Here is a 57,671-nt window from a genome sequence, read left to right as displayed (position 1 = left end):
TCCGGCAACTGCGCCGTGCGCAGCAGCGGGGCCACCCGTGGAATCGCCCGGAATGCATCGGCGAACGTCAACTGCGGGTCCGCCAGTTGCTCCTCCAACACCCGCACGACCTGCACCGACACCTGGTTCAGGTCGTCGGACTCGGGCACGTCTTGAAAATCCTCGTCGTCGATATCCACCACCGCTCCGCCGCCCAGCGCGGCGATCCGCGTGCCGAGGGCCCACGGTCCCGTTGGCTGGAGCGCCGAGCCCACCGAGCCGACGATCGCGCCGAGGCACAACAGCCCCAGACCCAGGCACCAGAGGGCCTTTCGGCTCCGCGTGACCTCGTAGATCCGTCGGCGCAGCCCGGTCATGGGCCTACGCGTTCTGCAATTCGTAGCTCAGAACACTCAGCGCGTACACCGCCGCGGTTTCGCAGCGGAGGACCAGGGGGCCGAGCGTGATGGGTTCGAAACCAGCCGACTTCGCCTGGCTCATCTCGGCGGGCGTGAAATCTCCCTCGGGGCCGACGAGCCACACCACCCGCTTCGGCGCGCGGCCGTTGGCGGTCGCGTACGCCGCCAGCACCGACTTCAGAGACTTCGCACCCGGCTGCAGGCTCGCGATCAGCTTCAGGTCATAGCCGCGCGCCGCCTCGATGAACGCCGTGGCGTTCTGCACCGGCTGCACCTCGGGCAGGAACGCGTTGCCGCACTGCTTCGCCGCCTCGAGCGCGGCCGTCTGCCACTTCTCGATCTTCTTGTCGGAACGATCGTCGTCGAAATGCACCTGCGTCCGCTCGCTCTCCAGCGGCACGATCCGCGCCGTGCCGAGCTCCGTGGCCTTGCGCACGATCGCATCCATCCCCGGACCCTTCGGCAGCGCCTGCCCGAGCGTGATCTCGTACGGCAGCGGCTTGATCTTCTGTTTGAACCGTACCTTGAGCTCCGCGCCACTGCGCTTCGTGCTCGTGAGTTCGCAGATCCACTCGCTCCCGGTGCCGTCGAACACGACGACGGTGTCGCCCTCGCGGGCGCGGTTGACGGTCACCAAGTGATGGGACTCGTCGGCCGAGAGCGTGATGGTCGTGGGCTCGGCAGTTGCCGGCCGGCAGTAAGCGCGGAAGTCAGGCATGGCAAAGAGGCCGCCAGCGAAACGTTTTCGACCGCCAACCGCCAGCGGTTTCTCGGGCGCGGCGGCGGCGGCGCGATCGCCGCCGCGCCCGAAGTGAGAGTGAGAGTGAGGGTGAGAGTGGGGCCGGACCACGGAACGGGAGATGGGACCGCGAAAGGAACGCGAAAACGGGCGGTGGGCGGCGCCGGGGCCGCAGTCGAGACCCAGCTGTCGGCCACCTCGGATCTTCGCGTATATTCGCGTGTTTCGCGGTTTCATCTGCCTGGGTCCGTGGTCCGGTGGCCGGCAATTCGAAGACAGGCGTTAACCACGAATGGACACCAATGGACACGAAGGAGAATCAGCGCCGCGGCTGCCCAACATTCGTGTCCATTCGTGTGCATTCGTGGATATGCACCGATTGGGATGATCCGCACGGTCTTCAGACCGGGTAACCGCGAAAGGCGCGAAAGGAACGCGAAAACGGGCGGTGGGCGACGCCGGGGCCGCAGTCGAGACCCAGCGGGCGGCCACCTCGGATTTTCGCGTTTGTTCGCGTACTTCGCGGTTGGTTCGGCCGGTGATCCGTCAATTCCAAGGCAGCGGGTAACCACGAATGGACTCGAATGGACACGAAGGAGAAGCAGCGCCGAGGCGGCTCCTTATTGAACGTCTCTCCTCGCGGTCGCGCCCCGGGGTGCGGACCGATTTGGGAGGAAGAGAAAGAGGAAGAGGAAGAGAAAGACCGCGCCGACGGGGCGGCGCGGGGCTGCCCCCTCTTTACGCCGCCGCGACAGCGGCGGCGTTACCAGACCAGCAGGCCGCCGGCGAAGGTCAGGCCGGCGCCGACGGAGCAGAAGATGATCTTGTCGCCGTCGTTGAAGATGCCCTCTTCGGCCGCCCATCCGAGCGCCATCGAGACGCTCGCCGCGCTCGTGTTGCCGTATTTCGAGATCGTCATCACGAAGCGGTCGTACGGGATCCCGACGCGGCGGCTCACCGCCTTGAGGATGCGCTCGTTCGCCTGGTGCGGCACCACCCACGCGATGTCCGCCGGCTTCAGGTTCTCCCGCGCCAGCGTCTGCTCGATCTGCTGCGCAAACGCGATCACCGCATGCTTGAACACCGCAGCACCGTCCATCTGCAGGTAAAAGTGCTCGAGATCGCCACCCGTCCCATTTGGCCACGGCATACGGGCGCCGCCACCCGGACGCTGGATCGACTCGAACTGATTCGCGTCGCCCGAAAGCGCCATCCGGTGCAACCGGTGCCCGCCCGCGCCACCCGTCAGGATCGCCGCGCCCGCGCCGTCACCGAACAGGAAGGCCGTGTCGTGGTCCTCGGGATTCGTGATGCGCGACAGGAGCTCCGCAGTCACCACGATCAGGTTCTTCGCCGAACCGGAACGGATCAGCGAGCGCCCGACCTCCAACGCGTAAAGCCAGCCCGAGCAGGCCGCGTTCAGGTCAAAGGCCAACGCGTGCGGAATCCCCAGCCGCCGCGCCAGGCTGCTGGCGGCCGACGGCACCGGCTGATCCGGGATGATCGTGGCCATGATGATGCCGTCGATCTGATCGACCGGCATATTTGCCTGAGCCAGCGCATGATGCACGGCCTGAGCCGCCAAATCGGTGGCGGACTCATTCTCGGACGCGTAACGGCGTTCCTTGATTCCAGTCAGCCGCACGATCTCGTCCTCGGTGCGGTCAGGGAAGGCCTTCAGAATATCGCGGTTGGCGCGGATGTTCGCAGGAACAGCGTGGCCAACGCCGGCAATGCAGACGGTCTCGGACATAGGATTAGGCGAGCAGACAAGCCGCCCAGCCGACCGCCGTCCACTACGATTTCCGAGACGCGAGGTAGCGGGTGACGTCGTCACCTGAAACCCGCCCACCTGGTCCAGTTGCCTCAATGTCGGTGATTTGCGTGTGATCGAGGCCGGCTTCCTGAGCCAGTTTCACGGCGCGGGGGGTCCAGACGAGCGCGGCGGCCGGCATGGGGGCTGCGGCGGGCGCGGTAGCGCCGCCGGCCTTCGCCGTGGCCTTCGATTCGAGGTGCCGGAGGGAGGCGTCCGCCGTCTCGATCTGCAGGAAAGGTGCGCCGGAGGCGATCACGTCGCCGGCCTTCACGAGCACGCCGCGGATGGTGCCATCGCAGGGGGCCTCGAACTCGAACACCGACTTGTCGCTTTCGAGTTCGGCCAGCTTCTGACCCTTCTTCACGGCCTCGCCGGGCTGGGTCTTCACCGCGATCACGGTCAGCTCATTCACGGTGGCGCCCATGGAGGGCATCGGAACATCGATCAGGAAGGTATCCATCTGAGTGGCGGCGAAGTGTGGGGTTGGAACGCAGTCGGTCAAGAGGCGGCAAAACCGAGTGAACGAGGGAGCAAGGGGGATATTCCCGTGGATCGAAAACGTGCGGATCGTCCAAACCGGTGGTTAACCACGAAGGCACACGAATGGACACGAATGTTGGGCTGCCGCGGAGCTGGTTCTCCTTCGTGTCCATTCATGGTTAACACCTGTCTTCGAATTGTCGGGCACCGGACTACCGATCCCAGGCGGATGAAACCGCGAACGACGCGAACCCCACGCGAAAACCCGCGGTGCTCGGCCGCGCTGAGCCTCGATCACGGCCGCAGTGCCGCCCACCGCCAGATTTTCGCATCTTTTCGCGCCATTCGCGGTTACCCGGTTTGAAGACCGTAGCCTGTCCGACGGCCGGACCTGCAACGTTCCAACTTGCCCACCTGCAACCGCGGCACGCTCCAGTGCGCCGGCGCCGCCCGACGCCTCCGAAATCTTAAACCTTCGACCTTAATACCTTAAACAGCGCCGCGCTTCACCGCGGCGCTCACAGCGAGGCAGGAATCGACGAGGGCCGGCAGTTCCGCGAGCGGGATCATGTTGGGACCGTCGCTGATCGCGTTGGCCGGGTCAGGATGCGTTTCCAGGAAGAGGCCGTCGGCGCCGGCCGCCAGCGCGGCGCGCGCGAGCGGCGGCACGAATTCGCGCTGGCCAGAGCTCTTGCCCCCACCGGCGCCCGGCAGCTGCACGCTGTGCGTTGCATCGAAAACCGTCGGATAGCCGTTCTGCCGCATGATCGCGAACGAGCGCATGTCCACCACCAGGTTCTGGTAGCCGAACGTGGTCCCGCGCTCGGTCTGCCAGATTTCCTTCGCCCCGCCGTCGCGGAGCTTGCCGGTGACGTACGGCATCTCCTGCGGCGAGAGAAACTGGCCCTTCTTCACGTTGACGACACGACCGGTCGCGGCGGCGGCGAGCAGGAGGTCGGTCTGGCGACACAGGAAAGCGGGGATCTGCAGCACGTCGCAGACCTCGGCGACCGGGGCGGCCTGGGCGACATCGTGGATATCGGTCAGGACCGGAAAGCCGTACTCTTTCTTGATGAGCGCGAGCAGGGCGAGCCCTGCCTCCATCCCCGTGCCGCGCGGGCCGGCGAGCGAGGTGCGGTTGGCCTTGTCGAACGACCCCTTGAAGACGATGTGCAGCGCGGGCCGCGTCCGACGCAGCTCGGCCAGCGTCTCGGCCACCGTGCGGCAGACGCGTTCGTTCTCGAGCGAGCACGGGCCCGCGATCAGGAGCAGCTTCTCAGGTTGGAACAGCATATCCGAAGACCGCAGAGCGAATACGCCCGAGGCGTCGAGGGGAAGCCGCGAGTTGACGCAGACGGCGCGGACGCGCGCCCGCACGCGGGCCATGCGCGCGTGGGTAAGGAGTAAGGTTTAAGGTTAACCACCAATCGGGACGATCCGGACGGTGTTCAAACCGGGTGAACCGCGAAATATGCGAAAGAGCCGCGAAAATCCGCGGTGGGCGGCGCCAAGGCCCCAGTCGAGGCTAAGCGGTCGATCACCCCGAATTTTCGCGTGGGGTTCGCGTCGTTCGCGGTTTCTTTGCCGAGATCCGTTAATTCCAAGGCAGCGGGTAACCACGAATGGACACCAATGGACACGAAGGAGAATCAGCTCCGCGGCGGCTCCTCATTCGTGTTCGTTCGTGTGCATTCGTGGTTATGCACCGGTTTGAACGACGATGTTCAAACCAAGTGAACCGCGAAATGCGCGAAGGAGACGCGAAAATCCGCGGTGGGCGGCGCCAAGGCCTCAGTCGGGGCTAAGCGGTCTTCGCGGGGGTTCGCGTCGTTCGCGGTTTCTTCGGCCGCGACCGGCTCAGCGCCGCTTACGGGCGGGGCGCTTGGCCGCTTTGGCGGTCGCTTTGTCGGCGGTCGCGGCGGGCTTGGTCGCGCGCTGGCACTTCAGCGTGGCGGCGATGAAGGCGGCGAAGAGCGGATGCGCGCGGTTGGGCTTCGACTGGAACTCCGGATGCGCCTGCGTGCCGAGGAACCACGGATGGCCCTTGAGCTCCACGATCTCGACCAGGTTGCGGCGCGGATTCACGCCGCTGACGATCAGCCCGGCGCGCTGCAGTTGGCCCACGTAGGCGTTGTTCACCTCGTAGCGGTGGCGGTGGCGCTCGCGGATGTTCTCCACGCCGTAGGCCTTCGCGGCGAGGGTGCCGGGCGTGAGCGCGCACTCGTAGCTGCCGAGCCGCATCGTCGCGCCTTTATCCACGATCTTCTTCTGCTCCTCCATGATCGCGATCACGGGGTGCTCGGCCTTCGGATCGAACTCGGTGCTGTTGGCGCCGGCGAGCTTCAGGACGTTGCGGGCAAACTCGATCACCGCGATCTGCAGGCCCAGGCAGAGCCCGTAGTAAGGGACCTTGTTCTCGCGGGCGTATTTCGCAGCCGCGATCTTGCCCTCGGTGCCGCGGTCGCCGAACCCGCCCGGCACCAGGATGCCGTCGAGCCCCTTCAGGAGCGAGAGCCCGCCCTTGCGCTCGAGGTCCTCGGCATCGATGCGGCGGACGTTCACCTTGCAGTTGTTGGCGATGCCCGCGTGCGTGATCGACTCGTACACGGATTTGTAGGCGTCCTGCAGCTCGATGTACTTGCCGACGACGCCGATCGTCACCTCGTGGCGCGGCGTGAGCAGGCGGCGGACGATCTCGACCCAGATGTTCTTCGCCGGGGGCGGATTCTTGAGCCCGAAAAGATCGAGGACCAACTGGTCCAGCCCCTCGGCCTGGAGCGCCAGCGGCAGCTCGTAGATCGAGTGCTCGACGTCGCGGCACTCGACCACGGCCTTCACCGGCACGTTGCAGAAGAGCGAAAGCTTGTCGCGCAGGTCGGCGTCGAGCGGACGCTCCGTGCGGCAGACGAGAACGTGCGGCTGGATGCCGATCTCGCGCAGCTTCGCGACGGACTGCTGGGTGGGCTTCGTCTTCAACTCGCCGGCGGCGGCGACGTACGGGACGAGGGTGACGTGGATGAAGAGCACGTCCTTGGGGCCAACCTCGAGGGCGAACTGACGCATCGCTTCGAGGAACGGCAGGCCCTCGATGTCGCCCGTGGTGCCGCCGATCTCGGTGATGAGGATGTCGGCATCCTTCCCGCCGGCGTAGATGCGGTCCTTGATCTCGTTCGTCACGTGCGGGATCACCTGGACCGTCTTCCCGAGGTAGTCGCCGCGGCGCTCCTTCTGGATCACGGCCTCGTACACCTGGCCGGAAGAGAGGCTGTTCAGGCGCGACAGCTTGCCGCTGGTGAACCGCTCATAATGGCCGAGATCGAGGTCGGTCTCCGCGCCGTCCTCGAGCACATACACTTCGCCGTGCTGGTACGGGCTCATGGTGCCCGGGTCGACGTTCAGGTACGGATCGAATTTCTGAATTCGAACCGTAAGTCCGCGCAGCTCCAGCAAGGCGCCCAGCGCCGCCGCCGTGAGTCCTTTGCCCAATGAGGAAACGACGCCCCCCGTGACGAAAATGTATTTCACGGGGGGACAGGTTGACCGGCCGGGTTTTTGCCGTGCAAGCCTAACTTCGATTTTGCAGCCCAACCGCCGGAGATTTGCCGCTTGCCGCCACACCAGCCGCTGCCGTACGCGCGCGAGGGCGAGTTGGCGCCGCGAGCCCGCCCGCTCACCGACTCTCGAAGAACATCCTCACCGCAACGATGATCCCGCCGGCCAACACGAGGATGATCACGAGCCAGATCACCCACTTGAGCAGCTTGCCGAATAACCAGAGCGCCAGCGCGGCAAGAAACGCCCCCAACAGCACCACCAGCCATGGCGGGTAGCCGTGGAAAAGCCCCTCCGAGCCGGACGCCGCACCCGCCGCCTTACTGATCTCCGCGAGAAGCACGGCCCCACAAAACGACCGCCTTCGCCGCCTCCAAGGAAAATCTCCCGCCGGCCACTTCATCGGAAAATGAAATTGCACCCTCCCAAGCGCCTCGTCCTCCTGCTGCTGTGCAATCGAAACCTCAGCTCCTCGCCTGGCTCACCTGCGATGGCGTCCACATCGACCCAGGATCGGGGAAGCACACGATTCTCGGCATCTTTTCGAACATCCAGGCACGTCATTTCCCGGTGACGCACCCGTTCATGATCTGGTTCCTGACGATCACCGACTGCGCGCCGGGCCAGCATAAGTTGCGGATATCCATGGGTCTGGATAACGAGCAACCCCGCCCGCTGCTGGAACGGCCCTTCGAGTCCCAGAGCCCGCTGCACCGGATCAACCTCATCAACGAGATCCGCAATCTCACCTTTCCTCAGGCCGGCGAATACTCCCTCCTCATCGAGATCGACGAGGAACCCATCCTCGCCACGAACCTTACGGTGACCGGCTGACCCACGCGTCGACCCCGCGCGTCTTTCTCCGCTTTCGTTTCGGTCCGCTCCCGCTTTCCGCTTCGCCATGCCCAGCTTCGATCTGATCGGTGTCGGTTCTCCCATCATGGACCTGCTCGCGCGGGTCACGGACGATTTTCTGGCCCGCAACGTGGCCGGCGAGAAGGGCGGCATGGTCCTGGTCGATGCCACTGAGATGCAGCGCATCCTGGGCCTGCTCGAGGGCGAACCGGCCTACGCGACCGGCGGCTCTTCGGCCAACGCAACGTACAACGCAACCCGGCTGGGCCTGCGCACCACATTCCTCGGCAAGCTGGGCAACGACGAACTCGCCCGCGTTTACCGTCACCGTTTCCAGACGATCGGCGTCGACACCAGCCGCTTCAAGACCGGCTCCGTCCCCAACGCCCGCTGTCTGGCCCTGGTGACGCCCGACGCCCAGCGCACGCTCCGCACCGACTTGGGCGCGGCGATGACGCTCGCGCCGCAGGAGATCACCGCGGCCGACTTCCGCGACTGCCGCCACGCCCACATCGAGGGCTACCTGGTGTTCAACCGCGCGCTCGCCGAGGCCGTCCTCAGCGCCGCCCGCGCCGCCGGCTGCACCACCAGCATCGATCTTTCCTCCTTCGAGATTGTGCACGACGCGCGCGCCTGGATCTTCGCGCAGCTGCACAAGGGCATCGACGTGGTTTTCGCCAACGAAGACGAGATCCGCGCCCTGTTTGAGGACCAGACGTCCGACTTCCCCACCCTCGCCCGTCGGCTCGCGAGCTATGGTGTCCTCGCCGCGGTCAAGGTCGGCCGCGACGGCGCGTGGATCGCCCAAGGCAACGACCTCCACCGCATCGAGCCCGTCGCCGTCGCCAACGTGATCGACACGAACGGCGCGGGCGACTCCTGGGCGGCCGGCTTCCTCTTTGGCTACCTGCGCGGCTGGCCGCTGCCGGCCTGCGGCGCCGTCGCCTCGCTCCTCGGCGCCGAGACCGTGATGCACCTGGGCCCGATCATCCCGCAGACGCACTGGGAGCTGCTGCTGCCACGCGCGCTCGGGCTCGGACCGCGCGCCAACGCCGCCCGCTGACGCGGAGGAATGGATCCGGCCGGACCGCCCTCGGGCCACCGTCCCGGTACGCTGCCGTCCACGCGGTCTTCGACTGTCCCGCGCCGCCGCCGCGGCTCGGTTCGTGTCCGCGTCGACGTCTCGGGAACCGTACGTCGCCGAATTTCGGTAATCTCCGCCACGCGCCGGTTTTCGGCTGGAAGCGATCTGCATTATTCATAGATCAACCAACGACAACGGCGCGTCCGTGCGTCCCCTGAAACAGACTACCCCGCCTGTTTCCGCACCCCAGCCCCATCCGCCGACACGTTTCGCCCTGCTCGTAACCGGCCGATGCGACTGAGCGCCGCCGTTCGTTTCCGCTGCTGCTGCTTTCTTTCCGCTCACCTCCTTTCCCCGCTGGCCATCCCGGAGCCGCGGAGCGTTTGAGCGCCCTTCGCGGCTCCCCTCGGCTGCGCACCCCGCCGCTTCGATCGTGCGGTGTCTCCGCCGTATGGCGCTTCCGTTCTTCGTCCTGCCCCCAATGAAACCTAACCCACCCAGCTCAGTCGTACGCCGCGTTCTACTGGCGATCGCCGCGTGCTTCGTGTTCGCCACCGCCTCGTTCGCCCAGACCGCCCCCGCCGCCACCGGCACCGTCGCGGGACGCGTGCTCAACACCACCAACGGCATGTACCTCAACAACGCCCAAATCAGCATTGAGGGCACACTCCGCTCCACCGTCACCAACGAGTACGGCGACTTCCGATTGACCGACCTGCCCGCCGGCGACGTCCGCCTCAAGGTATTCTACACCGGCCTCGCCCCGCAGACCGTCACCGTCCGCGTCCTCCCCGGCCAGACGGTGCAGCAGGATGTGCTCCTCGCCGCCACCGGCGAGGCGTCCGACGTCGTGAAGCTCGACGAGTACACCGTCGCCGCCGCCCGCCCCGCCAACGCCGCCGACATCGCGGTGAACGAGCAGCGCTTCTCGGCCAACATCAAGAACGTCGTCGCCGCCGACGCGTTCGGTGACGTCACCGAGGGCAACATCGGCGAGTTCGTGAAGTACCTCCCCGGCGTGACGGTCGACTACGTCGCCGCCGATGTGCGCACGATTTCGGTGCGCGGCTTCGCCGACAACTTCACGTCCGTGAGTGTGGACGGCGCCCGCACCGCCAGCGCGGCCTCCGGCAGCTCCATCCGCACCTTCGAGCTGGAGCAGGTTTCCATCAACAACGTGTCCCGCGTCGAGGTGACGAAGGAGCCCACGCCCGACATGCCGGCCGATGGTCTTGGCGGCGCGGTGAATCTCGTCAGCCGCAACGCGTTTGAGCAGGGCAAGGCCACCTTCCGCTACCGCGCGTACCTGTCGTTCAACAACGAGGACACGAAGGCGTTCTCGTCCACCCCCGGGCCCGGCACGGAAAAGACCTACAAGGTGCTCCCGGGATTCGACTTCAACTACGTCCTCCCGCTCTCGAAGACGCTCGGCATCGTGGTGAACGGGCTCACCTCGAACCAATTCAACGAACAGCACCGCTCGCAGCCGACCTGGCGCATGAGCGGCGCCGGCTCGTCCCTCACCGCCCCGTACCTGCGGCAGTACCAGATGCAGGACGGCCCCAAGAACACCTACCGCGACTCCGGCAGCATCAAAGTCGACTGGCGCATCACCCCGACCCAGGTCCTCTCCGCCAGCGTGCAGGCGAATTATTACCACTCGTTCTTCGGCAACCGGAACCTCAACTGGGACGTCGGCAGCAACAACGTGCCCTCCCCCGCCACCGGCGTCGCGCTCACCTACGGACCCGATTTCACCGCCGGCGCCACGGGCCGCGGCTCCGTCAGCCAGGGTGCCGCCTTCCGCGACAAATACGGCCGGCTCACGGCGCTCGCGCTGACGTACCGCTACACCGACAACGGCTGGGAGGTGAACAGCAACGCCAACATCTCCGTCTCCAAGTCCTGGTACCGCGACCTTGAGCGCGGCCATTTTTCGGGCCTGAACACCACCCTGGTCGGCGTCTCGCGCGTCAACTACGACGGCATCAGCCCGGAGCGGCCCGCGAAGCTCACCGCCCTGAATGCCAGCGGTGTCGAACTCAGCCCGTATGATCTCGGCAACTACCGCGTGACCACGCTGCGCACCCAGCCGCTCGACGCCAAGGACCAGTTCAAGAACTTCCAGCTCGCCGCCAAGCGCGAGCTCGGGGCCCTGAAGTTCCCGGCCTCGATCAAGCTCGGCTACGACGTCCGCCGGCAGGACCGCGACATCCGCCGCTACCAGTCCGACATCACCTACGTCGGCCCCGATGGCGTCGCCAACTCCGCCGACGACGGCGCGGCGCAGTACCTCGACACGATCTACTTCAACGAAGACCCAAGCTGGGGCTTCCCGTCGATTCAGTGGGCCGACCCATACAAGCTCGCGGACCTCTATCGCACCAAGCCGGCCTACTTCTCGCTGACCACCGCGCAGGCGGCCACGACCGAGAAGTTCCGCATCGGCAATTCGCAGCGCTTCCGCGAGACCGTGCACGCGCCCTTCCTCCAGCTCGAGGCCACGCTGTTCGACAACCAGCTGCGCGTTGTCACCGGCGCCCGTTACGAGCGCACCGAGGACGTGGGGCTCGGCGCCCTCGTGGATCCGCGCAACGCGTTCAACAACGACGGCTCACGGCGCACCGAGGCCGGGGCCGTCGGCTCCGTCCAGGAGGTCTGGATCACGCGCCGCGAGCGCGGTTTCAAAGCCGAGAAAAGCTACGGCGCGCTGTATCCGAGCCTCCACCTCACCTACAACATCCGGGAGAACTTCCTGGCCCGCTTCGCCTACGCCCGCACCCTCGGCCGCCCCGATTTTGGCAACATCCTCCCAAGCGTGCGCGTAAACGACACCAGCGCCGCCGACAGCTCCGACGGCCTCGGCAGCATCCCCGCCATGACGGTCATCGCCACCAACCCGAACCTGAAGCCCTGGCAGGCCGACAGCTATGACGCCTCGCTCGAGTACTACTTCCCGAAAGGCGGCGTCGTCTCAGCCGGCGGGTTCTACAAGGAGATTTCCAACTTCTTTGGCACAACCAGCACGCTGCTCACGGCCGCCGACGCGGCGGAGTTTGACCTCGATCCCGCCTACGTCGGCGTCCTCACGCTGCAGCGTTCCGTGAACATCGGCTCGGCCAAGGTCTCCGGCGCCGAGTTCAACTACACGCAGTCGCTCGCGCTGCTCCCCTGGTCCTGGGGGCGGTATTTTACCCTGAGCGCCAACGGCACCTCCCTGCACCTGCAGGGCCCGAACAACGCGGACTTCAACCGCTTCGTGCCCCGCAGCGGCAACCTGGGCCTGACGTTCAGCAAGAAGCCCTTCGTCGTAATGGTGAAATGGAACTACCGCGGGCGGCAGCGGAACAGCCTCCAGTCATCCACCGGCACCAACGTGTACGAGTACTACGATTCCCGCACGAACCTCGACGTGAACTTCGAGTACACGTTCAGCAAACGCTTCGCCTTCTTCGCGAACGCCCGCAACATCCTGAACACGCCGCAGGTGCTTGAGCGTTACGCCACTGAGACCCCCGGCTACGCCCACCTGTACCGCGCCGAAGAATTCGGCATCCAGTTCGCCCTCGGCGTCCGCGGCACGTTCTGACCTCCGGGCGTCTGCCCACTCCGGGTCTTACTCTTGCTCCTACTCTTTCTCTTTCTCTCCCACTGCGGCGGGTCGGCGAGAGCGACTGGCAGCGGCTTTGAGAGTAAGAGAAAGAGGAAGAGTAAGAGAAAGCGGGGGCAGACGAGTAGGAGCAAGAGAAAGACCCGGCGGGACAGGCCCCAAATCTTCCGCTTCAGTCCTTCAGCGTTCAGCCCTTCAGCCTTCTCTTCCTTCAGCGTTCAGCTTTCAGCCCTTCAGCCTTTTTGGCCTCCGCCGTCGACTCGCCCACCACCAGTAGCGGCGCAATCGTCCGCACCACGGGCCGGGGGCGCAGCGGTTTGCCGAGCTGCGAGATCAGCACCTCGGCCGCCTCCTCGACGGTCGTATCGATGTTCTGATCCACCGTCGTGAGCGTCGGCCACGTCATGTGGCAGATATCCTGGTTGTTGAACCCGGTCAGCGAGACATCGCGCGGCACCTTCAGCCCCGCCTCCTGGAAGCCGCGGAGCGCGCCAATCGCGATCTCGTCGTTGTAGCCGAGGAACGCCGTCGGCCGGCCGGGGTGGCGCACAAAGCTCCCCGCCAGCGCCCGCCCGTAGTCGAAGTCGTTGCGTCGCTCGTGCAGGTGATCGAGCGATACGACGCACGCGTCGAAATCCAACCGGCGGTCGCGCAATGCGGTGTGAATTCCCGTCAGCCGGTCGATCCGGCTCGTCGGTCCCTTCGTCACGCCGAGCAGACCGAATCTCCGGTGGCCCAGGTCGTACAGGTGCGCGACCACGGCCTCCATGCCCGCCGCGCGATCGAGCGTCACCGTGTTCGCCCCTTTCAGCCCATAGTGGTCGATGACGACGTGCGGCGTGCCTGCCGCCGTGAGCTCGGCGATGCGCGCCTCCATCTCCTCGCGGTGAAAATGGCCGATGAACACCACCGCCTCGACCCGCAGCGACTGGAAGTGCCGCACCACGTCCCGCCCCGCGCCTGGCGTGAACACCTCGATCAGTGAGGAGAACCCGCGCATCCGCAGCACCCGCTGCAGCACCGCCAGCTTCCGCACCGCCGGCGGCGTCGCCAGGTCCTCCATGCAGATGCCGATCATCGAGGTGCGCTTGCCTTTCAGGTGCACCGCATGCGCGTTGGGGGTGAACCCGGTCTCTGCCAGCGCCCGCTGCACGCGTTCGATCGTCTTCGCCTTGAGCCCCGGCTGGCCGTTCAGGACACGGGAGACCGTCGTGCGCGCCAGGCCGACATGGCGCGCAAACTCAGCGGTGGAACGAATCACGGGACACGTTTTCAAGTTGGAGCTCCGGTGGAGACGGAAGCGGCGTAGTAAGGTTGCCCCCCAGAGGTGTCAACGGCGCCCGCCGCGCCGCGCACCGCCGCGAGCCGGAGTTCGGTCGGAACGAGGGACAATCCACTTGACGCGGACACGTGTCCGCCTTGGTTGTGGGCGCTTTCCCCGCCAATCCCCCGACCACCATGCTCAAGCCGACATTCTGGTGGGCCCTCGCGTTCGCCGCGGGCCTGTTTTCCTCCGCTGTTGCCCAGCCCAAGCCGACCGTCTTCAACCCCGCCGACTTCGGCGCGGTGGGTGACGGCCGCACCAACAACACCGCGGCCTTCGCCAAGGTCATGGCCGCGTGCGCCAGCGCCGGCGGAGGCACGGTGTGGGTGACGCCCGGCAAGTACGTGACGGGGTCGATCGAGCTGGTGGACAACGTCACCCTGCACCTCGATGCCGGCGCCGAGCTGCTCTACAGCGGCAACGCCTCTGATTCTCCGGTCGTTCCCTCCCGCTGGGAGTGCACCAACGTCTTTACGTACGCGCCGCTGATCTACGCCAACGGCCGGCATAACATCGCCATCACCGGCCGCGGCACGATCAACGGCCAGGGCTGGAACTGGTGGTGGCGCGGAGGCCGGCGCCAGCCGCCCGCGGGCATCACGCCCATCGTCGATCAGGCCGCCGCCCGCGAGGCATGGCGCACCGCCTACGCGCGCATCGAGGCCGGCGAGAAACTCACCGCGGATGACTTCAAGGTCGCCAAGGAGTTTCTCCGTCCGTCGCTCGTCGGCATCTACAACTGCAAGAACGTCCTCGTGGAGGGCGTCACGCTCTTCAAGTCGCCCATGTGGATGCTCCACCCGGTCTACTCCGACGACATCGTCGTCCGCGGCGTCCGCTTCGTCTCCGCCGATCCCGAGGGCCAGCCCACGCCGGAAGGTGAAGGCGGCAACGGCGACGGCGTTGACATCGACTCCTGCCGCAACGTCCGCATCAGCGACTGCTTCTTCACCACCAGCGACGACTGCATCGTCATCAAGTCCGGCCGCGATAACGACGGCCTGCGCACCAACCGCCCGACCGAGTACATCACCATCACCAATTGCGTGATGTACAAGGGCCACGGTGCGGTCGTCATCGGCAGCGAGACCTCCGGCGGCATCCGCAACATCACCGCCAGCAACATCGTGTCGGTGGGCACCGACGTCGGCGTCCGTATCAAGAGCATGCGCGGGCGCGGCGGCGTCATGGAGAACTTCCGCTTCGACAACTGGGTCATCGAGGATGCGCAAAAGACGGCCCTCGAGATCACCATGCGCTACGGCAAGTCGGCCGAGGCGCCCGTCAGCGAGAAGACCCCGCTCTTCCGCAATTTCAGCTACAGCAACATGACGATCGTGAACGCGAAGAAGGTCGCGACCATCGAGGGGCTCACCGAGCGCTCCGTCCAGGAACTCCGGTTCAGCGACATCAACGCCACCGGCACCGCCGGCTTCATCGGCGACCACGTCGACGGCATCAAGCTCCAGAACGTGGCCGTCACCGCCGCCAAGGGCAGCGCCATCGCGTTCGACTCCGCCCAGGGAGTCATGCTCGACGACGTCACCCCGCTCGCGAAGGACGGCAAGTCGCCCTCCGTCGCGTTGAGCAACACGAGCGACGTTTTCGTCCGCGGCAGCCGCGCCCCGCAGGGCACGGGCACTTTCCTTCAGGTTGCGGGTCAGTCGTCCGCCCAAATCATGCTCACGGCCAACGACCTCGGCGCCGCGACCACGGACGTGGCCCTCGTCGAGGGCGCGACCGCCGCCGCCGTCACCAAAAAGTAACTCTTTCCCACCGGCCGCCCCGGTCTGCCCGAGGCGGCCGCACTGTTCCTTCCCACCTACCCTGAGACGGCCCACGCGCCTCGCGCGCGGGGCCGCTGGCTGCTGCGCGGCGCCCGCTCCCCGGCGTGCGCAGGCGAACCGTTTGTATCGACAGCCTGCGTGTCGCTCCCACGCCGCGATCATCCCGATCCCGGCCGCGCCATGCGGGCCGCCGCTGCACTACCCCCATGCAAACCCACACCATGCTGCGCCGCGCGTGCTTCCTGCTCGCGGCCTTCGTCACGCTCTGCGGCGTGGCGTCAGGACAGACCTCCACGGGCTCCATCCAGGGCCGCGTGCTCGATGCCGCCACCAACCGGTACCTCAACAACGCCCGCGTCACCGTCAGCGGCACCAACGTCTCGGCGTTCACCAACGAATATGGCGAGTACCGGATCCACAACCTCCCGCCGGGCGAGGTGAGCCTCGATGTCTTCTACTCCGGCTTGCCGCCGCAAAACGTAAAGGTCCAGGTGCCGGCCGGCCAGGTCATCACCCAGGACGTCTCCCTCGGCCGCGCCGCCGACCAGCCCATCGTGCTGGAGGCCATGACCGTGAAATCCGGCCGCGAGACCAACCTCGCCGCCATCGCCGTCAACGAGCAGCGCTTCGCGCCGAACATCAAGACCGTGATCGAGAGCGACGCCTTCGGCGATGTGGCCGAGGGCAACGTCGGCGAGTTCCTGAAGTTCCTTCCCGGCGTCACGGTCGACTACGTCGCGGCCGACGTGCGCACCGTCTCCGTCCGCGGCTTCGGCGCCCAATTTTCCTCCGTGTACGTCGACGGCTTCCGCATGGCCAGCGCGGCGTCCGGCAGCGCCATCCGCGCGTTCGAGTTTGAGCAGGTCTCGATCAACAACGCCGCCCGCATCGAGGTGGCGAAGGTGCCCACCCCGGCGATGCCCGCCGACGCCTTGGGCGGCTCCGTGAACATGATCAGCAAAAACGCGTTCGAGCGCGAAGGCGCGCAGTTCAACTACCGCGCCTACGTGAACTTCAACAGCGAGGATCCCAAGCCGTTCGACAAGTCCCCCGGCCCCAGCAAGAAGCCGACCTACAAGGTTCTCCCCGGCGCCGACTTCGACCTGACGCTCCCGCTCTCCAAGAACGTCGGCCTCGTCGTCACCGGCCTCACCTCGAACCAGTTCAACGAGCAGCACCGTTCCCAGCCGCAGTGGAACTACGCGCAGGGCGGCGGCACGTACACGCCGACCGGCGGCGGCGCCGTCACGCTGCCCACCGCCACCGCGACGAACCCGTACCTGCAGCAGTACCAGATGCAGGACGGCCCCAAGAACTCGTTCCGCGATTCCTTCAGCGCCAAGGTCGACTGGCGCATCTCTCCCGAGTCCACTTTCTGGGCGGGCTACCAGTTCAACTGGTATCACTCCTTCTTCGGCAACCGTAACCTCACTTGGGAGGCCGGCACCAACGGCGCCCCGACCACCGCCGCCGGCACGCCCCTCGCCTGGGGCCCCGGCTTCACCGAGAGCGCCAGCGGCCGCGGCTCCGTCCGGCATGGCACCTCCTTCCGCGACAAGTACGGCCAGGCCAACGCGCTCCTCGCCAAGTATCGCTACAACGGCCGCACCTGGGAGTTTGACGCCGGCGCCGGCTACTCGACCTCGAAGAGCTGGTACCGTGACACCGGCGACGACCATTTCTCCGAAGTGCGCACCACGCTGCAGGGCGTGTCCCGGGTCCTCTTCTCCGACTACCGCGAGGACCGCCCCAACACGATCCGGGCCGTCACCGCCGCCGGCGCCGACATCGACCCGTACAACCTGGCGAACTACCGGCTGAATACCGTGCGCTCCAACCCGCTCGACGCCCGCGACGAGTTCACCAATGCCCACGCCAACGTCGCGCGCGAGCTGAACTTCCTCCCCTTCACCGCGAAACTCCGCGGCGGCATCGACGTGCGCCGCCAGGACCGCGATATCCAGCGGTACGACACGACGTGGAACTTCGTCGGGCCCGACGGCGTCGCCAACTCGGCCGATGACAATGCCGCCACGTTCCTCGATGAGAGCTACGGCCCGTATTCGGGCTGGGGCTTCGACAACGTGCAATGGCCCTCCCCCCACGCGCTGTACGACGCGTTCAAGAACACGTCGGCGTGGTTCGTCCAGACCGCCGACCAGGCGCGCAACGCCGAGCGCTTCCGCATCCAGAACTCGCAGCGGCTGCGCGAGACCATCTCGGCCGCCTACCTCCAAGCCGAGGCCAAGCTGCTGAACAACCGGCTGACGCTCGTCGGCGGCGTGCGCTTCGAGAAGACCGAGGACCGCGGCAACGGTCCGCTCACGCCCACGCCCGGTCTTACCCTCGCCGACGTCCGGGCCAACTGGCGCGAACGCGGCCTGCACGTCGACGAGTCGTACGACGGCTACTACCCGAGCCTCCACGCCACGTACGAGATCACGCCGGACCTTCTCGTCCGCGCCGCGTATGCCGCCACCCTCGGCCGCCCCGACTTCGGCAACATCCTGCCGCTCGTCCGCGCCAACCTCACCTCGACCCAGGCCAACGACGGCGTCGGCGACCTCGATCCCGGCCTCATCCGCTACAACAACACCGAGCTGAAGCCGTACGAGGCCGACAACTACGACGTCTCCCTCGAGTACTACTTCCGCAACGGCGGCCTCGCCAGCGTGGGCCTGTTCCGCAAGGACATCGATGGCTTCTTCGAAACCCGGCAGCGCGCGGCCACGCTGGCCGATTTCACCGCGCTCGGGCTCGACCCGTCGCTCATGGAGCCCGGCGTCAACTACGTCGTCGCGTCGACCTTCAACTCGGCCAGCATGGCGCGCATTACCGGCGTGGAATTGAACTTCCGCCTGCCGCTGACGTTCATCCCGCGGTTCGGCGAGTACCTGACCTTCTTCGCCAACGCGACGAAGCTCGACCTCGACGGCTCCGCCCAGGCCGACTTCCGCGGGTTCATCGAGGAGTCCGCCAACGCCGGCATCACCTACAGCCGGAATCCGCTCACGCTCCGGATCAACGCGAACTTCCGCGGCCGGCAGATCAACTCCCCGCAGGGCGGCGGCGTGTATGGGACCGGCGCCGGCTTCAACGAGTACTACGCCGCCCGGGTGAACTTCGACGTCAACGTCGAGTACCGGCTCAGCCGCAAGCTCGCCCTCTTCGGCAACGTGCGGAATATCTTCAACGAGCCGCAGGACCTCGAACGCTATAACAGCGTCTCACCCGGCTACGCCCGGCTCTACCGTCGCGAGAAGTTCGGCGCCCAGATCACCCTCGGCGTGAAAGGCACCTTCTAGACGAGCCAAGGCTGAAAGCTGAAGGCGGAAGGCTGAAGTCAGAGGGAAACCTTTGGCGGTGTCAGTCTTCCGTCTTCATTGCGTCGGCCCCCGGCCAGATCGGCCTCGGCCGGCCCCCAGATTCAGGTTTCAGCTTTCAGCTTTCTGCCTTCCGTGTTTGATCACAGCTCCCCATGAAACTTCGTCACCTCGCCCTCCTGCCTCTCCTGCCGCTCGCGGCACTGGCCGCGGACAAGTTCACCGTCACGGTGACCCACTCTCTCGATATTGCCCGTCCCTCGGAAATGATCGCCGTGCCGTGGACCGAGGTGAACAAGGCGATGCCTGGCGCGCTCCTCCAGAAGATCACGGTGCGCGACGCCTCCGGCCGCGCCCTGCCCTACCAGGTCACCAACGTGGCGCCGCTCGCCAAGGATCCCAAGGGCGAGGGCCTCGCCTACGGCGAACTCCTTTTCCAGCACGACTTCGCCGCGGGCGAAAAATCCGCCACCTTCACCGTCGAGCGCAGCAACGACGTGACCCAACCATTTCCGGTCAAGGCCTTCGCCCGGTATGTGCCGGAACGACTCGATGACTTTGCGTGGGAAAACGACCGCCTCGGCCACCGCACCTACGGTCCTGCGCTCGCCGCCCCCGACCCAACCAAGAAGAAGGAGGTCCTCGTCACCAGCGGCCTCGACATCTGGTGCAAGCGCGTCGAGTACCCGATCGTCGACCGTTGGTATAACAAGGGCCACGACCATTACCACAAGGACGAGGGCGAAGGCATGGACATGTACCAGGTCGGCACCACCCGCGGTTGCGGCGGCACCGGCGTCTGGGACGGCTCCAAGCTGTTTGTCGGCCAGAACTACACCTCCTGGAAAGTCATCGCCAACGGCCCGATCCGGGCGGTGTTCGAGCTGACCTACGCCCCCTGGGACGCCAACGGCGTCAAGGTTTCCGAGGTCAAGCGCTTCATCGTGGATGCCGGCCACAACCTCGATGTCATCGAGAGCACGTTCACGTTCGAGGGCGCTCCCGAGCTCACCGTCGCCGTCGGCCTCAACAAGAACAGCGGCGACAAGGGCCAGGCTGGCCAGTCCGAGATCACCACGAAGCAGCCCGAGGGCTGGCTCGCCCAGTGGGAACTGCAAAAGAGCAACGGCGAACTCGGCACGGCCATCATCATTCCCGGCGCCGAGATGCAGGGCTTCGCCGACGACAACGTGAACCGGCTCGTGCTCGCCAAGGCCAAGTCCGGCCAGCCCGTGCGCTACCTCGTGGGCGCCGGCTGGACGCGCGCCGGCCACTTCACCTCGCGCGCCGCCTGGGAAGCCTACGTCGCCGCCGAGGCCGCCCGCGCCCGCTCGCCAATCAAGGTGACCGTCGCGGCGCAGTAACGCCGATCACTCGTCCCCCAACGCTCGCGCGCCTTCGCCGGCCGCGAGCTTTTTGCTGCCCGTTTTCGTCGCCGGGCACTGCGCGTCGGACGGTCCGGCGTAGTCCGGACCTGCGTGCGTCCGCGGGCGACCGTTAGCTTCTCCCGGTCGCGCTTGCGGCACGGTCCTGACCGTTCGCTCCGGGTTCGTTCCGGAAGTTTAGCCGTGCGCCTCCATTCAATCCGTATTAGCCATCTGCCCTCCATGAAGCTCCATTACTTCCCTTCGCCCGAAGCGACGAACACCCTCTCCACCGACGAACTTCGCGAGCGGTTCATGATTAATGGGCTCATGCAGCCCGGCGCCGTCACCGCCCACTACACCGATCTCGATCGCATGATTGTCGGCGCCGCGGTTCCGACCACGTCCGCGCTGCCCCTGCCCAACGCCAAGGAAACCGGCACGAGCTACTTCCTGGAGCGCCGCGAAATCGGCATCCTCAACATCGGCGCCCCCGGCACCGTGCGCGTCGGCAACACCGCCTACGAACTCGCCAACCTCGACTGCCTGTACATCGGCCTCGGCGAGAAGAACGTCACCTTCGAGACGAAGGCTGGCGGCCAGGCGCAGTTTGCCTTCTTCAGCACCCCCGCCCACGCCAAGCACCCGACCGCCCTCTCGCGCCGCGCGGACATCCGCACCGACCCGATCGGCGACCCGGCCAAGGCCAACCGCCGTCGCATCAACCGCCTCATCCATCCGGACGGCATCAAGAGCTGCCAGCTCGTCATGGGCTTCACCGAGTTCGAGCCCGGCAGCGTCTGGAACACGATGCCCGCCCACACCCACAGCCGCCGCACCGAGATCTACCTGTATTTCGACATGGGCGACAACGTGGTCTTCCACTTCATGGGCGAGCCCACCAAGACCCGCCACCTCGTCATCCGCGACCGTGAGGTCATCCTCTCGCCCGCGTGGTCCATCCACTGCGGCGCCGGCACCGGCGCCTACCGCTTCATCTGGGCCATGGGCGGCGACAACCAGGTGTTCTCCGACATGGACGCCGTGCCCATGACTGAACTGAAGTAACCCCCGATTTTCCTCCCAACATGAGTTCAATCCTCGACAGCTTTAAACTGAACGGAAAGACCGCCCTCGTGACCGGCGCCGCCCGCGGCCTCGGCCAGGGGATGGCCCTCGCGCTGGCCGAAGCCGGCGCCGACATCGTCGCCGTCGACATCCTCCCGGCCGACGACACCCGCAAACAGGTCGAGGCCATGGGCCGCAAGTGCGCCACCCTCGCCGCCAACCTCAGCGACCGCAGCGCCATCGGCACCGTCGTCGAGGAGGCCAAGAAGTTCTCCAGTCACCTCGATATCCTCGTGAACTGCGCCGGCATCATCCGCCGCGAGGACTTCGACAAGTTCAGCGAGAAGGACTGGGACGACGTGATGGGGATCAACATCAACGCCGTGTTCTTCCTCAGCCAGAAGTTCGTGCAGGCCGCCCTCGCCCGCCAGGGCAAGGCGAAGATCATCAACATCGCCTCGATGCTCTCCTTCCAGGGTGGCATCCGCGTGCCGTCCTACACCGCCTCCAAGAGCGCGGTCCAGGGCCTCACGCGCCTGATCGCGAACGAGATGGCCAGCAAGGGCATCAACTGCAACGCGATCGCCCCCGGCTACATGGCGACCGACAACACCGCGCCCCTGCGCGCCGATGCCAATCGCTCCGCGTCGATCCTCGATCGTATCCCGGCCGGCCGCTGGGGCACCCCGGACGACCTCAAGGGCGCCGTGGTCTTCCTCGCGTCCCCCGCCTCGGACTACATCAACGGCTACACCATCGCCGTCGACGGTGGCTGGCTCGCGCGCTAAGCGCCCCGCCCCGCTTCGCAACTTCAGGCCGGTCCTCGCGACCGGCCTTTTTTGTGCCCGGCGCTGACGGGACGGAGATGGAGGCGACGACGGATTGGGAGAACGAGAAAGAGAACGAGTCTTCCGCGCCCATCCCCTTGCCCCGCTGGCGCCCAAAAACAAAACGGCGCCAGATTCGCATCCGGCGCCGTCAGTCATCCGATCGGCCGTCGTCAGTGCGGCCGCGAGCGGTCGCGGGTCACACGCGCCAGCTCTGCAGGATGCGGATGTAGTTCGCGCGTTCGAAGGCGGAGGGATCCGGGCAGCGGCGATGGTTCATTGCGCCGCAGAGCTGCTCGACACTCTCGTACCCGTGCTCGGTCAGCCAGTGCTCCATGCCGTTGAGCAGGGTCGTGATGAAACGCGGGCCGTGCTTCAGCAGCGCCGACACGATCTGCACCGTGTGCGCGCCGGCGAGCACCGCCTTCACCGCGTCTTCCGGCGAGTGCACGCCGCCGCTCGCGGAGAGCGAGCCCTTGACGTGCGGCGAAACGATCGCGAGCCAGCGCAGACGGAGCAGCAGCTCCGAGTTGTCCGACAGCTTGAGCTGCGGCAGCACCTCGAGGTCCTCAAGGTTGAAGTCCGGCTGGTAGAAGCGATTGAAGAGCACCACGCCGGACGCCCCCGCGCCTTCAAGCTCGAGCACGAAGTTGGCCAGCGAGGTGTGGAACGAGGAGATCTTCACGGCCACGGGGATCTTCACCGTCGAGGTGACGCTCCGCACCGTCTCGACCATCCCGGCCTCGATCTGCGCGGCCTTCTGCGTCGGATCCGTGACCAGCTGGTAGAGGTTCAACTCCAGGGCGTCGGCGCCGGCATCGGCGATCCGCTTCGCGTACTCGGTCCAGCCGCCGGGGCGGCTGCCGTTCAGCGAACCGATCACCGGGATGCTCAGCGTCTTCTTCAGGTGCTCGAGCTGCTTCAGGTAGTGATCAGGTGTCAGCTGATACTCGGAAAACGCGGGAAAATACGAACTCGCTTCCGCACTGCTGTCGGCGGAGGACTCCAGATGATGGACCAGCGCCCGCTGCTCGGCGATGATCTGCTCTTCGAACAGCGACCGCATCACAATGGCGGCCGCGCCCGCGTCCTGCAGCTGGCGGGCGACGTAGGCGGTGTCGCAATAAGGCGAGGCGCCGATGACCAGCGGGTTTTGGAGCGTCAGTCCGAGATATTTGGTGGTGAGGTTCATGGGGAGGTGGAGTGTGCCCGGGCCCCGAAGGGCCCGGTCCCAGGAGCTCGTCCGGGCGGCTGGATTACGCTCGGCCGAGGCAGGGAAAAAGGAAAGCGCGAACGCGAGTGGGAAGGCGGCCCGCAGGCCGCCGCGGCCGGGAGCCTAACGAATACACCCCGCGCGCTGGATCGCTTCCGAGGAAGCGATGGAACCCAGGCGGCGGGGTGTACGAGCTGGCTTCACCGGCCGGCTATGCTGGCTTAGTTGCTGGCGAGCCGGTTGGTCGGAGCGGGCTTGGGCGCGGCAGCCGGAATGGCCGCGGTGCCCGGGGCGATCGACGGCGGCAGCACCGGAGCGGGCTGGCCGTTGCCGGCGGGCTTGCCGGCCGAAGCCAGGTGCTGGTACAGCGCGAAGTGCTGCTTGACCTGGGCCTGGGCCTGGTTGGCAAGCTCCTCGGCGCGGGCCGGCGCGATGTTGCGCAGGATGCCGAACCGGGTCTCGTTCGCCATGAACTTGGCGAGCTCAACCTTCGGCGCCGCCGAGTCGAGCCGCAGCGGGTTCTCACCCTTCGCCGCCAGACGCGGGTCGTAGCGGAACAGCGGCCAGTAACCGGAATCAACCGCGAGCTTCTGCTGCTCGAGGCCGCGTTCCAGCTGGTAGCCGTGCGCGATACAGTGCGAGTACGCGATGATCAGGGCCGGACCGTCGTAGGACTCCGCCTCGCGGAAGGCATTCACCGTCTGCGCGTCCTTCGCGCCGAAGGCGATGCGGGCGACATAGACGTGGCCGTACTGCATGGCGATCAGCGCGAGATCCTTCTTCGCGATCGACTTGCCGCCGGCGGCGAACTTCGCGACCGCGCCCATCGGCGTCGACTTCGAAGACTGGCCACCGGTGTTGGAGTAAACCTCCGTGTCCATGACGAGGACCTTGACGTTGGCGCCGGAGGCGAGGACGTGGTCCAGGCCGCCGTAGCCGATGTCGTACGCCCAGCCGTCGCCACCGAGGATCCACACCGTCTTGCGCACCAGGTCGTCGGCCACCACCAGCAGCCGGGCCGCCTCATAGCCGGTCGCGCCGCGGAGCGCTTCCTTCACCGCCACCACGCGCGTGCGCTGGGCGGCGATGCCGGCCTCCGTCGACTGGTCGGCATGGAGGATCTGGTTGACCAGGTCCGGACCCACGCGGGCCGCCAGCTTCTGCAGCAGTTCGCGGGCGGTCTTGGCGCGCTGTTCGACGCCGAGGAGCAGACCGAGACCAAACTCGGCGTTGTCCTCGAAGAGCGAGTTGCACCAGGTCGGGCCGCGGCCGTTGCTGTCCTGGCAATAAGGCGTCGTCGGCAGGTTGCCGCCGTAGATGGACGAGCAGCCCGTCGCATTGCCGATGGTGATGCGGTCACCGAAGAGCTGCGTGAGCAGCTTGATGTAGGGCGTCTCACCGCAGCCGGCGCAGGCGCCGGAGAATTCGAACAGCGGCGTCAGGAACTGCGTGCCCTTGACCGTCGCGATATCGAGCTTCGTGCGGTCCGGATCGGGCAGCTTGGTAAAGAAGTCCCAGTTCGCGCGCTCGGTCTCGAGCAGCGGGGGCTGGGCCACCATGTCGATGGCCTTGTGCTTCGGGTTCGTCTTGTCCTTGGCCGGGCAGACCTGGACGCAGATCGAGCAGCCGGTGCAATCCTCGGGCGCGACCTGCAGCGTGTACTGCATGCCAGGCATGTCGGACGACTTGAACTTCGTCGCCGCGAAGGTCGCCGGCGCGCCGGCCGCCGCCTCGGGCGTGTAGATCTTGGCGCGAATGGCCGCGTGCGGGCAGACCATCACGCACTTGTTGCACTGGATGCAGATCGAGGAGTCCCACTTCGGGATCTCGAGCGCGATGTTGCGCTTCTCGAACCGGGCCGTGCCCGTGGGCCAGATACCGTCGAGCGGGATCGCGCTCACCGGCATGAGGTCGCCCTCGTTGGCCAGCAGGCGCGCGGTGATCTCCTGCACAAACTTCGGCGCGTTGGAGTAGGACGGCGGCACGCTTGCGACGGCATCGACGTCGACCGTGGCGGGGATCTTCACCTCGGCCAGGCCGGCGAGCGACGCATCGACCGCGGCGTAGTTCATCTTCACGATCTGCTCGCCCTTCTTGCCGTAGGTCTTGGCGATCGACTTCTTGATCTGCGTGATCGCCTCGTCCTTCGGGAGGACCCCGGACAGGGCGAAGAAGCAGGTCTGCAGCACGGTGTTGGTGCGGCGGCCCATGCCGGTGTCATGCGCGACCTTGGTCGCGTCGATGACGAACAGCCGGAGCTTCTTCGTGATGATCGTATTCTGCCAGTCGCGCGGGAGCTGCTTCCAGGTCTCTTCGGGCGAGTGCGGCGAATTCAGCAGCACGGTCGCGCCCTGCGCGGCGAACCCGAGCACGTCAGCGCGGCCGACGAAGCTGAACTGGCTGCACGCGACGAAGTCGCCGCGATGAATGAGGTACGGCGCCTTGATCGGCCGCGGGCCGAAGCGCAGGTGCGAGACCGTCATCGAGCCGGACTTCTTCGAGTCGTACACGAAGTAGCCCTGCGCAAAGTTGTCGGTCTGCTCGCCGATGATCTTGATCGAATTCTTGTTCGCGCCGACGGTGCCGTCCGCGCCCAGGCCGACGAACACGCAGCGGCGCACGTCGGAGGCCTCGAGATCGAAGTCCGCGTCAAACGGCAGCGAGGTGCCGGACACGTCATCGGTGATGCCGATGGTGAAGTGGTTGAGCGGTTCCCACTGGTTCAGGTGCTGGAAGACCGCGCGGACCATGCCCGGGGTGAATTCCTTCGAGCCCAGGCCGTAGCGGCCACCCACGACGCGCGGCGAAACCGCGAGCGGGTTGCGGCCTTCGGCCAGCGCGCCGACGACATTGAGGTACAGCGGCTCGCCCATGCAGCCGGGCTCCTTCGTGCGGTCGAGCACCGCGATCGCCTTCGTCGTCTTCGGCAGCGCCGCGAGGAAGGACTTCACGTGGAACGGGAGGAACAGGCGCACGCTAAGGACGCCCACCTTCTCACCCTTCGCGGTCAGCCAGTCGACCGTCTCGCTGATCGTGTCGATGCTGCTGCCCATCGCGATCACGACGCGCTCGGCTTCGGGGTGACCGTGATAGTCGAACAAGTGGTAGGACCGGCCGGTGGCCGCCTTGAACTTGTCCATGATGTCCTGCACGATCCCGGGCAGCTTCTCGTAGAACGGATTCACCGCCTCGCGACCCTGGAAATACACGTCGGGATTCTGCGCCGTGCCGCGGAGGGTCGGCTTGTCCGGCGTCATCGCCCGGGCCTGGAAGGCCGTGATGTCGTCCTGATCGATGACCGCACGCAGCTGGTCATCCGACAGGCGGGCGATCTTCTGCACTTCGTGCGAGGTGCGGAAACCGTCGAAGAAGTGGATGAACGGCACGCGCGAACGCAGGCTCGCCGCGTGGGCGACCAGCGCGAGGTCGTGCGCCTCCTGCGGCGAGTTGCTGCAGAGCAGCGCGCAACCCGTGGCGCGGCAGGCCATCACATCCTGGTGATCGCCGAAGATCGACAGACCCTGCGCGGCCAGCGCGCGGGCGCTGACGTGGCAGGTGAACGGCAGTAGCTCGCCCGCGATCTTGTACAGATTCGGGATCATGAGCAGCAGGCCCTGGGACGCCGTGAAGGTCGTCGTCAGCGCGCCGGTCTGCAGACCGCCATGCACCGCGCCGGCGACACCGGCCTCGGACTGCATTTCGACGATCCGGGGCACTTCGCCCCAAAGATTCTTCTTACCCTGGGCGGCCCACTCGTCGCAGGTCTCCGCCATCGGCGACGACGGCGTAATCGGGTAGATGGCGATCAGCTCGTTGAGCCGGAAGGCCACGGATGCCACGGCATCGTTGGCATCGCAGGTAAAATAGTCGTTGGACGACGGGCGATTAGGCATGTGCGTGAAAGAGCAGACGTTTTCCGCGATAAAGCGGAACCAGTGTGCCACCCGGGGGGGCATGGGACTACGCAGCCGTTGCCATTCGCGGTGCATGAATTGCGCGCTGACCGCCAGCCGTGTCTGGACAGTCAAGTTCAGAGGGAAAACCGCGTCACGCGCCGCTCTGTCACGCGAATCATTCGGGCCGTCCGCCGGCCAAAAACCGCACAGCCGCGCACACGTGTCCGCACGGCCCGCCGCACGCCTTCACACCCCGGAGCAAGCCGCTTGCTGCCGCATTCGCCCCCGCGAGGTCCGCCGACCAACGTTTCCGTCGGCTGCGTCCCCACCCGTCCCGCTCAGGTCCGCAGGTCCAGTTCCACAAACGGCTGCCGCGTGCCGCGTCGTTCCGGCCCGCCGTCATGCACGATCTGGCCGTAGTCCAACTTGATGATGCGGTCCGCCAGGTGGAAGTACTTGTCGTCGTGGGTGATGGCCAGGACGGTCTTCCTCCGCACCCGGAGTTCGGGCAGGAGCTGCGTGTAAAAGAGCTCCTTGAATAGCGGGTCCTGGTCCGAGGCCCATTCGTCGAACAGATAGAATGGCCGGTCTTCCAGGTAGGCGTTGAGCAACGCGAGCCGCTTGCGCTGCCCTTGCGAAAGCTGGGTCGTGGAAAGCACGCCGTCCACGACCTTCACCTTGTGGTCCAGGTGCAGCTGGCTCAGGTACTCGCGGGCCTGCGTATCGAGGTCCCGGCCGGCGTGGCCCAGCAGGTTGTCGAACAGGTAGAAGTCCGCGAACACCGCCGAGAAGTACTGCCGGTAGTCATCGCGGTTTTGCTCCGTCACCATCCGGCCATTGACCCGGATCGTCCCCTCCTCCGGCGGGTACAACCCGGTGATCACCTTTGCCAGCGTCGACTTGCCGCTGCCGTTGCCGCCCACGAGGTAAACGATCTCGCCCGGCCGGAACTCGAGGTTGATCGGCCCGAGGGAGAAATGGTCGTCCTCCCGTTCGCGGTGGTAGGAATGCGTCACATCCACCAGCTCCAGGCGCTCGAACTTCGGCGCGGCCGGCGGCAGCGAGATCGGGCAGTTGTCCCCCGTCCGCTGCGTCAGCACGACGCCCAGCTGCTCGATCTTCCGCAGCGAGGCGCTCGCACGGCCAAACAGCGAGAGGCTGCCGAGCACGCCCGAGAGCGGTCCCATCAGGTACAGCGTCGCCACGATGTAGCCGGTGAGCGCCTGCGGGCTCACGTCGCGCAGCTTCGGCAGCAGGAACAGGATCAGGCCGACCAGCGTGAAGAACAGGAGATGGCTCCAGTTGTGCGCGAAGATGAACCGCATCTCCGCCGCGACCGCATGCCGCTTGTAGGTCTCCGTGCAGCCGTGGATGCTCTTCGCCAGGAACACGCCCCGCCGCTCGCGGTGCAGCTTCAGCTCCTTGATGCCTTCGGTGAGCGCGCGGAAATGGCGGAACAGCCGGTCCTGCTCATCGCGCGCCTGATACAGGTGCCCGAAGCCGCTGCGAATCAGGAACCGGTACGCGATCGCCCCGAAGACAATGAACACCGCCATCGCCGCCAGAACGCTCAGGGACAGATACCCGAGGTAGATCGCCCCTCCGACCAGGATGGCCACGTTCACCGCGAAGGTCGGGATTGCCAGCATCGCCTCCGTCAGCGTCAGCACGTCCTCCGTCAGCGCCACCATCAACCGCGGCGCGCCAATGTCCTCCAGTTGCCGCAGCGGCACCGACAGGATCTTGCCCACCAGGTCCCGGCGCAGCTCGGCGCTGTTGCGCTGCGAGAAGTGCGCGAGGGTCACCTGCGCCACGAAGTTCGTCACCAGCCGGCCCACGGCCAGCGCGACAAAGCAGATGACCATGAGCCGCGTCGGCGCCCCGGCCTGGGTCAGCGCGGTGTTCACCACCGCGATGAGTCCCGCGTTGGCCGCGCCGCTGAGCAATGCCGCCCCGAAGGTGCTGAGCATCATGACGCGGGAGCCGCGAATGAAGAAGCGTATCAGATTCATAGAAGTCCTGGTCCGACGTGTGCCATTTCTGCCAAAGCCATCCGCCGGGCCCGGCCCGGTTCCTGCCGTTCGCCCCAGCGGCAAACGCGCAGCCACCGCGGGCCCGCCCCGACCGCGACCGCGGCCGCGTACGTCGGGTCCAGCGCCAGCGAGAACACCCGCCACGCCCCGGCCGCCGCCGGCGCGCCGCGCCCGGCCCCCGCGAGGCCGACTCCGCTCGCCTTCAGCACGGCCTCCTGCCGCGCCCAGGCCTGGAAAAACTCGAGCCGGCGCTCCGCCGCCGGCGCCGCCTGCACGCGCGCCGTCTCCTGTGGCCCGAAGCAGGTCGAGGCGATCGACTCCCAGTCGGGCAGCTCCCGGATCCGCTCCAGGTCCACCCCGACTTCGCTGTCACCAGAAAACGCGTACAGCGCCTGCCCTTCCGAGTGCGCCAGGTTGAAATGCAGGTGCGCCGCGGGCGCCGCCAGCGCCGGCTTGCCGTTCGTGCCATACCGGAACGCCACCGTCTCCGCGGCCGCGCCGAGATAGCGGCCCAGCAGCACGCGCAGCACCCCCCGCGCGACCACGAAGCGCCGCCGGTCCCGCGCAAAGAAGAAACGCTCGGCCCGCTCCCGTTCGTCCGCCGACAGCCGCTCCGCCAACGCCCGCGCCTGGTCGTCCGGCTCCGCGTCCAGCGCCACCCACCACAGGTCGACCACGCCGGGCTCGAGGCCCGGCCGCGGCGGCTTGCGGGTGACATCCACCGTCGACGCTTCCGCCGCCGGCATCATCGGGGTCCGCTTCACGAGGTCCCCCTTTTCCCGGCCCGCCGCTCGGCGCGGGTCCGCAGCACCGCCGCCACGTTCCGCACAAACGGCTCCGCCAGCACGTTGCCGTGGCCGCCGCGCACGATGTGCACGTCCACGCCGCCCCGCGCCAGCTCCGCCCAGCCATACTCGTGATCGAACGAGCACACCATCGGGTGCCCCCGCGTGCGGATCAGCGTCACGCGCCCCGCGTAGGGCCGCGGGTGATACTTCATCAGCGCGAGGACGTGCGTGCGCCAGAGCGCGCGGCGCTCCTCCGAATACGCGGCCAGGTCGACCAGTTGGTCCACGTCGCCCAGCGCCACCTCCGCGTGCGGCCGCGCCTCCGCGTCCGCCGGCCGCCGGCGCACGACCCGCAGTTTCCACCGGACGAACTCCTTCCGTTCCCGCCAGGTCCAGCGGAAGAGGAAACAGCTCAGCCAGTAGGCGAAGTTGCCGCTGAAGCGGGCCAGCCAGCGCGGCGACAGCCGGTTGAAATCCTTCTGGTAGCCGGTATTCGGCGGCGAGCCATTGATCAGCGCGAGCAACGCCACCGTCTCCCCCTGCTCCTGCAGCTGCCGCGCCATCTCGTAGGCCACGATGCCGCCAAAGCAGTAACCTCCGAGCTGATACGGACCGTGCGGCTGCGCCGCCCTCAGGTCCGCCACGTAACTCGCGGCCATCTCCTCGATCGTCGGCCACTCCGGCAGGCCGTCGAGCCCGCGTGACTTGAACGCCAGCAGCGGTTGGTCCGTCCCCAGGTGCCGCGCCAGGTTGGCGTAGCCCCAGAACATGCCGCCACCCACCCCGTGCACGAGGTGGAGCGGCGGCCGCGTGCCCTGCGCCTGGATCTCGACGATCGAGCTCGCCGGGCGATACGCCGTCGCCGGCGCGCGCAGCACCTGCGCCATCTCCTCCACCGTGGGATGCTGAAAGATCGCCGCCACCGGCAGCCGGTGCCCGAGCGTCTTCTCCACCTGCGCCACGACGCGCACCGCCAGCAGCGAGTGCCCGCCCAGCGCGAAGAACGAGTCGTGCAGCCCGATCGGCCGCACGTCCAGGACACTCTCCCAGATCGCCGCGAGCTCGCGCTCCAGGTCGTCCCGCGGCGCCACGTAACTGGGATGCAGCTCTGAACGCTCCGCCGCCACCGCCGCCAGCGCCGCCGCATCCAGCTTGCCGTTGGCGTTCAGCGGCAGCGCCTCCAGGGTGAAGAACGCCGCGGGCACCAGATAGTCCGGCAACCGCGCCGCCAGATGCGCACGCAGGGTCTCGGTCGCCACCGAGGTCCCCTTTGCCGGCACCACGTAGGCCACGAGGCGCTTCTCGCCTCCGGCCACTTCGCGCACCGTCACCGCACAGGCCTTCACCGCGGGATGCGCGGCCAGCACCGCCTCGACTTCCGCGGGCTCCACGCGGAAACCGCGGATCTTCACCTGGCGATCCACGCGGTCGAGAAACTCGATCGTGCCGTCCGGCAACCAGCGCGCGCGGTCCCCCGTGCGGTACAGGCGTTCGCCCGCCGCGAACGGGTTCGCCACGAACCGCTCCGCCGTCAGCTCCGGTCGGTTCAGGTACCCGCGGGCCAGGCCGTCGCCCCCCGCGTACAGCTCCCCGGGCACGCCCACGGGCACCGGCTGCAGGTGCGCATCCAAGATGTACACCTGCGTGTTGCTGATCGGACGCCCGATCGGCACCGAACGCGTCCCCGCCGCCGTCACCCGGTGACAGCAGGTGAATGTCGTGTTCTCCGTCGGACCGTAACCGTTGATCAGCGTCGTCTCCGGCAACGCCTCGAGCGCCCGCGCCACCGCCGTCGGCGAAAGCACGTCGCCCCCCGCGAGGAGCTGCCTCACGTGCCGCAGCCGCGGCGCCTGGTGCTCCACCATCTGTTGAAACAGGCCGGCCGTCAGCCAGAGCGAGGTGATGCGCTCGCGTTCAATAAACTCGCCCAGCTCCGCCAGCGAGGTCCGCCCCGGCGGGTAGACGATGAGGCGGCCGCCGTTCAGCAGCGGCGCCCAGATCTCGAGCGTCGAGGCGTCGAAGGCGATCGGCGCAAACTGCAGCCAGACTTCGTCCGGCCCCATGCGCGCAAAATCCGCCTGCTTCACCAGCCGCACCACGCCGCGTTGCGCCACGGCCACGCCTTTCGGCCGGCCGGTCGATCCCGAGGTGTAGCTGACGTAGGCCAGCGACTCCGCGGTCACCGCCAGCGGCAAGGGCGACGTGCCTTCGTTCGCGATCGCCGCCCGCTCCGCCGTCAGGTTTAGCACCACCGGTCCCGGTTGGCCCGTCTCGAGCGGCAGTCGTTCGCACACCGCTTCGTTGGCGACCACCAGCACCGGCGCCGCGGTGTCCCGCAGCATGTAGGCCAGCCGTTCCGCCGGGTAGCTGGGATCGAGCGAAACATACGCCCCTCCCGCCTTGAGGATCGCCACCAGCGTCACGATCAGCTCGGCCGAGCGTTCCATCATCACCGCCACGAGCGTCTCCCGGCCCACGCCCGCCCGCCACAACCGCCGCGCCAGCCGGTTGGCCTCCGCGTCGAGTTGCTGGTACGTGAGCGTGCGCGCGCCGCACGTCACCGCCGGCGCATGCGGTGTCTGCGCCACCTGCGCCGCGAACACCTCCGCCAGTGACCGGTCGCGCGGATAGCTCCGCCGCGTGTCGTTCCAGGTCGTCACCACCTGCTCCCGTTCCGCGGGCGTCAGTAGCGCCAGGCGCGAGAGGCGTTGGTCCGGGTCCGCGCCAATGCTCCCGAGCAGCGTCGCGAATGTCCCCAGCAGTTGCCGGATAGTCTCCGGCTCGAAGAGGTCGGCATTGTACTCCATTCCCGCCCGGAGCCGCTCGCCGTCCTCCACCATCGAGAGCGTGAGATCAAACTTCGAGGTCCCGGTCTCCACTTCGAGTGGCTCCACCGTCACATCGCCCAGGCTCCACGCCGGCATCGGCGCGTTCTGCAGGACGAACATCACCTGAAAGAGCGGGTTTCGGCTGGGCGCCCGGTCGGGCCGCAGGTCGTTCACCAGCGTCTCGAAGGGCAGGTCCTGGTGCGCCAGCACCGCCAACGCACGGTCGCGCGTCGCCTTCAGGAAAGACCGGAAGGTCGGATCGCCCGCGAGGTCGCCGCGAAACACCAGCGTGTTCACGAAGAACCCGATCAGCTTTTCCAGCTCCACCTTCCGCCGGCCCGCGACCACCGAGCCGATGACGATGTCGTCCTGGCTCGTCCAGCGGTGCAGGAGCGTCTGAAAAGCCGCGAGCAGCGTCATGAACAGCGTCGCCCCTTCCCGTTGCGCCAACGCCTTCAGCGCCTTTGCCACCGGGCCCGGGATGTCCAGCGTCAGCGCCGCGCCGCGCGCGGCCGCCGCGGTCGCGCGGGGGTGATCGAACGGCAGTTCCAGCACCGGGAGCGGACCGCGCAGTTGCTCGCGCCAGAAGCCGAGCAGCCGCTCGAGCATCGGTCCCTGCAGCGTTTCGCGTTCCCACGCCACGTAGTCCGCAAACTGGATCGGCAGCTCGGGCAGATTGCCGGTCGCGCCCGTGCAGGCCGCGGGGTACAGCGCGGCGAGTTCACGAAACAGGATGCCGAGCGACCAGCCGTCCGAGATAATATGGTGCAGCGTCAGGAGCAGGATCGACGCGCCCGTCGGCACCCGCACCAGCACCGCGCGGACCAGGAGATCCCGCGCGAGGTCGAACGGCCGGCGGGACTCCTCCCGCACACGGCGCAGCGCCTCCGCCTCATCCGCCGCCTCGGCCACCTCCACCGTGAGGATGCGCTGGGGTTGCACCACCTGGACCGGCGTGCCGTCCGCCGCGGTGAAATTCGTCCGCAGCACCTCGTGCCGGCGCACAATCTCGTTCAACGCCGCCGTCAGCGCCGGGACGTCGACGGGCCCGGCGATCCGCAGGGCCTGGCACACGTTGTACACCGGCGAGCCCGGCTCCAACTGGTCCAGGAACCAGAGGCGCCGCTGCGCGTACGACAGCGGGCTGTCCGCGCCCGCCCGGCGCCGCGCGATGCCGGACCGGGGTTCTCCCGCCCGACTCGTCGCCTGCTTTGCCCGCCGGAGACGTTCCTCCAGCATGGCCCGCTGCGCCGGCGTCAGTTCCGGACGCGTCGGCACGATGTCCTCTTTGACCGTCATGATAATTCCTCCACGCGGGCGAGCCGCCCGGGTTCCCCACCGGTGATTTCGCGGATCATCGCGCTCTCGATGACCGCCGCCAGGCCCGCGATCGTCGGCGCCGCGAAGAACTCGCGGAGCGACAACTCCACCTCGAAGGCGTCGCGCACCCGCGCCATCACCTGGGCGGCGAGCAGCGAATGCCCGCCCCGTTCGAAAAAGTTGTCGTGCACGCCCACCTGATCCAACGCGAGCACGCCGCGCCAGATCTCCGCGAGGAGTTCCTCCGTCGTCGTCCGCGGCGCCGCCAGCGTCGCGTCCGCGCGCACGAGTTCCGGCTCGGGTAGCGCGTTCCGGTCCAGCTTGCCGTTGGCCGTCAACGGCCAGCGCGCCAGCACCTGCACGGCCACGGGCACCATGTACTCCGGCAGCACCGTCATCAGGTGCTCCCGCAGGGCCCGCGGCTCCGCCACCTGGCCGGCATCCGCCACCGCATAGGCCAGTAGCCGCGGCTGGCCCGCCGCGTCCTGCCGCGCCACCACGACGCATTCAGCCACGGCCGGATGCTGCGCCAGCACGGCTTCGATCTCGCCGAGCTCCACGCGAAAGCCGCGCACCTTCAGCTGGTGGTCCGCCCGGCCGACCGATTCGATCGTGCCGTCAGTCCGCCACCGGGCCAGGTCGCCCGAGCGATACATCGTCGCCCCGGCTACGAAGGGATCAGCCACGAACCGCGCCGCGGTAAGCTCGGGCCGGTTCAGGTAGCCGAGCGCGACCTTGTCGCCCGCGACGTAAATCTCTCCGACCACGCCCACCGGCACCGGCTGCCCGCGGCCATCGAGAATGTAGATCTGCTCATTCGGGAACGGCCGGCCCAGCGACGGCTGTGTGCCGCGCGTCCGGAGCCCGCCGGTCGAATACACCGTCGTTTCGGTCGGCCCGTAGAGCTCAAATACCCGCTCGATATGCGGCAGCTCGTGCAACGCCTCCACCAGCCACTGGGGAAACGCCTCGCCGGCGAGCGCCACCGTCGTGACCGTCGGCGGCACCGCCTTCAGCCGCACGACCTCAGCCAGCGCCGAGGGTACGCCGCTGAGGAACCGCACGGGCTCCGCCGGCGCGCCCTCCGCCAGCCGCAGGAGATTCTCCACCATGACCAGCTTTCCGCCGAGGCAGAGCGGGCAGAAAATTTCGAAGATCGAGATGTCGAACGCAGCCGAGGTCGCGAACAGGACGCCGTCGAGTTCCTCCGGTTGGTACCAAGCCCGCGCCCACGCCACCAGCGCCACCACCGCCCGCTGCGGCACCACCACGCCTTTCGGCCGACCTGTCGAGCCTGAGGTGTAGATCACATACGCGGGGCTGCCCGGGGTGGGCCGGCCCAGCGGCGCCGGCACCGCGGCACCGACCGCGACATCCGTCGGCCCCGCCCCGTCCACCAGCACGTAATCGAAGCGTCCCGCCGGCAGCCGCTCCACGAGGCTCGACTGCGTCACCAGGACAGACATCCCCGCATCCGCCACCATGAACTCCAGCCGGTCCGCCGGGTAAGTCGGATCCAGCGGCACGTACGCACCGCCCGCCTTGAGGATGCCCAGGATTGCCACCAGCAGTTCGCTCCGGCGCTCGAGACAGAGTCCCACGAGTTTTCCAGGGCCGACCCCCAGGCGGCGGAGTCGCTCCGCCAGCATCGTGGCGCGCGCATCAAGTTCCCGATACGTGAGTCGCTCCTTGCCGGCCACGAGCGCCACTGCATCGGGCGTCCGGCGCACCTGCGCCGCGAAGAGGTCGGCGATCACCGCCTCGTGGTCGTAGGGCAGTTCCGGGCCCTTGCCCCACTGCAGCAGCTCGTCGCGCTCCGTCGGCGCGAGCAGGGGCAGCGCCTCGACCGGGCTCTCGGACGCCGCCACGACGCCGCGCAACAGCGTCTCATAGTGGCCGAGCCACCGCGCCACCGTCGCCTCGTCGAAGAGCTCGCAGCTGTAGTACGCGCCCAGCGTGATCACGCCCCCTTGAAGCGCAAAGTTCAGGTTCAGGTCGAAATGCGAGAAGCGCTTCGCGTTGCCACCCGCCTCCGCCTGCAGGGGCCCAAACGGCACCGTCTCGTGCAACCGCGTCGAGTTGAACACCACGTTGGCCAGCGGCACCCGGCCGGGGTCGCGCGGCAGGTTCAACCGCTGCAGCAGCCGGCCAAAGGGATACCGCCAGTGCTCGAGCGACTCGCCCAGCCGGTTCTTCACCTCCCCGAGCAACGCCGCAAAGCCCTGCCCCGCCGCCACGCGATTCCGCACCGGCAGCAGGTTCACGAAGTGGCCGACCGCGTCCTCCGCTCCATCGATGACCTGGGTCGCCGCGGGAATGCCCACGACCACGTCCGCCTGCCCGCTCAGCCGGTTCAGCAGCACGTTGAACGCCGCAAACAACACCGTGAACAGCGTCGTGTCCTGGCGCGCCGCGAGTTCCTGCAATGCCGTCGTCAGCTCCGCGGGCAGCGACCGCAGCAGGAACGCGCCCGCCTGCGTCCGCTCCGCGGGTCGGGCCCGGTCGCCCGGCAGATCCAGCGCGGGCACCGAATCTGCGTACTGGGACAGCCAGTACGCCTCCGCTTTCTGAAACACCGGCGTCTCCCCGGCCTGCACCTGCCGCGTCACCAGCTCGCGGTAACGCGTGGTCGGCCGCGGCGGCAAGGGCCGCCCCGCCGCCTCGGCGGCATAGAGCTCGCCCAGCTCCTTCTGCAGCGTGCCCAGCGACCAGCCGTCGCAGATGACGTGGTGCACGACCAGAAGGAACAGGTGCCGGCGCGGTTCGAGCCGGACGAGGTGCCCCCGGAACAGCGGTCCATGCTCCAGCGTAAACGGGCGTTCCAGCTCGTCGCCAATGAACGCGCGCAGGCGCGCTTCGCGCGCCGCTGGCTCGAGCGCCGAGAGGTCCGCGTCCGCCAGCGTCGCCGCGACCGCCGGCGCGATCCGCTGCGTCTCACCGCCCGGAAGCAGCTCCACGCGCAACGCCTCGTGCCGCGCCACCAGCGCGTCAAACGCCCGCTGCAGGGCGGCGCGGTCCAGTTCCCCGTCCAGCCAGAGGTTTGTGGACTCGTGATACGCCGCCGAGGCGCTCTGCCCCAGCTGGCTCACCAGCCACAGCTCCCGCTGCGCCTCGGTCGTAGGAATCACGTCCGACCCAGCGGCCGCAACTGGCGCAGCCTCGTTGGCCGATGGCGTCGGCGCCGTCGCCTGCCGCGTGGCCTCCTGCGCCTCCAGGTGCGCCGCCACGCCCGCGATGGTCCGCAGTCCTTCGCGCAACTGCCGGAACGCCACCTCCACGCCAAAGCGCTTCGCCAGCGCGACGCTGGCCTGGGTGAGGAACAGCGAGTCGAAACCAAGCTGGACGAACGGCACGGCGTCGTCCGCGGGCGTCAGCGCCACGCCGGACAACTCCGCGAACAGCGCGCGCACCGCGTCGGCCCGCGTGCCGGCGGGAACGCCAGCGGTCGCCGTCGCCCCGTCCCGCGCGGCACGCGCCGCGTCGTTCGTGCCGGATGCCACCGCCGGATCGCGCACACCGTCCTGCGGTGGCATCGCGCCGGCATGCGCCGCCGCGATTGTCCGCGGCGCACGTTCTGCCGGCCGGCCCGGTTCAATGTAGAACCGGCTCCGTTCAAAGGGGTACGTCGGCAGCGCCACGAAGCGGCGCAGTTCCCCATCGTAGATCTTCTTCCACTCCACGGCCGCGCCGACCGCCCACAACTGGCCGACCGCCCGCAGGAGCGCCGCATACTCCGCCACACCCTGCCGCGGACGTCCGAGTGAGCTCGTGACGATCACCTCTCCCGCGAGGCCGCACTGCCGCGCGAGTCCCGCCAGCGTTTCCCCGGGCCCCACTTCCAGCAACACATGGCGCGCGCCGGCCGTCGTGAGCGTCGCGATCCCTTCCGCAAAGCGCACCGTCTGCCGCAGGTGCGCGGCCCAGTACGCGGGGTCCTGCGCCTGCTCCGGCGTCAGCCACTGCCCGGTGACGTTTGAGAGGATCGGCAACTGCGGCGCCTGCCGCGGAAACCGGCGGATGAAGTCGGTCAGCGGTCCCGCCGCGCCGTCCATCATCGCCGAATGAAAGGCATGCGACGTCGCCAACCGCCTGCTCGCGACGTCGCCTTCGCCGAGCTTTTTCTCCAACGCCGTGATCGCATCGAATGGTCCGGAAACGACGCAGAGCCCACGGGCATTGGTGGCGGCCAGCGAAAGGGGTTCCTGCAGGTACGGCGCAATCTCTTCCACCGTCAGGCGCACCGCGAGCATCGCTCCAGGCGGTTGCGCCTGCATCAGGCGCGCGCGTTCGGCGACGATCGCCAGCGCGTCCTCGAGCTTGAACACGCCCGCGAGACACGCGGCCACGTATTCCCCGAGACTGTGTCCAATCACAGCGTGCGGCCGGATGCCGTAGAACATCCACAGGTCCGCGAGCGCATACTCGATCACGAACAGCGCCGGCTGCGTCAGCCGCGTCTGCCCGAGTTCATCAGCGGCGCCGGCGTCGCCCTGGCCGAACATCACCGTGCGGATGTCCCGCCCGAGGTGCGGCTGCAGGAGGCGCGCACAGCGATCCACCGTCGCCCGGAACCGCAGCTCGGTCTCGTAAAGTTCGCTCGCCATCCCGACGTACTGCGCGCCCTGGCCGGGAAACATGAAGGTCACCCGCGGGGCCGTCGTCGCCTCGCCCGCCGCCGTCAGCGGCCGCGGTCCGCCACTCCCGTCTCCGCCCGCCCCGCCTCCGTTCACGTCCGCCCGCAGCGCCGCAATCGCCTCCTCGCGCGAACCGGCCACCACCGCGCGGCGGTGGGCAAAGCCCTTGCGGCGCGTCTGCAGCGAAAATGCCACGTCCGCCAGCGCCTGCTCCGGATGCGTCTCCAGATGCGCCGCCAGCCGCTCCGCCGCCGCCGCGACTGCCGTCGGCGTCTTGGCCGACACCACGAGCAGGTGACGCGCGCGTCGCGAGGGTCCGATCGCGGCCGGCAGCGGCGCCTCCTCGAGTACGACGTGCGCGTTCGTGCCGCCGATGCCAAAGGAGCTCACGCCGGCGCGGCGCGGGGTCGTCGACCGCGGCCAGGGCCGCAGCGCCTGGTTGATGACGAACGGCGTCCGCTCCAGCTCGAGCTTCGGGTTTGGGGTCTCGAAGTGCAGGCTCGGCGGGATCTTGCCGTGCTGCAGCGCGAGCACCGTCTTGATCATGCCCGCCACGCCTGCCGCCACATCGAGGTGCCCGATGTTGCTCTTCACCGAGCCCACCGCGCAGGTCTTCGCGACCTGACCGCTAGCGTCTGGCCGCAGCCCGAAGGCTTTCGTCAGGCCGGCGATTTCGATCGGGTCGCCCAGGGGTGTGCCCGTGCCGTGCGCCTCAACGTACGAGATCGTTTCGGGCGCCACGCCCGCCTCGTCCTGCGCCATCGCGATGCACTCCGCCTGGCCATCGATGCTGGGGGCCGTGTAGCCGATCTTCACCGCGCCGTCGTTGTTGATGGCGTGGCCCTTGATCACGGCGTAGATGCGGTCGCCCTCCGCCACCGCCTCGCTCAGCCGCTTCAGCACCACGATGCCCGCGCCGTCGCCGAGCACCGTGCCCGACGCGCGCGCGTCGAACGCCCGGCAATGCCCGTCAGCGGACATGATGCCGCCTTCGAGGTGATGTTGCCCGCGGTGGGCCGGAAAGGTGATCGATACGCCGCCGGCCAGCGCCACGTCACAGCGGTACGAGAGAAGATTCTGCACCGCGAGACCCACCGCCACGAGCGAGGTGGAACACGCGGTCTGCACGTTCAGGCTCGGACCGCGGAGGTTCAGCTTGTACGAGACGCGCGTCGGCACGAAGTCGCCGTCGTTCAGGATCATCGATGCAAACAGCCCGTGGTCCTTCACCAGGTCCGGATTCGTGAGGAGATTGGTGAAAAGGTATGTGTTCATGCTCGCGCCCGCAAACACCCCGATCAGCCCGGGGTACGTGTCCGGATCGCAACCGGCGTCCTCCAGCGCCTCCCACGCGCACTCCAGGAACACCCGGTGCTGCGGGTCCATGATCGCCGCCTCCCGCGGGTTGATCCCGAAGAACGCGGCGTCGAACCACTCCGGCTTCTCCAGCACGCCGCGCGCCTTCACGAAGCGCGGATCGGCCAGGTCGGGCGCATGCTCAATCGGCAGCCACTCCACCTCGTCATTGCCAAAGCGGGAGATGACTTCGGTGCCGGTGCAGAGATTGCGCCAGAACTCGTCGAGATTGCGGGCGCGGGGAAAGCGTCCGGCGAGGCCGACAATCGCGACGGCCTCGGAGACAGTGGAAGCTGGAGTCGTCATGGGCGTTCAGCGAGCAACGCCGCCCGGCGCCGCGGCACGATCACGGCCTGCCGGCGGCGGTTTCGTTCCTCGACCTTCTGGCGCAGCGAGGGTTCGTCCTTCGCCGCTTCGCCGATGAACTTCGCGAGCGAACGGATCGTGGGGTACTGAAAGAGTTTCAGGACCGGCACGTCGACCTGCAGCGTTTCGCGCAGGCGGTTCTGCACCTGGACCACCTGCAGCGAATGCCCGCCGAAATCGAAGAAGTTGTCGTCCGCCCCGATGTCCTCGGCCTTCAGGATGTCCTTCCAGATGCCCGCGAGCGTCTGCTCCACGTCGCCGGTCGGCGCGACGAACTCCTGGGCGGACTGCGCGACCGAGGCCTGCGGCGCCGGTAGCGCCTTGCGATCCACCTTGCCGTTCGGCGTGAGCGGCAGCCGCGCCATCGGCACATAAACCGCGGGCACCATGTGGTCCGGCAGCTTCTGCTTCAGGAACTCCCGCAACCGGGCCGCCGGGGGCGCCTCCGTCCCCGCGGGCACGAGGTACGCGACGAGCCGCGGGTCGTCCGGCGTATCCGTCCGCAGCGCCACGACCGCCTGGCGGACGTCTGTGTGCTGCATCAACGCGGCCTCGATCTCGCCCAGTTCGATGCGGTGGCCGCGGATCTTCACCTGGAAGTCCACGCGGCCGAGGAAATCGACCACACCGTCCTCCCGCCAACGCGCGAGATCGCCGGTGCGATAGAGCCGTCCGCCGCCTCCGGGCGCCGCGGGGTCGATCGTCAGCGTCACGAACTTCTCCGCCGTCAGCGCCGCCCGCCGCAGGTAGCCGCGCGCCAAGCCGTCGCCGCCGATCCAGAGTTCGCCCGGGATCCCCACCGGCACCGGCTGGCGGTTCGCGTCGAGAATGTAGAGCTGCGTGTTCGCGATCGGCCGTCCGATCGCCACCGCACCGCTGGCGCTGGGCTCAACGACCACCCGATGCGTGCTCGACCAGATCGTGGTCTCGGTCGGACCGTACATGTTCACGATCTCGCCGCCGACCGCGCGGACCAGCTCCTGTGCCAGGCCCGTCGGCAGCGCCTCGCCGCCGACCATGAGCTTCCGCAGCGGCTTCAGCGCCTGCAACGACTCGGGGGTCTGGCTCAGCATGCGGGCAAACGACGGGGTGCACTGGAGGTGCGTCACGCCGTGCCGCGTCATCTGCGCGGCGAGCGAGAAATCGTCGGGGGCGGCCTCCGCCTCGCCCGCCGCTCCTGCCTGCTGCTGCCACGCGTCCCGGACCTCATTCAACCGCGTCAGGCTCTGCAGCGCCGCCGCCGTCGGGACCCCGAAGTCGATCAGGCAGGCCACTTCGTCCACGCCCAACGCCGCCAGCTTTTCCAGCGTCCGCTGACACGTCTCCGGCGTGCCGAGCAGGCCGCAGGCCGCGAAGTAGCGGTTGAACGAATATTCGACGACGGCCTGCATCTCCTCCTCGGAAAGCGCCTTCACCTCGGCGCCGGGATACAGCGCCTGCGACATCCCGCGCAGGAGCTCGACGGACTCGCGCAGATAACGGCAGAGCGGGTCGTGCACGATCGCGCGCACCTGTTCCAGGTCCGTACCGACGAAGGTGTGCAACGCCACCGACACGATGCCTTCCCCGGCGTGGCCCGCGGCCCGCCGCGCCTCCCGGTACACCCGGATCTTGCGCGCGAGGTCCTCCGGCTCCTGCCCCAGAAAATGCGTGAGCACATTCGCCCCCACCTCGCCCGCCACGCGGAAGGTTTCGGGATTGCCCGCGGTCGTCACCCAGATCGGCAGCTCCGGCTGCACCGGACGCGGGTACACGCGCACGGGCACGTCGTTGCCGCGACCGCCCTTGAACGCGACTTCCTCGCCGCGCCACAGGCGCCGCACCGTCTCGATTTCGCGGCGCATGATTTCCTTCCGGTCCACGTACTTCTCCGGTGCCAGCGTGAAATCGCGGTCGTGCCAGCCCGACGCCACCGACAGGCCCACGCGACCATGCGACAGGTTGTCGACGACCGACCACTCCTCCGCCAGCCGGAGCGGATGATGCAGGGGTAGCACGGCGCTGCCCGCGCGAATCTGCACGTGCTGCGTCACCGTCGCCAAGGCCGCGCCCAGCACCGCCGGATTTGGATACAACCCGCCGAAGGCATGGAAATGCCGCTCGGGCGTCCACACCGCATTGAAGCCGTGCTGGTCGGCGAACTTCGCCCCTTCCAGCGTCAGCCGATAGCGATCGGCCTCCGCCGCGTCCGGCTCGCTGCCAAAGTAGAAGAGACTGAAGTCGAGCCGGCGTTGCCGTGGTGACCGCGTCGCCGCCGCCGCGCCCGGCATCCGCGCGTGGTCCGAGAGCACCACCACCTTGAAGCCCCGGGTCAACGTCCAGCAGAGTTCCAGCACCGAGATGTCGAACGAGATGCTCGTCAGCGCCAGCCACACGCCCGGCTCCGCGCCGAGCGCCTGATCCATCCCGACGAAAAAGTTCACGACGTTCCGGTGCGTGATCACCACGCCTTTCGGGTTCCCGGTGGAGCCGGAGGTGTAGAGGACGTACGCCGCATTCTCCGCTTTCGGCCCGGCGCCCTGCCCCGCGTCGGCGCCCGCCGGCTCATCCGCGTCGTCCACGCACACGACCTGCGCCGTCTCGCTCGCCGGCAGGCGGTCCACCATGCGCCGCAGCGTCACCAGCACCGGCGCCTGCGAGTCCTGCAGCATGTAGGCAAGCCGCTCCTTCGGGTAGGTCGGATCCAGCGGCACATACGCGGCGCCCGATTTCAGGATGCCGAGCAGGCCAACCATCATCTCCAGCGAGCGCTCGATACAGATCGCGATCAATACCTCCGGACCGGCCCCGTGCGCCCGCAGGCGGCGGGCAAACCGCTCCGCCCGCGTATCCAGTTCCTTGTACGTGAGCGTCTGCTGCTCGAAGACCAGCGCGACCGCGTCCGGCGTTCGCTGCACCTGCTCCGCGAAGAGCCCGGCAATCGTCTGCTCCTGCGGATACGGCGTGAGCGTCGCGTTCCACGCGCCGAGCACCGTGGCCCGTTCCGCGGCGCTCAACAGCGGCAGCTGGGAGATCCGGTGCGCGGGGTGCGCAACCATGCCTTCCAGCAACGTCACATAGTGGCCCATCATGCGCTCGATCGTCGCCGCCTTGAACAGGTCGGTCGCGTACTCCGCCGTGACGTCCAGGTAGTCCGGCTGCTCGATCGCCCAGATGGTCAGGTCCGCCTTGGTCGTGCCGGTGTAAACCGGCTCCACGCTCAGCTGCACCCCCGACAGCGTCAGGGGCGCCGTCGGCACGTTCTGCAGCATGAAAAAGATCTGGCAGACGGGGTCGAAGCTCAGGTTGCGCTCGGGCTGCAGCTCTTCGACGAGCTTCTCGTACGGCAGCTCGCGATGCTCATACGCCGCGAGGGTCACGTCGCGGATGCGCCCGAGTAGTTCCTGCACGGTCGGATCTCCCGCGAGGTTGGTGCGCAGCGCGACGTTGTTGATGAAAAAGCCGATCAGGCCCTCGGTTTCCGCCGCGTCGCGGCCGGCCAGCGTCGAGCCCATCACCAGGTCGTTCTGCCCGGTGTAGCGGTGCACGAGCGCCTTGAAGCCCGCGAGCAGCGTCATGAACAGCGTCACCCGGTTCTGCTGGCTCAGCCGCTTCAGCTCCTCGATCAGCGCACCGGGAATTTTCACGCGCACCGTCGCGCCGCGATGCGATTGGATCGGCGGCCGTGGATGGTCGGCCGGCAGTTCCAGCACCGCCGGTGCGCCCGCCATCGTCTCGCGCCAGAAATTCACCAGCCGCGCGAGCGTCTCGCCGCGCAGGAATTCCTGCTGCCATTGCGCAAAATCGCCGTATTGCACCGGCAGTTCGGGCAGTTGCGGCGCCGCGCCCTTCGCCAGCGCCTCATACGCCTGGCCGAGTTCCCGGTAGAGTATCGCCATCGACCAGCCGTCCGCCGCGACGTGGTGCATCACGATGGTCAGGGCATGCTCGCTCTGCCCCAGCCGGAAAAGCCGCGCGCGCAGCATCAGGTCCTGCGCGAGGTTGAACGGCCGCCGCGCCTCCTCCGCCACCTGGCGGTCAAGCTCGGCCGCCCGGGCCGACTCCGGGACCGTCGTCAGGTCCGTGACCGGCAGGTCCAGCGCCCAGGCAGCCCGCACCACCTGGCGGGGCTCGGCGTCCACCGCGACGAACGTGCTCCGCAGCGACTCATGCCGGCCGACGATCATCTCGAGCGCGCCGCGCAGCGCCGCCACATCGACGGGCCCGCGCAGCCGCACGAGGTACGGAATACTGTAGAGCGGCGAACCGGGCTCCATCTGGTCGAGGAACCACAGCCGGCGCTGGCCGGACGATGCCGGCAGATACTCCGGCGCTGGGGTGAAGCGGGCATCGGCGACGGGGTCGCCGCCCACCGTGGCAGACGCAAAGACGGGGGAGTTTTCCATGGGAGGATCAGCGGGGCGGAGCCAGTTCGAGTTCGGCGGCGGCGGGGCGCCGGCGCGCGCGCAGCACCGGGGGCCGCGGCGGCAGCGCCTGGCCCTGGCGTTCGAGTTCCCGCGCGAACTCGGCCACCGTCGGAAAATCGAAGAGCAGCCGGACCGACGCCGAGGCGCGCAGCGCGACGTTCACATGGGTCACGGCCTGCGCAGCGAGTAGGGAATGCCCGCCGCAATTGAAGAAGTTGTCGTGGCGGCCGCACTCGGCCCGGCCGAGCACTGTCGCCCAGATCCGCGCGATCACCTGCTCGCGCTCCGTCAACGGCGCATCCGCATCCCCGCGATGCGCGGGTGCGGGCAGTGCGCGACGGTCCACCTTGCCGTTCGGCGTCAGTGGCCAGGCGGGCAGAACGACCATCGCGCTCGGCACCATGTAGGCCGGCAGCACCTCCCGCAGGGCATCGAGCAATTGCCCCTCCTCGGGCGGCTGGCCGGCCGCTGCGACGACGTAGCCGACCAGCTGCGGGCCCCCAGGTGCCTCGTTGCGCGCCAGCACGACGGCCTCGCGCACTTGCGGCAACCGGAGCAGCGCCGCTTCAATCTCGCCCAGTTCGATGCGGCAGCCGCGGATCTTCACCTGATGGTCGGCCCGGCCCAGGAACTCCAGCTGGCCGTCGGCGCGCCAGCGCACAATGTCACCGGTGCGGTAAAGCCGGACCTCACGCGTACCCGCGCCTGGTCCGTCCTTCATCGTCCACGTCACAAAGCGTTCCGCGGTCAATGCGGGCCGGCCGCGATAACCGCGGGCGAGGCTGTCCCCGCCCAGGAAGAGTTCGCCCGGCACGCCCACCGGCACGAGCCGCATCTCCCGGTCGAGCACCAGCGCCGTCGTGTTGGCGATCGGTCGGCCGATCGGCGGGATCCCGCCCGCGGTGGCGGACACCACCGCCGCCGTCGCCACGACTGCGCACTCCGTCGGGCCATAATGGTTCACCAGCAGGCAGGGCAGGTTCGCCGGCGCGGGGCGCTTCAACTGGTCGCCCCCGGTCAGGAGCACGCGCAAGGCGAGCTCGGCGGGCCACGGTTGCGCCAACACCGCCTCGGCCAGCGGCGTCGGCAGGAAGGTCATCGTGATCTGCTGCTCGGCCAGCCAACGCCAGAGCCGGGCCGGGTCGACGCGCGTCTCGTCATCCAGAATGTGCAGCGCCGCGCCAGCCGTCAGGTACGGCCACACTTCCCACACCGCCGCGTCGAACGCCGGATTCGCCAGCTGCGTCGCGCGATCGTCCGCGCCGATCGCATAGGTCTGCTGATGCCAGGCCACCAGGTTGCCGAGCGCGCGATGCTCGATCTCGACGCCTTTCGGCTCACCGGTGGATCCCGAGGTGTAGATCACGTACGCGAGGTCATGCGGTGTGCCCACGGTGGGGAGATTCGCTTCGCTCTCGCCGGCCGGCTCGGCCAACGCGCCGTCGGCCTCGAGATCAACCCGGGCCAGCGCGGACGGCAGGGCGCCGGGGAGGCCCATGCCACGACGGGTCACGACCGCGACGGCCCCGCTGTCGGTCAGTTGAAAACGCAGCCGCTCCGCCGGGCACGCCGGATCCAAGGGGAGAAACGCGCCGCCCGCCTTCAGCGCGCCGAGCCAGGCGACCAACATCGCCACGGAGCGTTCGAGGCAGACCGCCACGACGCGATCCGGTCCGGCGCCGAGACTGCGCAGGCGCCGGGCCAGCCGGTTCGCCGCCGCGTTGAGTTCGCCGTAGGTGAGGCGGGTCGTCGCATCGGCCACGGCCAGCCGGCCTGGCGTCTGCTCGGCCTGCCGCGCCACGGCTAGGTGCACGCACGGTTCGGTCGCCAGCGAGGTGTGCGCCCCGGCGGCGAGTTCCAACAGCACCCGTCGCTCCTGCTCATCGAGCAGCGTCACCTGGCCGAGCGTATCCGTACGCGGCGCGGCCAGCGCCAGCGCCGCGGCGTGAAACTGCGCGAGCAGCCGGGTCACGGCTTCGACGCCAAACCGGCGGCGCTCAAAGAACGCCCGTACGCGCACGGTGTCGGCCGCGAAGATGTCCAGCGCCAGCGGGTAGTTCGGCTGGCAGCGCACATCAAAGTCCCGCTGCGTCCACCGGCCGCCGCGCGACCGCAGTTCGGCGATCCAGGAGGGATCGTGCAGGTTGAACACGGTCTCGAAAAGCGGCTGCCCCGCCTCCACCCCGCTCCATCGCTGTACCTGCATGAGTGGCGTGTGCTCGTAATCGCGCAGCGCCACCCACTGCTCCCGCAGGTCGCGCAGCCAGTGGCCCACGCTGGCGGCCGAGGCGAGCCGGACCCGGAAGGGCACGGTGTTGATCAGCATGCCCGCCATCTCGCCTGCGCCCTCGACCGGCACGTGCCGGCAGGCCCGCACCGCTCCGAAAAGCACGTCGTCCTCGCCGGTGCAGCGGCTCAGGACCAGCGCCCACGCGCCCTGCAGCAGGGTGTTCAAGGTAACGCCATGTCGTCCGGCCGCCTCGCGCAACCGCCGCGTCTCCTCCGGCCCGAAGCGCAGGCCAAGTTCGCCCGGGATGTCGTCGGCCGGCGCCACGCCCGCCGGACTCGCCAGCGGCAGCACCGTCGCGCCGCGCAGGTCCTGCAGTTGCGCGCGCCAGAACGCCTCTGCCCGGTGCAGGTCGAGCGTCTGCAGCCACGTGATGTACTCCCGGTACGGGCGCACCGGCTTCAGCGTCACCGAGGCGCCGCGCCCCAGCGCGTCGTGCGCGTCGAGCACGTCCTGGAAAAGCGTATGCATCCCGCGCGCGTCGAGCACGAGGTGGTGATACGTAAACACGAACCAAGCGTGATTCTCCGCCGTCTGAAACAGCGTCACCCGCGCAAGCGGCGCCTCCAGCCGCGCGAAGCCGCTGCGGCGATCCGCCGCCAGGAAAGATTCGAGCAGGCGGGTGACATCCTCATCGCGCTCGAAATGCAGCACGCGCAGCGGCAGCCGGACCATCTCCGGCGGCAGCACCCACTGCCTCGGCTCGTCGCCTGCCCGCCAGCCGAACGTGGTGCGCAGGCAGTCGTGTCGGCGCACCACCAGCTCCCAGGCCTGTTCGAACTCGGGCGCGCTGATTTCGTGGCGACATTCGCACACCACCTGTTCGACATCCACGCCACCAATCCCGGACTCCAGCCGGTGGAAGAGCATCCCTTGCTGCATGGGCGAGAGCGGATACACGCCACCACCGCAGCCGGGATCGACTGTCGTGTCTTGGACCATTGCGGCGGAGGATACGAGCCGGTGGCGGCGCCCTGTAGTGGGTCTGAGCCCCACCCCCGCTGCGGGTTTCTCCCACTCTGGCTCCCTGCCCATCCCAGGGCTCTTTCTCTTTCTCGTTCTCTTTCTCGTTCTCGAAATCCGTCTCCGTCCGCATCCGTGCGCATCCATGCTTTCGGCGGCGGCGGCGCCGCCGAGAGAACGAGAACGAGAAAGAGAATGAGAACGATGGCGAAGAATCACAGACGTCGCCCATCCCCTGCCCCCGCCCCGCCGCCCCCAAACCGAGATAACACGCCAAATCTGGCGTGTTATCTCACGTAACGCGCCAGATTTGGCGTGTTATCGCCTCCCCGACGCGAGGACCCAACCAGATGCGGTTCCGCCTCTAGCGTTAGCGGCACCATCGGTGCCGTCCCTCCCCACTTCAGTTTTCGCGAGCGAAAGCTGGGGAGACAGAGAACGAGAGGAAGAGAAGAGTAGGATGTCCGGCCCCCGATTTCCGATACTCCCCACCGTGCGGCAGTTGGGTGCAGAGCCGCCTCCGATTCAGGTGTAAACCCACCATCGGTGTCGCTGATTCCCCCCTACACTGGGCCCCGTCGCGTCAATTCCACCGCGAAAGCCGCCCCCCTTACCTACGTGAAGAAGGAACTGCGCATCCTCGTGCTCGAAGATGTTCCCGCCGACGTAACCCTCATTGACCATGAGCTGCGTCAGGCCGGCATTCCGTTTCAGGTGAAACGCGTCGAAACCCGGGAGGAGTTCACCCGGGAACTCGAAACCGCCCCGCCCGACATCATTCTCTCCGATCACGGCCTGCCGACATTCGACGGCTTCGCCGCCCTCTCCCTGGCCCGTCATCGCTGTCCCGACGTCCCCTTCATTTTTGTCACCGGCTCCATGGGCGAGGAGCTCGCGATCGAGTCCCTGCGTGGCGGCGCCACCGACTACGTCCTCAAAAGCCATCTCACCAACCTCGTGCCCGCCGTCGAACGCGCCCTGCGCCTCGCCGACGAGCGGGGCCGGCGCCGCGCCGCCGAAAAGGACCTGCGCGCGAGCGAGGAACGTTTCCGCCTGCTCGTCAGCGGGGTGAAGGACTACGCCATTTGCATGCTCGATCCGGAAGGGCGCGTCTCGAGCTGGAACGCCGGCGCCGAACAGGTCCTCGGCTACCATGCCGGCGAGGTGCTGGGCCAGCCGCTCGACCGTTTCTACCGCCCGGCCGAACGCGAGGCCGGCAAACCCGCCGCCGATCTGAAGACCGCCGCCGCGGAGGGCGCCTTCCGGGAGGAAAACTGGCGGTTGCGCAAGGGTGACGCCGCCTTCTGGGCCCACGTCGACCTGCGCGCGCTGCGCGATGAATCCGGGCGGCTGCGCGGTTTCACCCAGGTGATCCGCGATGTCACCGAGCGTCGCCGCGCCGACGAGGCGCTGCGCCGGAGCGAGGAGCGCTACCGCCGGCTCGTCGAGCTCAGCCCCGACGCGATCATGGTCCTGCGCGAGGGCCAGATCGCGTTCGCCAATCCCGCCGCCCGCCGGCTGCTCGGCGCCCAGGAGCCCGAGCAGCTCCTCGGTCGCGATCTGCTGGCCTTCCTGCCCAGGGAGTCCCGACCGCCGCTGGCCAGCCGGCTGCAGGAGCTCGGTGCCCGCGAATCCCGCGCGCCGTGGTCCGAGCCCACCCAGCCCCCGACTTTTGACGAGCACACACTCGTCCGGCTCGACGGCACCGAGATCACCGTCGAGCTCGGCGTCTCCCGCATGACATTTCAGGACGAGCCCGCCCTGCAGCTTATCGTCCACGATCTCACCCTGCAGCGTCACGCCGCCGCCGCCCTCCGCGAGAGCGAGGCGCGCAAGGCCGCCATCCTCGAGACTTCGCTCGAGGCGATCGTCGGCCTCGACCACCGCGGCGTGGTCCGCGAATGGAACGCCGCCGCGGAACGGATCTTTGGCTACCGCCGCGAGCAGGCGCTCGGCACCCGGCTGGAAACGCTGATCGTCCCCGTTCCCGCCCGCCAGCGCCCCCTGCCCGGGCTGGCCGACCTCCTCTCCGGCGCCGCCGCGAACGTCCTCGGCCGGCCGCTCGAGGCGCTCGCCCGGCGGGCCAGTGGGGAGGAGTTCCCCATCGAGCTCGCGCTCACCCAGATCACGGTGACCGACCCGCCGTTCTACACCGCCTTCATGCGCGACATCACCGACCGGAAACAGGCCGAAGAGGCCCTCCGCCGGAGCGAGGCCCGGAAGTCCGCCATCCTGGAATCCGCCCTCGACGCGATCGTGACGATCGATGCGCAGGCGAAGATCATCGAATGGAACCCCGCCGCCGGGGAGACCTTCGGCTACAGCCGCGAACTCGCCCTCGGGCGGTCGTTCTCCGACCTGATGGCGCCGTCGGCGAACGACGAACTCGCCCGCAAGGGTCTCGCCCGCTACCTGCAGACCGGCCGCGGGCGCCTGCTCGGCCAGCGCATGGAGCTCATGGCCCTCCGCGCCAATGGGGCCGAGTTTCCCGTCGAGCTCACCCTCACCCACATCGTGACCGGCGAACAGCGGGTGTTCACCAGCTTCATCCGCGACATCACCGAGCGCCGCCGCACCGAGGAGGCCCTGCGCAAGAGCGAGGAGCGCTTCCGCCTGCTCGTCGAGGGCGTCGAGGACTACGCCATCTACATGCTCGACACCCACGGCCGCGTCACCACGTGGAACGCCGGCGCCGAGCGCATCCACGGCTACCGGGCCCAGGAGATCATCGGCCGACGCTTCCATCGGTTCTACGCCGAGGAAGACGTCGACCGCAAAAAACCCGACCAGGCGCTCGCCGTGGCCACGTCCGAAGGGCGCTACCAGGACGAGCACGCGCTGCTGCGCCAGACCGGCGCGCCGTTCTGGGCCAGCCTCGTCATCACCGCGCTGCGCGACGAGCAGGGCCGGCTCACCGGCTACTCCAGCATCGCGCGCGACGTCACCCGCCGGAAGGAGGCGGAAGACGAGATCCGCCGCCTCAACGCCGCGCTCCAGCATCAGGTGCAGGAGCGCACCGCCGAGCTCCAGGCGGCCTACGGCGAGATGGAGGCCTTCTCGTATTCAATTTCCCACGACTTGCGCGCGCCGCTCATCCACATCGCCGGCTTCGTGGAAATGCTGAAGTCCGACCTCGGCCCGCAGCTCGACGCCCGCAGCCGCCGCCACCTCGAGACAATCTGCAGCTCCACCGAGCACATGGGACACATGATCGCCGAGCTCATCGCCCTGTCGCGCATCGGCCGCGCCGAGATGCACAAGGTTCGGCTGCAGATCAGTGAGCTGGTGAGCGATGTGCAGCGTGAGCTCGCCGCCCAGTTGCAGAATCGAACGGTCGTGTGGACCGTGGGCAGCCTGCCGGAGGTGCTCGGCGACCCGATCCTCCTCCGCCAGGCCATCCACCACCTGATGTCGAACGCCCTCAAGTTCACGCGCCCGCGGGCCGAGGCCCGCATCGAGATCGGTTCCCGCCCCGGCGAGGTCGAGGACATCATCTTCGTCCGCGACAACGGCGTCGGCTTCGACCTGAAGTACGCGGCCAAGCTCTTCGGCGTGTTCCAGCGACTCCACCCGCAGGCCGAGTTCGAGGGCGCCGGCATGGGGCTCGCGAAGACGCGCCGCATCATCCAGCGCCACGGCGGCCGCATCTGGGCCGAGAGCGCCCCGACCGTCGGCACCACCGTCTTCTTCGCCCTGCCCCGCGCGCCCGGGGCATAGCCCATGCACCTCCCGGGAAAATTCATCCTGCTGGCGGAAGACGACCCCTGCGTCGCCGAGCTCGTGCTCCACGTTCTCCGGCAGCAGCCCGAGCCGCCCCGCATCGTCCACGTGCGGGACGGCGTCGAAGCCCTCGACTTTCTCTACCAACGCGAGACCTTCCAGGGTCGCGAGCCCGGCAATCCCACCGTCGTCCTGCTCGACCTCAAGATGCCGCGCATCGACGGCCTCGAGGTCCTCCGCCACGTCAAGAACGATGGCGCGCTCCGCGCCACCCCCGTCGTCATGCTCACGTCCTCCCAGGACGAACGCGACATCCGCGCCAGCTACGAGCTCGGAGCCAACGCCTACGTGGTAAAGCCGGTGGAGTTTCGCCGCCTCGTCGAGGTGCTCGGGCACCTCGAGAGTTTCTGGATGGAGATCAACCACGTGCCGCCCGACGACTCCGGCCGCGTGGCCGTCGCCGCCCCCCGCTAATTTGGCCATCCGCCTTTATTCCTGGTTACCACCCACCCTCCGTCCTCCGCAGTTCGATTCACTTTCACTCTCCGGCCTTTCTGCATGCTGCCGCCGCTCCCGCACCCGTTCCTCCAGTCCGCCATCCCCGCGCCGGGCCGCAGCGCGCCGTCCGCCCCCGCGCGCGAGCTGCGTATCCTGCTGCTCGAGGACAACGCCCCGCACGCGGAACTCGTGGAGCATTTTCTCCGCGAGAGCGGCCTCGCGTTCAGCCTCGTGCGCGTGGAGACCCGCGAGGATTTCGAGGCCCAGCTCGAGCAGCAGGCGCCGGACATGATCCTCTCCGATTACGCACTGCCGGCCTTCGACGGCTATGCCGCGCTTGAGATCGCCAAGCAGCGCGCGCCCCACACGCCGTTCATCTTTGTGACCGGCACCATGGGCGAGGAGGTCGCGATCGAGACGCTCAAGAACGGCGCGACCGACTACGTCCTCAAGACCCGCCTCGGCCGGCTCGGCCCCGCCGTGCAGCGGGCCCTGCGCGAATCCGCCGAGCGCCGCGAACGCCAGCGTGCCGAGGACAAGCTCCGGCGCTCGCTCGAACAGCTCCGTGCGCTCACCACCTACCTGCAATACGTCCGCGAGGAGGAGCGCACCCGCATCGCCCGCGAGGTCCACGACGAGCTCGGCCAGGCCCTCACCGGCCTCAAACTCGACATGTCTTGGCTCGCCTCGAAGCTCGGGCCCAACGGCAAGCCGATGCAGCAGAAGGTCCGCACGATGGTCGACCACATCGACTCCACCATCCAGACCGTCCGCCGCATCGCGACCGAGCTCCGGCCCGGCATCCTCGACAGCCTCGGACTCGTCGCCGCGATGGAGTGGCAGGCCAACGATTTCCAGTCGCGCACCGGGATCCCCTGCCTCGTCACCACGACCGTCGCCGAGACCACGACGTGGGACCAGGACCTCACCACCGTCTTCTTTCGCATCTACCAGGAGACACTCACCAACATCATCCGCCACGCCAAGGCCACCCGCGTGACCGTCCGGCTCGACCAGGAAGATGGCGACCTGGTCATGACCGTCACCGACAACGGCCGCGGCATTTCCGAGGACGAGATCGCCAGCTCCCGTTCGCTCGGCCTCGTGGGCATGCGCGAGCGCGCCATGCTCGTCGGCGGCGAACTCACCCTGCACGGCACCCCCGGCAAGGGCACCATCGTGCGCCTGCGCGTGCCGCTCAACGGCCCCCGCCCCGCCCGCAACGGCCGGCTTTGATTCCCCGGCCGCCGGTCCCGCCATGCGCATCCTGATCACCGATGACCACGCCGTCGTTCGCCAGGGTCTGAAACAGATCCTGGCCGAGGAATTCACGCGCGCGGAATTCGGCGAGGCCGCCAGCGCCAACGAGGCGCTCGAGCGCGTGTGGAAGGAGAATTGGGACGTCGTCGTCCTCGACATCACCATGCCCGGCCGCAGCGGCCTCGAGGTGCTCAAGGAGATCCGGAAGTCGAAGCCCAAGCTGCCCGTCCTCGTCCTGAGCATGCACCCCGAGGACCAGTTCGCCGTCCGCCTCCTGAAGATTGGTGCCTCCGGGTATATGACCAAGGAAAGCGCGCCCGATCAGCTGGTCGGCGCGGTGAAGAAGGTCATGACCGGCGGCCGCTACATCAGCGGGCCGCTCGCGGAGAAGATGGCTTCGTACCTTGCCGTGGACGTGCAGACCCCGCCGCACGAGCGGCTCTCCGACCGCGAGTTCCTCGTCCTGCGGCTCATCGCCTCGGGCAAGACCCCCACGCAAATTGCGAAGGAGCTTGGGCTGAGCGTGAAAACGATCAGCACCTACCGCATGCGCATCCTCGAAAAGATGCACATGGCGAACAACGCCGAGCTGACCCACTACGCCGTCCAAACCGGCCTGGTGTAGCCAGTTTTCGCTCCGCGAAAACTGAAGTGGGGGGGGAGGCACTGCCGCCCGCGCCAGGGTTTCCTCACGAATCTTTCTCTTACTCTTCCTCTTTCTCTTCCTCTCAAGGGATTGAGGGCTTGAGAGGTTGAGATCACGTCCCCGCGCGCACGCAGATCGAGAGAAAGAGGAAGAGGAAGAGTAAGAGAAAGATCGGCCCAGTCACTCCACAGCCGCCCCACTTTCACACTCACTCTCACTTTCCCTCCGAAGGCCACTTTCACTCCGACGGCCACTTTCTCTCCGGCGGGCGACGCCCGCCGGTGGGTTCGGCCCCATTTGGATGTAGGTCCCCACCCACTGGGGAGGGCCATCCCCGCCGTTATCATCTGCCCGAGCTATCGCTCGCACCAACGGTCCGGAACCCACGCGACATGAATTTAGGCCACGACGAAAACTCCCCCCAACATGACCAGCCCGGCGCCCGCTCGTCCGGCTTTCACCGCTCCGGCCCTGCCGGCCGTCCTTCCCTCGAGCCCGAAGAGCCCGGCCTTTTCGCCGAGGAGGCCCGAGGTCGCGGCCTCAAGGTCGACGCGCCGTCGTTGCTCCGCCCGGCTCTGAAGCGCTGGCCGACCCTGTTCTTCGCCACCATCCTCGGCTGCGGCGTCGGCTTCGGCATCGGTTCCTGGCTCTGGCAGATGACGTTCTCGTCCTCTGTCCAGATGGTGAAGTACGACCCGCCGGTCGCCAACGACGCGTTCCGTCCGCGCCCGGTCGACGTGCCCACGCTCATCAGCCGGCTCGAGGATCCCGCGTTCCTGCGCCGCGTCGGCCAGCAACTCAACCCCAAGCTCACCAGCGCCGAGGTGCTCGCGCACATGCGCGTCGTCCCCGAACGCAACACCGGCGTCATGAACGTGACCGCCACCGGCACCGACGCCGGCGCCACCACCAACCTCGCCAACGCCTTCGCCCGCGAGGTTGTGAGGTTCACCCAGGAACTGCAGGCGCAGGAGGCGGCCGAGGCCGCTGGCTACGTCAGCAAGGACCTCGCCGAGGCCGAGGCGCAGCTCGCCGCCGCGCAGAAGAACATGCCGCGCCTCGCCGATGGCGCCGAACGCCTCAGCCCGGGCGGCCTCACCGCCGCCGAGCGCGGCTCGGAGAAGGTCCAGGCGGCCCGCGACGAACTCGCCAAGCTCCTCACCCGCTACACCGACGCGCACCCGCTCGTGAAACAGCAGCGCGCCACCATCGCCGCCCTCGAAGCCGAGTCCGCCACCGGCGTCAGCGCCGCCACCGCCAACCGGCTGCCCAGCGCCGCCGCGCCCGGCCGCGTCGTCTCGCGCGATGAGTTCGAGATCGCCCTCTTCCGCGTCCGCCAGGTCGAGAGCATGCGCATGCAGCTGATGTACCGCCACCAGCAGATCGACCTCTTCAAGGCCAATCCCCCCGGGGCCTTTCGCATCACCGTACCCGCCTCCGGCGACACGCTCAGCGTCCAGCGCCCGTGGCTGAAGATCGCCGCGCTGGCCGCCTTCTGCGGCATGCTCGGCCTCGCCCTCGCCGCCGCCGAGGTCCTCGTCCGCGAGTTCGTGGACGGCCGCCTCAAGACCCGCGAGGACGTCACCCGCGTCACCGGCCTGCCGGTCCTCGCCGCCCTCGGCGACCTTCGCAAGATGTCCCTCGCCGCCCGCGAGGACTGGGCGTTCCGCACCTGGATAGCCCTCCAGGACCGCCTCGCCTTCTCCCCCAACCACGGCCTCATCTGCGGCATCACCTCCTCCCGCCCCGGCGACGGCCGCTCCACCTGGGTTGGGCTCCTCGCCGGCGCCGCCCGCAAATGCGGGTTCCGCGTCCTCACCATCGCGACCAAGCCCACCGCCGACGCCACCGTCAGCGCCCAGGAACGCGCCGAAGCCGCCTCCGCGGAAGCCGAAGCCCACGCCGCCGCCACCCACAGCGCCGAGATCAACGGCCACGCCGTCAACGGCGCCGCCGCCGCGACGGCCACGGCCACTGCCACGGCAACCGCCACGGCCGCGACCGCCCCCCGCATGGAAAACACCGGGCGCAACCTCGGCGCCATCCTGCCCCGCGGCGGCGAAATGGACACCCTGCGCGGCGTGTCGGCTGATTCCGAGTTCACCGCCATGACCGCCAGCGCGTTGTTCACGCCGGCGCAGGTCACCGAAAAGCTTATGGGCCCCGAATCCGACCCCCTCGTCCACATCCCGCTCCCCGGCTGGACGTGGAATCTCGAGCGCCGCAAGCAGTGGCAGGGAGCGCTCAACGTCTGGCGCAAGATCGAGAACGTCGTCATCCTCGTCGAACTCCCGCCGTCCTCCGTCCCGGAGTCCGTCCTCCTCGCCTCCAACCTGCCCAACATTCTCTGGCTCGTGGAGAGCGGGAAGTCCGAGGCCGCCGAGACGCGCGGCCAGCTCGAAACGCTCCGCCACGCGCGCTGCAACATCGTCGGCGCCGTCATCAACCGCGCGATGTCCACCTTCACGCAGGGCCGGCTCGCCCGCTGGATGGCCGGCTTCGCCGTCCTGGCCGCCGTCGGCCTCAGCACGCCCCAGCTCGTCGCGCAGACCACCAACGCCGCCGCCACCCCCGCCCCGGCGGCTGCTGTCGACCCCGCCGCCGCCGGCTCCTTCTCCGTCGTCAGCCCCGCCCAGCGGGCCGAATGGCAGCGCCGGCTCACCCTCGGGCCCGGCGATGTCCTCACCCTCAGCCTCTTTGGCGACCCGGAGCTTACGCTCGAGGAGGTGCCCATCGGGCCCGACGGCCGTATCAGCTATCTGGAGGCAACCGACATCGTCGCCGCCGCGCTCACGGTCGACGAGTTGCGCGACCGCCTTTCCAAGGCGCTCGGCGAGTTCCGCCGCGAGCCGCAGGTGATCGTCGTCCCCGTGGCGTATAAGAGCAAAAAATACTACGTGCTGGGCAAGGTGACCGAGCGCGGCGTGTTCACCCTCGACCGTCCCACCACGCTCCTCGAGGCGGTCGCCCGCGCCCAGGGGATGGAGACCGGGATGTCCAGCGAGCGCACGCTCGTCGAACTTGCCGATCTCACCCGCAGCTTCGTCGCCCGCGGCGGCCGCAAGCTGCCCGTCGACTTCGAGCGGCTCTTCGGCCAAGGCGACCTTTCCCAGAACATCGCCCTTGAGCCCGACGACTACATCTACTTCCCGGCCGCCCAGGTGAAAGAAGTCTATGTGCTCGGCGCCGTCGAACGGCCCGGTGCCTACGCCTTCACTGCCGCGCCCGGC

The 57,671-nt window shown here is 68.1% G+C and carries 29 protein-coding genes (2 of these 29 only partly in view); 13 read left to right on the top strand and 16 right to left on the bottom strand.

Annotated features, from left to right (window positions below; all coding sequences use genetic code 11):
• The 7 genes from DB354_RS15570 to DB354_RS15545 form a co-directional block, all read right to left on the bottom strand.
• A protein-coding gene (locus DB354_RS15570; protein ID WP_107836547.1) for a PrsW family glutamic-type intramembrane protease crosses the window boundary here: on the bottom strand, positions 1-356 show its 5' portion. It extends 1,285 nt beyond the left edge of the window; 356 of the gene's 1,641 nt are visible here — the first part of the coding sequence; its start codon is at positions 354-356; its stop codon lies off the left edge, out of view.
• Positions 357-360: 4 nt separating this feature from the next.
• Entirely contained in the window at positions 361-1,116 is a 756-nt protein-coding gene (locus DB354_RS15565) for a 16S rRNA (uracil(1498)-N(3))-methyltransferase (RefSeq protein ID WP_107836546.1), read from the bottom strand.
• A 784-nt stretch (positions 1,117-1,900) separates the two neighbouring features.
• Positions 1,901-2,890 carry a ketoacyl-ACP synthase III gene (locus DB354_RS15560; RefSeq protein ID WP_233256657.1) on the bottom strand — a complete coding sequence of 330 codons (990 nt, stop codon included), beginning with the start codon at positions 2,888-2,890 and terminating at the stop codon, positions 1,901-1,903.
• A 43-nt stretch (positions 2,891-2,933) separates the two neighbouring features.
• Positions 2,934-3,413 (bottom strand): biotin/lipoyl-containing protein, encoded by a 480-nt coding sequence (locus tag DB354_RS22725; protein WP_233256656.1) that lies wholly within the window; start codon positions 3,411-3,413, stop codon positions 2,934-2,936.
• A gap of 509 nt (positions 3,414-3,922) precedes the next feature.
• Positions 3,923-4,726, bottom strand: a complete 804-nt coding sequence (gene kdsA / locus DB354_RS15555; protein ID WP_107836580.1) for a 3-deoxy-8-phosphooctulonate synthase — start codon at positions 4,724-4,726, stop codon at positions 3,923-3,925.
• Between the two features lie 564 nt (positions 4,727-5,290).
• Positions 5,291-6,958 carry a CTP synthase gene (locus tag DB354_RS15550; RefSeq protein ID WP_107836545.1) on the bottom strand — a complete coding sequence of 556 codons (1,668 nt, stop codon included), beginning with the start codon at positions 6,956-6,958 and terminating at the stop codon, positions 5,291-5,293.
• A 145-nt stretch (positions 6,959-7,103) separates the two neighbouring features.
• Positions 7,104-7,328, bottom strand: coding sequence for a hypothetical protein (locus tag DB354_RS15545; protein ID WP_107836544.1), 225 nt, complete (start codon positions 7,326-7,328; stop codon positions 7,104-7,106).
• A 107-nt stretch (positions 7,329-7,435) separates the two neighbouring features.
• On the opposite strand from DB354_RS15545, the gene DB354_RS15540 reads away from it, so the two are divergent.
• From DB354_RS15540 to DB354_RS15530, 3 genes are all read left to right on the top strand, one after another.
• Positions 7,436-7,819: a hypothetical protein gene (locus tag DB354_RS15540; RefSeq protein ID WP_107836543.1), complete on the top strand. Its 384-nt coding sequence runs from the start codon at positions 7,436-7,438 to the stop codon at positions 7,817-7,819.
• A gap of 67 nt (positions 7,820-7,886) precedes the next feature.
• Positions 7,887-8,903 (top strand): adenosine kinase, encoded by a 1,017-nt coding sequence (locus DB354_RS15535; protein WP_107836542.1) that lies wholly within the window; start codon positions 7,887-7,889, stop codon positions 8,901-8,903.
• A 502-nt stretch (positions 8,904-9,405) separates the two neighbouring features.
• The gene (locus DB354_RS15530) at positions 9,406-12,513 is read left to right on the top strand and encodes a TonB-dependent receptor (protein WP_158277561.1); all 3,108 of its coding nucleotides are present in this window, start codon (positions 9,406-9,408) and stop codon (positions 12,511-12,513) included.
• A 232-nt stretch (positions 12,514-12,745) separates the two neighbouring features.
• On the opposite strand, the gene DB354_RS15525 is transcribed toward DB354_RS15530, so the two are convergent.
• Complete coding sequence (locus tag DB354_RS15525) at positions 12,746-13,795, bottom strand: LacI family DNA-binding transcriptional regulator (protein WP_158277560.1); 1,050 nt, start codon at positions 13,793-13,795, stop codon at positions 12,746-12,748.
• 197 nt (positions 13,796-13,992) lie between these two features.
• Here DB354_RS15525 and DB354_RS15520 point away from each other — a divergent pair, with 197 nt between their 5' ends.
• The 5 genes from DB354_RS15520 (at position 13,993) to kduD (ending at position 22,188) form a co-directional block, all read left to right on the top strand.
• Positions 13,993-15,624: a glycoside hydrolase family 28 protein gene (locus tag DB354_RS15520; RefSeq protein ID WP_107836539.1), complete on the top strand. Its 1,632-nt coding sequence runs from the start codon at positions 13,993-13,995 to the stop codon at positions 15,622-15,624.
• Positions 15,625-15,851: 227 nt separating this feature from the next.
• Positions 15,852-18,950 carry a TonB-dependent receptor gene (locus tag DB354_RS15515; protein ID WP_107836538.1) on the top strand — a complete coding sequence of 1,033 codons (3,099 nt, stop codon included), beginning with the start codon at positions 15,852-15,854 and terminating at the stop codon, positions 18,948-18,950.
• 173 nt (positions 18,951-19,123) lie between these two features.
• The gene (locus tag DB354_RS15510) at positions 19,124-20,332 is read left to right on the top strand and encodes a DUF4861 family protein (RefSeq protein WP_107836537.1); all 1,209 of its coding nucleotides are present in this window, start codon (positions 19,124-19,126) and stop codon (positions 20,330-20,332) included.
• Positions 20,333-20,575: 243 nt separating this feature from the next.
• Entirely contained in the window at positions 20,576-21,400 is an 825-nt protein-coding gene (kduI, locus tag DB354_RS15505) for a 5-dehydro-4-deoxy-D-glucuronate isomerase (RefSeq protein ID WP_107836536.1), read from the top strand.
• A 20-nt stretch (positions 21,401-21,420) separates the two neighbouring features.
• Positions 21,421-22,188, top strand: coding sequence for a 2-dehydro-3-deoxy-D-gluconate 5-dehydrogenase KduD (gene kduD, locus DB354_RS15500; protein ID WP_107836535.1), 768 nt, complete (start codon positions 21,421-21,423; stop codon positions 22,186-22,188).
• A 238-nt stretch (positions 22,189-22,426) separates the two neighbouring features.
• Here the strand turns inward: kduD and DB354_RS15495 are convergent, their stop codons facing one another.
• The 8 genes from DB354_RS15495 to DB354_RS15460 all read right to left on the bottom strand — a co-directional run bounded on the left by DB354_RS15495 (position 22,427) and on the right by DB354_RS15460 (position 48,296).
• Positions 22,427-23,419: a dihydroorotate dehydrogenase-like protein gene (locus DB354_RS15495; protein ID WP_107836534.1), complete on the bottom strand. Its 993-nt coding sequence runs from the start codon at positions 23,417-23,419 to the stop codon at positions 22,427-22,429.
• A gap of 242 nt (positions 23,420-23,661) precedes the next feature.
• Positions 23,662-27,333: a pyruvate:ferredoxin (flavodoxin) oxidoreductase gene (gene nifJ, locus DB354_RS15490; RefSeq protein WP_107836579.1), complete on the bottom strand. Its 3,672-nt coding sequence runs from the start codon at positions 27,331-27,333 to the stop codon at positions 23,662-23,664.
• Positions 27,334-27,674: 341 nt separating this feature from the next.
• The gene (locus tag DB354_RS15485; protein WP_107836533.1) at positions 27,675-29,348 is read right to left on the bottom strand and encodes a cyclic peptide export ABC transporter; all 1,674 of its coding nucleotides are present in this window, start codon (positions 29,346-29,348) and stop codon (positions 27,675-27,677) included.
• Positions 29,345-30,133, bottom strand: a complete 789-nt coding sequence (locus DB354_RS15480) for a 4'-phosphopantetheinyl transferase superfamily protein (protein ID WP_146180275.1) — start codon at positions 30,131-30,133, stop codon at positions 29,345-29,347. Before DB354_RS15480 ends, DB354_RS15485 begins: the two co-directional genes overlap by 4 nt.
• On the bottom strand, positions 30,130-34,284 hold the full coding sequence (locus DB354_RS15475) for a non-ribosomal peptide synthetase (RefSeq protein ID WP_107836531.1): 4,155 nt from the start codon (positions 34,282-34,284) through the stop codon (positions 30,130-30,132). The genes DB354_RS15480 and DB354_RS15475 overlap by 4 nt, the downstream gene beginning before the upstream one ends.
• Positions 34,281-40,601, bottom strand: coding sequence for a hybrid non-ribosomal peptide synthetase/type I polyketide synthase (locus DB354_RS15470; protein ID WP_107836530.1), 6,321 nt, complete (start codon positions 40,599-40,601; stop codon positions 34,281-34,283). The genes DB354_RS15475 and DB354_RS15470 overlap by 4 nt, the downstream gene beginning before the upstream one ends.
• Positions 40,598-45,046 carry a MupA/Atu3671 family FMN-dependent luciferase-like monooxygenase gene (locus DB354_RS15465; RefSeq protein WP_107836529.1) on the bottom strand — a complete coding sequence of 1,483 codons (4,449 nt, stop codon included), beginning with the start codon at positions 45,044-45,046 and terminating at the stop codon, positions 40,598-40,600. The genes DB354_RS15470 and DB354_RS15465 overlap by 4 nt, the downstream gene beginning before the upstream one ends.
• A gap of 7 nt (positions 45,047-45,053) precedes the next feature.
• On the bottom strand, positions 45,054-48,296 hold the full coding sequence (locus tag DB354_RS15460) for a non-ribosomal peptide synthetase (RefSeq protein WP_158277559.1): 3,243 nt from the start codon (positions 48,294-48,296) through the stop codon (positions 45,054-45,056).
• A 567-nt stretch (positions 48,297-48,863) separates the two neighbouring features.
• Between DB354_RS15460 and DB354_RS15455 the strand changes: the two genes are divergently transcribed.
• The 5 genes from DB354_RS15455 to DB354_RS15435 form a co-directional block, all read left to right on the top strand.
• On the top strand, positions 48,864-52,034 hold the full coding sequence (locus tag DB354_RS15455) for a PAS domain S-box protein (protein ID WP_107836527.1): 3,171 nt from the start codon (positions 48,864-48,866) through the stop codon (positions 52,032-52,034).
• A gap of 3 nt (positions 52,035-52,037) precedes the next feature.
• Positions 52,038-52,511, top strand: a complete 474-nt coding sequence (locus DB354_RS15450) for a response regulator (protein WP_107836526.1) — start codon at positions 52,038-52,040, stop codon at positions 52,509-52,511.
• Positions 52,512-52,595: 84 nt separating this feature from the next.
• Complete coding sequence (locus tag DB354_RS15445; protein WP_107836525.1) at positions 52,596-53,771, top strand: ATP-binding protein; 1,176 nt, start codon at positions 52,596-52,598, stop codon at positions 53,769-53,771.
• 22 nt (positions 53,772-53,793) lie between these two features.
• A complete protein-coding gene (locus DB354_RS15440; protein WP_107836524.1) occupies positions 53,794-54,420 on the top strand; it encodes a response regulator transcription factor in 627 nt (208 codons plus the stop codon).
• A 413-nt stretch (positions 54,421-54,833) separates the two neighbouring features.
• Positions 54,834-57,671, top strand: the 5' portion of a protein-coding gene (locus DB354_RS15435; protein ID WP_107836523.1) for a polysaccharide biosynthesis/export family protein. It continues 291 nt past the right edge of the window; 2,838 of the gene's 3,129 nt are visible here — the first part of the coding sequence; its start codon is at positions 54,834-54,836; the stop codon falls past the right edge of the window.

Source organism: Opitutus sp. ER46, from assembly GCF_003054705.1.
Classification (GTDB): domain Bacteria; phylum Verrucomicrobiota; class Verrucomicrobiia; order Opitutales; family Opitutaceae; genus ER46.
Note: the sequence above shows the minus strand (reverse complement) of the source record. Positions and strands in the feature narration are given on the sequence as shown.

Bases quoted from the DNA above. Each gene is read 5' to 3' on its own strand.
- DB354_RS15565 (WP_107836546.1), bottom strand. From the start codon at position 1,116: ATGCCTGACTTCCGCGCTTACTGCCGGCCGGCAACTGCCGAGCCCACG.
- DB354_RS15560 (WP_233256657.1), bottom strand. From the start codon at position 2,890: ATGTCCGAGACCGTCTGCATTGCCGGCGTTGGCCACGCTGTTCCTGCG.
- DB354_RS22725 (WP_233256656.1), bottom strand. From the start codon at position 3,413: ATGGATACCTTCCTGATCGATGTTCCGATGCCCTCCATGGGCGCCACC.
- kdsA (WP_107836580.1), bottom strand. From the start codon at position 4,726: ATGCTGTTCCAACCTGAGAAGCTGCTCCTGATCGCGGGCCCGTGCTCG.
- DB354_RS15535 (WP_107836542.1), top strand. From the start codon at position 7,887: ATGCCCAGCTTCGATCTGATCGGTGTCGGTTCTCCCATCATGGACCTG.
- DB354_RS15530 (WP_158277561.1), top strand. From the start codon at position 9,406: ATGAAACCTAACCCACCCAGCTCAGTCGTACGCCGCGTTCTACTGGCG.
- DB354_RS15520 (WP_107836539.1), top strand. From the start codon at position 13,993: ATGCTCAAGCCGACATTCTGGTGGGCCCTCGCGTTCGCCGCGGGCCTG.
- DB354_RS15515 (WP_107836538.1), top strand. From the start codon at position 15,852: ATGCAAACCCACACCATGCTGCGCCGCGCGTGCTTCCTGCTCGCGGCC.
- DB354_RS15510 (WP_107836537.1), top strand. From the start codon at position 19,124: ATGAAACTTCGTCACCTCGCCCTCCTGCCTCTCCTGCCGCTCGCGGCA.
- kduI (WP_107836536.1), top strand. From the start codon at position 20,576: ATGAAGCTCCATTACTTCCCTTCGCCCGAAGCGACGAACACCCTCTCC.
- kduD (WP_107836535.1), top strand. From the start codon at position 21,421: ATGAGTTCAATCCTCGACAGCTTTAAACTGAACGGAAAGACCGCCCTC.
- DB354_RS15495 (WP_107836534.1), bottom strand. From the start codon at position 23,419: ATGAACCTCACCACCAAATATCTCGGACTGACGCTCCAAAACCCGCTG.
- nifJ (WP_107836579.1), bottom strand. From the start codon at position 27,333: ATGCCTAATCGCCCGTCGTCCAACGACTATTTTACCTGCGATGCCAAC.
- DB354_RS15485 (WP_107836533.1), bottom strand. From the start codon at position 29,348: ATGAATCTGATACGCTTCTTCATTCGCGGCTCCCGCGTCATGATGCTC.
- DB354_RS15475 (WP_107836531.1), bottom strand. From the start codon at position 34,284: ATGACGGTCAAAGAGGACATCGTGCCGACGCGTCCGGAACTGACGCCG.
- DB354_RS15470 (WP_107836530.1), bottom strand. From the start codon at position 40,601: ATGACGACTCCAGCTTCCACTGTCTCCGAGGCCGTCGCGATTGTCGGC.
- DB354_RS15465 (WP_107836529.1), bottom strand. From the start codon at position 45,046: ATGGAAAACTCCCCCGTCTTTGCGTCTGCCACGGTGGGCGGCGACCCC.
- DB354_RS15460 (WP_158277559.1), bottom strand. From the start codon at position 48,296: ATGGTCCAAGACACGACAGTCGATCCCGGCTGCGGTGGTGGCGTGTAT.
- DB354_RS15450 (WP_107836526.1), top strand. From the start codon at position 52,038: ATGCACCTCCCGGGAAAATTCATCCTGCTGGCGGAAGACGACCCCTGC.
- DB354_RS15445 (WP_107836525.1), top strand. From the start codon at position 52,596: ATGCTGCCGCCGCTCCCGCACCCGTTCCTCCAGTCCGCCATCCCCGCG.
- DB354_RS15440 (WP_107836524.1), top strand. From the start codon at position 53,794: ATGCGCATCCTGATCACCGATGACCACGCCGTCGTTCGCCAGGGTCTG.